This window comes from Paenarthrobacter sp. GQ52 (genome assembly GCF_059759005.1).
The window spans coordinates 57,421-101,579 of the sequence record NZ_JCAXEJ010000017.1; the positions used below are offsets into that span (position 1 = coordinate 57,421).

The 44,159-nt window shown below is 62.7% G+C and carries 40 protein-coding genes (1 of these 40 running past the window's edge); 27 read left to right on the forward strand and 13 right to left on the reverse strand.

The genetic code is table 11. The features are described 5' to 3' along the window. The 4 genes in view from AC6CH8_RS18195 to AC6CH8_RS18210 are tightly spaced (at most 47 nt apart) and all read left to right on the forward strand, a layout consistent with a single transcriptional unit that may run on beyond the window. A protein-coding gene (locus tag AC6CH8_RS18195; protein ID WP_309075173.1) for a class I SAM-dependent methyltransferase crosses the window boundary here: on the forward strand, window positions 1–359 show its final stretch. The gene continues 547 nt to the left of window position 1, outside the view; the window shows 359 of its 906 coding nt (coding positions 548–906); the start codon falls outside the window, past its left edge; its stop codon occupies window positions 357–359. Between the two features lie 47 nt (window positions 360–406). Beyond that, the gene (locus AC6CH8_RS18200; protein ID WP_498191751.1) at window positions 407–1,342 is read left to right on the forward strand and encodes a hypothetical protein; all 936 of its coding nucleotides are present in this window, start codon (window positions 407–409) and stop codon (window positions 1,340–1,342) included. Next, entirely contained in the window at window positions 1,335–1,823 is a 489-nt protein-coding gene (locus AC6CH8_RS18205) for an NUDIX hydrolase (protein ID WP_309075171.1), read from the forward strand. Before AC6CH8_RS18200 ends, AC6CH8_RS18205 begins: the two co-directional genes overlap by 8 nt. Beyond that, the gene (locus AC6CH8_RS18210; protein WP_498191752.1) at window positions 1,820–3,322 is read left to right on the forward strand and encodes a hypothetical protein; all 1,503 of its coding nucleotides are present in this window, start codon (window positions 1,820–1,822) and stop codon (window positions 3,320–3,322) included. Before AC6CH8_RS18205 ends, AC6CH8_RS18210 begins: the two co-directional genes overlap by 4 nt. Window positions 3,323–3,512: 190 nt before the next feature. Here the strand turns inward: AC6CH8_RS18210 and AC6CH8_RS18215 are convergent, their stop codons facing one another. Next, the gene (locus AC6CH8_RS18215; RefSeq protein WP_498191753.1) at window positions 3,513–4,529 is read right to left on the reverse strand and encodes a TM2 domain-containing protein; all 1,017 of its coding nucleotides are present in this window, start codon (window positions 4,527–4,529) and stop codon (window positions 3,513–3,515) included. 260 nt (window positions 4,530–4,789) lie between these two features. Here AC6CH8_RS18215 and AC6CH8_RS18220 point away from each other — a divergent pair, with 260 nt between their 5' ends. The 7 genes from AC6CH8_RS18220 (at window position 4,790) to AC6CH8_RS18250 (ending at window position 13,984) form a co-directional block, all read left to right on the forward strand. Beyond that, entirely contained in the window at window positions 4,790–5,263 is a 474-nt protein-coding gene (locus AC6CH8_RS18220; protein ID WP_498191754.1) for a hypothetical protein, read from the forward strand. A 17-nt stretch (window positions 5,264–5,280) separates the two neighbouring features. Then, window positions 5,281–5,829, forward strand: a complete 549-nt coding sequence (locus tag AC6CH8_RS18225; RefSeq protein ID WP_498191755.1) for an SRPBCC family protein — start codon at window positions 5,281–5,283, stop codon at window positions 5,827–5,829. 103 nt (window positions 5,830–5,932) lie between these two features. Next, the gene (locus tag AC6CH8_RS18230) at window positions 5,933–6,553 is read left to right on the forward strand and encodes a hypothetical protein (RefSeq protein ID WP_498191756.1); all 621 of its coding nucleotides are present in this window, start codon (window positions 5,933–5,935) and stop codon (window positions 6,551–6,553) included. 122 nt (window positions 6,554–6,675) lie between these two features. Then, window positions 6,676–7,410 carry a YcnI family copper-binding membrane protein gene (locus tag AC6CH8_RS18235; RefSeq protein WP_420180141.1) on the forward strand — a complete coding sequence of 245 codons (735 nt, stop codon included), beginning with the start codon at window positions 6,676–6,678 and terminating at the stop codon, window positions 7,408–7,410. An 80-nt stretch (window positions 7,411–7,490) separates the two neighbouring features. Continuing rightward, window positions 7,491–8,162, forward strand: a complete 672-nt coding sequence (locus tag AC6CH8_RS18240) for a DUF4232 domain-containing protein (protein ID WP_498191757.1) — start codon at window positions 7,491–7,493, stop codon at window positions 8,160–8,162. Between the two features lie 55 nt (window positions 8,163–8,217). Then, window positions 8,218–13,161, forward strand: coding sequence for an ATP-dependent helicase (locus tag AC6CH8_RS18245; RefSeq protein WP_498191758.1), 4,944 nt, complete (start codon window positions 8,218–8,220; stop codon window positions 13,159–13,161). Further along, window positions 13,154–13,984, forward strand: a complete 831-nt coding sequence (locus AC6CH8_RS18250) for a DNA-formamidopyrimidine glycosylase family protein (protein WP_498191759.1) — start codon at window positions 13,154–13,156, stop codon at window positions 13,982–13,984. The genes AC6CH8_RS18245 and AC6CH8_RS18250 overlap by 8 nt, the downstream gene beginning before the upstream one ends. A 180-nt stretch (window positions 13,985–14,164) precedes the next feature. Here the strand turns inward: AC6CH8_RS18250 and AC6CH8_RS18255 are convergent, their stop codons facing one another. Beyond that, entirely contained in the window at window positions 14,165–15,427 is a 1,263-nt protein-coding gene (locus AC6CH8_RS18255) for a ricin-type beta-trefoil lectin domain protein (RefSeq protein ID WP_498191760.1), read from the reverse strand. A gap of 340 nt (window positions 15,428–15,767) precedes the next feature. Between AC6CH8_RS18255 and AC6CH8_RS18260 the strand changes: the two genes are divergently transcribed. Genes AC6CH8_RS18260 through AC6CH8_RS18270 form a run of 3 tightly spaced genes read left to right on the forward strand, consistent with a single transcriptional unit; the run spans window position 15,768 to window position 19,363 of the window. Further along, window positions 15,768–17,651, forward strand: coding sequence for a glycosyltransferase (locus tag AC6CH8_RS18260; RefSeq protein WP_498191762.1), 1,884 nt, complete (start codon window positions 15,768–15,770; stop codon window positions 17,649–17,651). A 51-nt stretch (window positions 17,652–17,702) separates the two neighbouring features. Further along, window positions 17,703–18,140: an STAS domain-containing protein gene (locus tag AC6CH8_RS18265; protein WP_476112796.1), complete on the forward strand. Its 438-nt coding sequence runs from the start codon at window positions 17,703–17,705 to the stop codon at window positions 18,138–18,140. Further along, the gene (locus tag AC6CH8_RS18270) at window positions 18,131–19,363 is read left to right on the forward strand and encodes a glycoside hydrolase family 26 protein (protein ID WP_498191763.1); all 1,233 of its coding nucleotides are present in this window, start codon (window positions 18,131–18,133) and stop codon (window positions 19,361–19,363) included. Before AC6CH8_RS18265 ends, AC6CH8_RS18270 begins: the two co-directional genes overlap by 10 nt. A 21-nt stretch (window positions 19,364–19,384) precedes the next feature. On the opposite strand, the gene yczE is transcribed toward AC6CH8_RS18270, so the two are convergent. After that, complete coding sequence (gene yczE, locus AC6CH8_RS18275; protein WP_178993346.1) at window positions 19,385–20,014, reverse strand: membrane protein YczE; 630 nt, start codon at window positions 20,012–20,014, stop codon at window positions 19,385–19,387. A gap of 61 nt (window positions 20,015–20,075) precedes the next feature. Here yczE and yczR point away from each other — a divergent pair, with 61 nt between their 5' ends. Further along, window positions 20,076–21,530 carry a MocR-like transcription factor YczR gene (gene yczR / locus AC6CH8_RS18280; RefSeq protein ID WP_498191764.1) on the forward strand — a complete coding sequence of 485 codons (1,455 nt, stop codon included), beginning with the start codon at window positions 20,076–20,078 and terminating at the stop codon, window positions 21,528–21,530. A gap of 163 nt (window positions 21,531–21,693) precedes the next feature. Here the strand turns inward: yczR and AC6CH8_RS18285 are convergent, their stop codons facing one another. Then, on the reverse strand, window positions 21,694–22,386 hold the full coding sequence (locus tag AC6CH8_RS18285) for an SRPBCC family protein (RefSeq protein ID WP_498191766.1): 693 nt from the start codon (window positions 22,384–22,386) through the stop codon (window positions 21,694–21,696). Continuing rightward, window positions 22,379–23,029, reverse strand: coding sequence for an ArsR/SmtB family transcription factor (locus AC6CH8_RS18290; RefSeq protein WP_498191768.1), 651 nt, complete (start codon window positions 23,027–23,029; stop codon window positions 22,379–22,381). The genes AC6CH8_RS18285 and AC6CH8_RS18290 overlap by 8 nt, the downstream gene beginning before the upstream one ends. 152 nt (window positions 23,030–23,181) lie before the next feature. Between AC6CH8_RS18290 and AC6CH8_RS18295 the strand changes: the two genes are divergently transcribed. Then, entirely contained in the window at window positions 23,182–24,111 is a 930-nt protein-coding gene (locus AC6CH8_RS18295; protein ID WP_498191781.1) for a pseudouridine synthase, read from the forward strand. Between the two features lie 77 nt (window positions 24,112–24,188). Further along, complete coding sequence (locus tag AC6CH8_RS18300) at window positions 24,189–24,845, forward strand: hypothetical protein (RefSeq protein ID WP_498191769.1); 657 nt, start codon at window positions 24,189–24,191, stop codon at window positions 24,843–24,845. 34 nt (window positions 24,846–24,879) lie between these two features. Here AC6CH8_RS18300 and AC6CH8_RS18305 read toward each other — a convergent pair whose 3' ends face one another. After that, window positions 24,880–25,437, reverse strand: coding sequence for an O-acetyl-ADP-ribose deacetylase (locus AC6CH8_RS18305; protein WP_498191770.1), 558 nt, complete (start codon window positions 25,435–25,437; stop codon window positions 24,880–24,882). Between the two features lie 54 nt (window positions 25,438–25,491). On the opposite strand from AC6CH8_RS18305, the gene AC6CH8_RS18310 reads away from it, so the two are divergent. Then, entirely contained in the window at window positions 25,492–26,136 is a 645-nt protein-coding gene (locus AC6CH8_RS18310) for a DedA family protein (RefSeq protein ID WP_091465318.1), read from the forward strand. A gap of 15 nt (window positions 26,137–26,151) precedes the next feature. On the opposite strand, the gene AC6CH8_RS18315 is transcribed toward AC6CH8_RS18310, so the two are convergent. The 3 genes from AC6CH8_RS18315 to AC6CH8_RS18325 all read right to left on the reverse strand — a co-directional run bounded on the left by AC6CH8_RS18315 (window position 26,152) and on the right by AC6CH8_RS18325 (window position 31,132). Further along, a complete protein-coding gene (locus AC6CH8_RS18315) occupies window positions 26,152–26,457 on the reverse strand; it encodes a hypothetical protein (protein ID WP_420180129.1) in 306 nt (101 codons plus the stop codon). 106 nt (window positions 26,458–26,563) lie between these two features. Then, on the reverse strand, window positions 26,564–29,362 hold the full coding sequence (gene ppc, locus AC6CH8_RS18320) for a phosphoenolpyruvate carboxylase (RefSeq protein ID WP_420180128.1): 2,799 nt from the start codon (window positions 29,360–29,362) through the stop codon (window positions 26,564–26,566). Between the two features lie 156 nt (window positions 29,363–29,518). Beyond that, complete coding sequence (locus AC6CH8_RS18325) at window positions 29,519–31,132, reverse strand: sigma-70 family RNA polymerase sigma factor (protein ID WP_498191771.1); 1,614 nt, start codon at window positions 31,130–31,132, stop codon at window positions 29,519–29,521. A gap of 262 nt (window positions 31,133–31,394) precedes the next feature. On the opposite strand from AC6CH8_RS18325, the gene AC6CH8_RS18330 reads away from it, so the two are divergent. From AC6CH8_RS18330 to AC6CH8_RS18340, 3 genes are all read left to right on the forward strand, one after another. Then, window positions 31,395–32,060 (forward strand): hypothetical protein, encoded by a 666-nt coding sequence (locus AC6CH8_RS18330; protein WP_498191772.1) that lies wholly within the window; start codon window positions 31,395–31,397, stop codon window positions 32,058–32,060. Beyond that, window positions 32,057–33,391 carry an Ig-like domain-containing protein gene (locus AC6CH8_RS18335; protein WP_498191773.1) on the forward strand — a complete coding sequence of 445 codons (1,335 nt, stop codon included), beginning with the start codon at window positions 32,057–32,059 and terminating at the stop codon, window positions 33,389–33,391. The genes AC6CH8_RS18330 and AC6CH8_RS18335 overlap by 4 nt, the downstream gene beginning before the upstream one ends. A gap of 234 nt (window positions 33,392–33,625) precedes the next feature. Then, a complete protein-coding gene (locus AC6CH8_RS18340; RefSeq protein WP_498191774.1) occupies window positions 33,626–34,453 on the forward strand; it encodes a DUF1684 domain-containing protein in 828 nt (275 codons plus the stop codon). 19 nt (window positions 34,454–34,472) lie between these two features. Here AC6CH8_RS18340 and AC6CH8_RS18345 read toward each other — a convergent pair whose 3' ends face one another. Both AC6CH8_RS18345 and AC6CH8_RS18350 read right to left on the reverse strand, forming a co-directional pair. Beyond that, the gene (locus AC6CH8_RS18345) at window positions 34,473–35,762 is read right to left on the reverse strand and encodes an acyl-CoA dehydrogenase family protein (RefSeq protein WP_498191775.1); all 1,290 of its coding nucleotides are present in this window, start codon (window positions 35,760–35,762) and stop codon (window positions 34,473–34,475) included. Beyond that, window positions 35,762–36,568: an SDR family NAD(P)-dependent oxidoreductase gene (locus AC6CH8_RS18350; RefSeq protein ID WP_498191776.1), complete on the reverse strand. Its 807-nt coding sequence runs from the start codon at window positions 36,566–36,568 to the stop codon at window positions 35,762–35,764. The genes AC6CH8_RS18345 and AC6CH8_RS18350 overlap by 1 nt, the downstream gene beginning before the upstream one ends. A 113-nt stretch (window positions 36,569–36,681) precedes the next feature. Between AC6CH8_RS18350 and AC6CH8_RS18355 the strand changes: the two genes are divergently transcribed. Next, on the forward strand, window positions 36,682–37,845 hold the full coding sequence (locus tag AC6CH8_RS18355) for a glycoside hydrolase family 76 protein (protein WP_498191777.1): 1,164 nt from the start codon (window positions 36,682–36,684) through the stop codon (window positions 37,843–37,845). On the opposite strand, the gene AC6CH8_RS18360 is transcribed toward AC6CH8_RS18355, so the two are convergent. Beyond that, complete coding sequence (locus AC6CH8_RS18360; RefSeq protein WP_420180121.1) at window positions 37,842–38,447, reverse strand: YdeI/OmpD-associated family protein; 606 nt, start codon at window positions 38,445–38,447, stop codon at window positions 37,842–37,844. The two genes, AC6CH8_RS18355 and AC6CH8_RS18360, sit on opposite strands and share 4 nt — an antisense overlap. Window positions 38,448–38,546: 99 nt before the next feature. Here AC6CH8_RS18360 and AC6CH8_RS18365 point away from each other — a divergent pair, with 99 nt between their 5' ends. The 5 genes from AC6CH8_RS18365 to tgt all read left to right on the forward strand — a co-directional run bounded on the left by AC6CH8_RS18365 (window position 38,547) and on the right by tgt (window position 43,147). Further along, window positions 38,547–39,260 carry a hypothetical protein gene (locus AC6CH8_RS18365; RefSeq protein ID WP_498191778.1) on the forward strand — a complete coding sequence of 238 codons (714 nt, stop codon included), beginning with the start codon at window positions 38,547–38,549 and terminating at the stop codon, window positions 39,258–39,260. 77 nt (window positions 39,261–39,337) lie between these two features. Continuing rightward, window positions 39,338–39,877: an NUDIX hydrolase family protein gene (locus AC6CH8_RS18370; RefSeq protein WP_091465301.1), complete on the forward strand. Its 540-nt coding sequence runs from the start codon at window positions 39,338–39,340 to the stop codon at window positions 39,875–39,877. Between the two features lie 73 nt (window positions 39,878–39,950). Further along, complete coding sequence (locus tag AC6CH8_RS18375) at window positions 39,951–40,964, forward strand: DUF6707 family protein (RefSeq protein ID WP_476112842.1); 1,014 nt, start codon at window positions 39,951–39,953, stop codon at window positions 40,962–40,964. Window positions 40,965–41,036: 72 nt separating this feature from the next. Continuing rightward, a complete protein-coding gene (locus AC6CH8_RS18380) occupies window positions 41,037–41,747 on the forward strand; it encodes an SRPBCC family protein (protein ID WP_091467504.1) in 711 nt (236 codons plus the stop codon). A 128-nt stretch (window positions 41,748–41,875) separates the two neighbouring features. Further along, window positions 41,876–43,147, forward strand: coding sequence for a tRNA guanosine(34) transglycosylase Tgt (tgt, locus tag AC6CH8_RS18385; protein ID WP_498191782.1), 1,272 nt, complete (start codon window positions 41,876–41,878; stop codon window positions 43,145–43,147). A gap of 81 nt (window positions 43,148–43,228) precedes the next feature. On the opposite strand, the gene AC6CH8_RS18390 is transcribed toward tgt, so the two are convergent. After that, window positions 43,229–43,939: a queuosine precursor transporter gene (locus tag AC6CH8_RS18390; RefSeq protein ID WP_091465298.1), complete on the reverse strand. Its 711-nt coding sequence runs from the start codon at window positions 43,937–43,939 to the stop codon at window positions 43,229–43,231. Window positions 43,940–44,159: the final 220 nt, after the last annotated feature.

Here is a 44,159-nt window from a genome sequence, read left to right on the forward strand (position 1 = left end):
AAGAGGCGATGCACGCGGTGGGCATTCCCGCAGACGTTATCGAGCGTGCGCCGAAAGGCCGACGCGGCACCCTGTCACCGCATAACGGCAGGGCCATACTGGAGCAGGAGTTTCCCCACGTGGCTGAGCACCCCTATGAGGACTGGTTACGCTTCGACGAAGCACGGCCCTTCATGGAGTTCTATGCCTCGGGTCACCGGTACGCAGGTTTGGAGAAGGTCGCCGGGGATAGCGTCAGCGAGGAGCAGTTCACAGCACTGTTCCTCGACGTGCAACGGCGGGTCGAGGAGATTATCGACCAGCAGGGGTTCTTTCGGTTGTCCAAGGTGAACGTCGTATTCGTGGCCCGGGCCTCATGACCGCAAGAGTTGCTCTGGTAGGGCGGCCGGGAGCGGGAAAAACCTCTTTGGCCGCCGCTTTGAAGGCAACGGATGGTCACTGGTTGCAGCTCAGTATGGCGAGACCGCTCTATGCGGCACAGGCTGCGCTTTTCGATCGGATGGGTGTTCCTCATCACGAGCTCGGACAGGACGGTGAGCTGCTGTCCTTCCTGGGCGGGCACATCCGTCAGCGCGATCCACAGGCACTAACGCGGCGGGTGATTGAACGAGCGGACTGGTTACAGGCACTCTCGAGCGAACGATCGGTTGTCATAAGCGATGCCCGACCTGTGGACTTGGATGAGTTGCGCGACGCCGGCTTCACCGTAGTGCTGGTGCGGGCACCAGAAGAACTTAGGCTTGCCCGCTTGCAGGCCCGTGATGATCTAACGGAGAATCCGGACTCGGCGGGCGTGGAGCTCAAAGCTCAGGAACCTACCGCCGACCTCTATGTGGACACTGCTGGATCGCTCGCAGATCTCGAGGCCAGCGCCGAGACTCTGCTGAGAGACTTGCCCGCTGCTCCGTATCCGGCTCAGGCCGGGGCGGTAGCTCTGAAAGAGCTCGAACGAACTCTCTACAGAGAGGCGAGCGCGGCAATCACGGGTGTTTACCGGCCATCGCGGCATCAACTCGGATGCGCGATGCTCGGCGATGACGGGGAGTTGGCCACCGGCGTTCACGTAGAGGCTGAGGTGGGTCGTGCATCGACTTGTGCCGAGAATGGTGCACTGGCACAAACCATTGCCCGTGGGGCCAAACCCGTCGCCATGATGACGGTGCGTCATCCTCGTCCGGAGGAGACCCGCGATGTGGAGATCATGCCGCCCTGCGGCCTGTGTCGCGAGCTGCTTTGTGGTTATGGGCCTGACTCCATGGTCTGGTTGCCCTCTGGACAGGTCCGTCTGAGAGATCTACTTCTGCACAGGTACATCGGAACGAAATGGAGAAATCATGGTTGAGCAGCTAGTACTCACCAACGTCTATGCGCTGGTTCGCGACCGCCACAACCCAAGTCGCATCCTGCTGCAGCAACGGTGGAAGCCCGAATCAGATCCGGTAAACAGCGGACGTTGGGAGTTGCCGGGCGGTAAATGGCGCGCCTTCGAGCCTTTGGCCGCATGCGCCGAGCGTGAGGTGGAGGAAGAAACCGGCCTCAGCGAGGTGGAGGTGCAGGTCAGCCAGACCGACCACGAGCTGCTGGGGGACAGAGTACAGGTCAGCGAAGCGATTCAGCTGGTACAGATGCTCCAGGGGCCGTATCCCTCACTCCTGGCGATTGTGGACGTCCTGGCCTCCGGGTTGCCCCACTCGACTGGCGACGGATCTCGTGAAGTGCAATGGATCGATCAGGAAGCGCTGATAGAGATGATGCAGAATGAGCCTCACACGTTTACAGCGCTCAGCTTCGCAGCCCTTCAGCACCGGCTCTTGGCGCAATGACGGTTGGCTCTGCCTGGCTGGGGCGTGTTTCGGCGGCGGACGTAGCCGACTTGGCGTACGTGCAGGCTTGGTCACCCAAGCAGCGCGGTGTCACCGCAGAGATTGCCGGGGAGCTTGCGTTCTTCGGTCGACAGGCTCCTCAGCGTCGTAGTGTTTTGGGGTGGACCAGCGCACGGGACACTGCCCTGGTTGAAATCAACGATTCGACCTGGATTGCTCCCCAGGTCCGTCTGCGACAACAACTGCTTTCGGCTGCCGCCGGAGGCGATCTCCTGGAGGAAGGTGGTGTACCAACAAGCAACGTTCCCAATATTGCTGCCGTCACAGCATCGCTGGTCGCCCAGCGCCGCTGGGCGCTTGTACCATCGGGGCGCCATGATTTTCGGAGTCCGGACAGGCGGGATCCGGAGGTCTCCTGCGCGGTGCCTGTCAGTAGTCGGCTGGGGCGGATTTCGGAGTTCGGGGCCAGCTACGGCCTGTGCTTCAACAGCGGCTACTACATCTGGCTGGAGGAAGAGTTCGCCGACGGATTTGCCAGTAGCGGCGACCCGATCGGACTGGAGGTGGTTGACGGCGTGATTACGTCGCCGCCCACGGCCTCACGCTCGGCGCTGCTGAGGGTGCTGGATGCCTCCGGCAGGGACAAAATGATCATAAGTCAGGTGGACGTGTGTGACCTCACCATCACCCTCCCCGGGGGACTTGTCATCCACGGCGAAAGGGCTGCCTGCCGGTGTGTTCGTTCAGTTGACTGCCTCGCCGCCGCTGCAGGCGAGGTTCACGTCCTTACACGGGCACGGGGTGCTGACGCCGCCGTCCCAGTGCCCCCGGGATTCGTCGGGCTGACACTGTACGGGCGCCAAGTGGTCCAGATTAGTCGCCAGAGCACACCCTGCCCCGCCAATGGGCTCGTCCTTCTCGTTCCAGTTCCATCTGCCAAGCGTTTGTTTGAGGAGGTTGGAGACAGTGCTTGGGTAATTTATGACCTCGAACTGGCTGGTTCCCGCGTCTTATCAGGTACTCAAGTGGGGCCCACCGTGCTTCGCGGCTCTGAACCCATCGACGTCGCCCGTGAGGTTGCCGACGGGCACGAGGTGTACCGCCCGACAGAGGAGTTCGGCCACGAGGCTGTACCGCCAGTGGCTCTGACAGTTGAGAAGATTGTGGACGAGCCGCGTGGCAGGGCCGCCGTCGGACTTACGTCTGCGGGAGACGTGTGCGTGCTCGTTGCCGAGGGCTGTGAGCCTCGCTCCATCGAGCCTGGTTTTGACATCTTGGGCGCAACCTCAGCGGATATGACTACGGCACTTCTCGAAGCGGGGTGTTGCGACGCCGTTTTGCTCGACAGCGGCGGAGCGGCAAACATCTCACAATTTGGACGCCTTGCCCTACCGCCTGCTGACCGTAACGATGTGGTCGGAGTGGCCTTCGAGCGCTACGTCCCCGGGGCATGGCGCCTTGCGACATCGGCCCAATCCGGCATGTCGCGAGCTTGGTAGTTAACTGCCGTTGGACGCCGGGATGTAGCGCCATCTGGCGTGTACCGTGTGGTCCGCTGATGGCTGCATATCAGAGCGAGATTGATCTGATACGCAGCCATCAGCGGACTTGTTCCGGTGGATCTCTTGCAATGACGGAGTGATTCCGCCAAGTGCTAAGAACTGAGATCCTGGCCCTCAGCGAACGAGATTAGAACTTGTACTCAAAGCCACCCTTGAGGCCGGACTCGAAAACCAGAAGCCCGGTGGCCGCTGGCACGTCCAGCACAACTTTTCCGGTGACTTTCTCGCCGGGTCCCATGCCAGCGCTGGGGAACTGCTCTGCGTCAGGAATGCACGAATACGTCGCGATACTGGCAAGGGAGCCATTGAAGGTGGTGCCGTTGGCTGCAATGTACTTGAAGTCGAAACCGCTCAAGGTGAACTTCGGGTAGGCAGACTGAGCCAACTCAGGCGTGGTCTCAACCGTGATATCAACCGCCACCACGTTGCCATTCTCGGAGGGACGAGCATACGGTTCGGTGCAAGTGACCGGCGTGATGCTGTTGACGGTGAACTTGGTGTGGACGTCGCCGCTCTTGCCGTCACTGATGGTACCGATATCGCCAAAGGCCATCACGAGGTTTCCACGGCTGTTGGTTTCCACATCGTCCGCAGGTGCGGGCGTCGGGGTTGACTTGGTGACAGGTTCAACAGACGGAGCAGTTACCGGGGCAGTGAGGGCTGCGGTTGTTGCGATGCCCTGGCTTACGTTGAACGCGATGCTGGCAAGGATCACTACAGCGGAAACGATGAGGGCGACCAGCTTGTGCCGGTCGTAGCCCTCCAGCGGGCGACGACACTTATCAGTCTGCTTGTTGGCCAGAACCAGGATGAGGTCCACCAATGCCCAAATTCCGAGGCCACCAAAGGTAAGAAGCTTGGCAATACCGGTGCCGATCTTGCCAAGGTAGAAGCGGTCAACGCCGAAGACGCCCACCAGCAATGCCAGGAGCCACGTCACAAGGAAGGACTTGGGCGGCGTGGTAGGCGCCTGGAATTGCTGCGGGTATCCCTGAGGCGGCTGGAAAGGCTGGCCGTACGGCTGCTGGAAACCCTCCTGCGGCTGCTGACCGAACGCCGGCGGCGCCTGGTACCCCTGGGGTGCAGGCGGCTGGTAGCCCTGGGGCACGGGTGGTGGCGTGTAGCCAGGCTGATCTTGACTCATGAGGGCCCTTTCAAACGCCGCGCTTTTAGGCGCGGCTAAACACAAGTGGGTTTGATGCGAGTGGATTGCCTTTGTGCTCTGGCAATGAGTGCGAGCTAAAACTGCGACGCTAGCCTGTCTAACGCCCCCAAAGTTGCTCCCCAAAGCACCGGCAAATGCACGGTAATTCGGATTTTACAGGGTGGGAGAAGATTAGATTGAACACGACCGGGCTAATGAAACCCGCCTACCAAGGGGGAATTATGCGTTGCCGCATCACAATGACTGCTATCGCTGCCGTCTCAGTTGGACTGACTGTGGGCTGCTCCGCCGCCAAGCCGCTTGAAGTGGACCCCGCGAGAACGTCAGTCGAATACACGTTTCGAGACAGTTCCGTCCCACCCGAATACCATCGCAGCTACGTGATCAAGGCCTCCAGCACGCAGGCCACCATCACTGTGGATTCTTACGGCGACGTCCTTCGTCAGGAGAGTTCTGCAGTGTCGGCTGAGACGTGGACCAAGGTAACGGATCTGGTTCGCAGCCTGCCGGAACGGACGAAAGACATCAAAACGCAGAAACCTGGCTGTGCAGGTGGTACTGCCTCGAAAATCGTGGTGCGGGAAGGCGATGAGGAGCGCTACTCCCGGCACATCGAAGACTGCGGTGGAGGCCCTGTTGCGCCCTTAACGGATACAGCCGCCCCGCTGGAAGCACTCTTCGACATGAGAGACCTCCTGAAAACCAGTGGCTGAAGCTTTGAGGGGCATCAATGACCAAGCGCACACAGAAAAGCACCGACTACGCGTTCGTCACGGTGTGGCGGGTGGCGGGCACACGCGAGGAAGTAGTGGACGTCCTGGGCGACGCCGCGGCTCTCAAACAGTGGTGGCCCTCCGTCTACCTCACGGTCACGCCCGTAGACCAAGGCGGACCGGATGGAGTTGGTGCATGCTTTGACCTTCATACCAAGGGCTGGCTCCCATACACCTTGCGTTGGCGACTCACTATCACCGAACCCGTGACCCTCGACGGCTTCGCGCTCACAGCCGAAGGCGACCTCAACGGCACGGGCCGATGGACATTCGAGACCGACGGTCCGGAGGTAGTCATCACCTACGACTGGCGGGTCAGTGCCACCAAGCCCTTGCTTCGCCGTCTGAGTTGGCTCTTCAAACCGGCCTTCTCTGCCAATCATCACTGGGCCATGGCTCGCGGTGAGGAAAGCCTGAAACTTGAGCTCCGCCGTCGACGTTCCGGGTCCGCAGCCAATGTGCCCGAGCCACCGAAGCCAACTTTCGTTCGCTCCTCGAGTCGTTAAGCGGAGCTATCCACATAGGCACCCATCCGGGTCCTGCCCGGCACCGAACTCCCGATAGAATCAAGACGCCGATAATCAAGCAGCAACAGTTGAGGGAGGGCCCGTGCGCACATCGCAGTCCCGGGTGCCCTTTCATGCGTTGCGGTCGGGCGCCATCTCGATTGTGGTGGTTCTCCTCGCTGCAGTGGCCCACCTCGTGGGTGGCGGAGAACTTCCCAGCGCACCGGTCCTGCTGGCGCTCGTTGCGCTGACAACCTTGGCTGCCACGCTCGCTACCCGCTTCAAGTTGAACTTTTTCACCATGGCGGGACTCTTGGGCGCCGGGCAGTTGGCACTTCACGAAGCCTTCACGGCCTTGAGCCCGATAGCTGTCAGCCAGCAGGAATCAAACCACCACCTCGGTGGCGAAGCCTTCAGCACCGGGCTGGACATTTCGGTGACACACACCCATGAGCTCGGCACAGCCTTTGGCACCATGATGTTTGTGGGCCACGTCCTGGCCACCATTGTGTCTGCCGTCATCCTGGCAAAGGGCGAAGATGCCTTGTGGCAGCTCGCCGCCTGGCTGCGTCCGCTGCTCGCCCTGCCCACGTTGGTGTTCAGGCCCGACGCCGGCGCCTCGCCTGCCGCAGTAGGCGCACCCGACGTCTTCATCCCCCGCCCTTGGCGGAACCTTAGGCAAGACAGCCGCCGCGGCCCGCCCGCCGTCGTCGTACTTACCTAGTTCCGCCCGGCACCTGCGCGCGACAAATTGCGCGCCGCAACAGCAAGCCTTTTTGCATGGTGACGGGCTCCATACCCGTACCCCGCGCCGAATATAGCCGGCGCCCCCGAAAGGCAATTCCCATGAAAACCTCGACTCGCCGCACCCTTTCCGCAACCGCCGTCGCCGGTGGAACCGCTGTCCTGATGATGGCCGGCCTGGCCGGAGCATCCGCGCACGTTTCGGCCGATCCGAACAAGACCGCGGCCAACTCGTACGCGCTGGTGACCTTCGGAATCCCTCACGGCTGCGACACCTTCGGCACCACCAAAGTTGCCATTTCACTCCCCGAGGAACTGAACGACGCCCAGCCCACGGTCAACCCCAACTGGACCGTGGAGAAGGTCACGGAGACCCTCGCGGAGCCCAAGAAGCTGGATGACGGCACCTCCATCACCAAGCGCACAAGCCAGATCGTGTACACGGCCAAAACACCCTTGGATCCACACTTGCGCGACGCGCTGGTCTTGTCAGTGAAGTTGCCGGACGCAGCAGGCAAGACGATCTACTTCCCCACGCTGCAGACCTGCGAACAGGGCCAGACCGATTGGTCTGAAGTCGCCAAGGAAGGACAGGACCCGCACGATCTGAAGGCCCCTGCACCGTCGGTCACCATCACTCCGGCCGATGCTGCAGGCGACCAACACGCTGCAACGACGGAATCCACCGAGCCGGCCTCCGCCGTAACGGACGACGGCTCGCAGGCGCGCAGCTGGGCCGGCCTGATCGCCGGCATTGCGGGCTTGGGCTTGGGCGGCGCTGCGTTCTTCCGCAGCCGCTCGGCCAAGCCGGCAGTGGCCAAAGCCGACACGAAGTAGTTGACGTCGGATTGGTGCCCGGAAGATCACAATCCGGGCGCCAATCCGCGCTTCAAGCCGTGGCTGAATTGACTCGCATCATGGCCGGAACAAAGCTGGTGCCCATGTGGACTCAGCGCATCAAAACCGGTCTTGTGACGACGACAGCAGCCGCTGCGCTGTTGCTTCTTGCTGCTTGTGGGCCAAGCCCCAGCCCGTCCGGGACCGGCAGCGCCCCGCCAACCTCTTCGACGCCGTCGGCCTCGGTCCCGGCGACGTCAAGCTCTCCTTCTGCAACAGCCACGACGACGCCCTCACCCTCAGCGTCAGCAACATCCGCAGCACCCGCAGCACCCGCGCTGTGCAAGGCTGCGTCCCTCAGTGCCACAACCGACGCGACTGGCGGCGGTGCGGCCGGCAGCATCTACGAGAAGTTGATACTGACAAACTCCGGCACAGCCCCCTGTATCTTGGAGGGCTTCGCCGGCGTCTCCCTGACTGCCGACGCCAATGGTGAGCCAATCGGCGAACCTGCAACCCGCGAAACCACAACTCCGGTGACCAAGATTGAACTGGTTCCGGGAAAGTCGGCGTGGGCCGAAATCCGCTACACCCAAGCCGGCAACTACGGCGACTGCACCAAGGTGCCCGCCGCCGGTTTCCGGATCTACCCGCCGAACGACACAGCGTCGCTGTTCATCCCGGAGCCCCACGATGCGTGCAGCAACGCGGGTATTAAGCTCCTGACCATCACGGCGTTCCAGGCAGTCTGACCGTCTTCCCACGGCTCCGGCTTATTCTGTCGGAGTCGTGGGGCATGATGGAGGAATGCAGGAGCCGCAGGCGTCGGATGGCGCCATCAGCCGATTCAGCCAGGCAACCAGGGAATGGTTCCTAGGCGCTTTTTCCGAGCCGACACCCGCGCAGGATGGGGCGTGGAACGCGATCTCCTCGGGCTCTCATGCCTTGGTCGTCGCTCCTACTGGCTCCGGCAAGACACTCGCTGCTTTTCTCTGGGCCCTCGATCGCCTGCATTCCAAGCCCAGTGACACATTGCCGGGACTGGAGACCGTCCCGGTCAATGGCAAGGGCCGGGCAAAGCGGCCCAAGACCAAGACGCGCGTCCTCTACATCTCGCCGCTGAAGGCACTGGGTGTGGATGTGGAGCGAAACCTGCGCGCACCCCTGATTGGAATAACGCAAACCGCCAAGCGTTTAGGGCTTCCGGCACCGCTGGTAACAGTCGGTGTGCGTTCAGGAGATACGACGGCGGCCGATCGCCGCACGCTGTTGACCAACCCGCCGGATATCCTCATCACCACCCCGGAATCACTGTTCCTCATGCTGACGTCCCGTGCCCGGGAGACGCTCAGCGAAGTGGACACCATCATCATCGATGAAGTGCATGCCGTAGCAGGCACCAAGCGCGGCGCGCACCTGGCCGTTTCCCTGGAGCGCCTCGACGCCCTGCTTCCGAAGCCTGCCCAGCGCATCGGGCTTTCCGCCACAGTCCAGCCCCGAGAGTTGGTGGCCCAGTTCCTGGCAGGGCAAGCTCCGGTGGAAATTGTCGCTCCGCCATCCAAGAAGAACTGGAACCTCACGGTCACAGTCCCCGTGGAGGACATGTCGGATCTTCAGGGCGCTGCGGGAGCATTCGACTCCGGGCCGGCATCGGGCCTGCAACCCCAGGCTTCCATCTGGCCGCATGTGGAGGAGCAGATCGTGGATCTGGTCCTGTCCAAGCAGTCCACCATTGTCTTTGCCAATTCCCGTCGCCTGGCGGAACGTCTCACAGCCCGACTCAACGAGATCTACGCTGAACGCCAGTTGATGGCGGTGGGCGGTAGCGAGTGGGCGGCTCCCGGAGCGACCGAAACCAGCCCCGGAATCCCGGCCTCCACGGCCACTCCTGCGCACATGATGGCGCAGGCTGGAAGCACTACCGGCGCCGATCCTGTGCTGGCCCGCGCGCACCATGGTTCGGTTTCCAAGGACCAGCGGGCCATGATCGAGGACGATCTCAAGTCCGGGAGGCTCCGCTGCGTTGTGGCAACCTCGTCGCTGGAGCTCGGCATCGATATGGGTGCCGTGGACCTGGTGGTCCAAGTGGAGTCACCCCCGTCGGTGGCCAGTGGGTTGCAGCGCGTCGGGCGTGCCGGGCACCAGGTCGGCGAGATCTCCGAAGGCGTGCTCTTCCCCAAACACCGCGCGGATCTCCTGCACACCAGCGTCACCGTTGAACGCATGCTCAGTGGGCAGATTGAACGCCTGAGCATTCCCGCCAACCCGCTCGATATCCTGGCCCAGCAAACAGTGGCGGCTACCGCCTTGGGCAGCATCGACGTTGAGGACTGGTTCAGCACCGTCCGTCGCTCAGCGCCGTTCGCGAGCCTGCCACGCTCGGCCTTCGAAGCCACCCTGGACCTCCTGGCCGGAAGGTATCCTTCAGACGAATTTGCAGAACTACGGCCCCGCATCGTCTGGGACCGGCACGCCGGGACCATTGAGGGCAGGCCCGGTGCCCAGCGCCTTGCTGTCACGTCAGGCGGCACCATCCCGGACCGCGGACTATTCGGTGTTTACATCATCGGTACGGAAGTAGAGGGCTCAGCTTCCCCCAGCAGCGGGGACGGGAGTGAACCGACCGCCTCGGCCCGTGCAGCCAAGGGAGGACGCCGCGTTGGTGAGCTCGACGAAGAAATGGTCTACGAATCCCGAGTGGGAGACGTCTTCGCACTCGGAGCCACCAGTTGGAAGATCGAGGACATCACCCACGATCGAGTGCTGGTCTCCCCTGCCTTTGGGCAACCCGGGAAGCTTCCCTTCTGGAAGGGCGACTCCCTCGGCAGGCCCGTAGATCTGGGCCGCGCGCTGGGTGCTTTCATTCGGGAACTCTCGGCAGCAGACGAAGCCCCGGCCATGGAACGTTGCCAGGCCAGCGGATTGGATGCCTTCGCCGCAAACAACCTGATCCAGTACCTGAGGGAGCAAAAGGAAGCCACAGAGATTGTCCCAAGCGACCGAACTCTGGTGGTTGAACGCTTCCACGACGAACTCGGCGATTGGCGGGTAGTCCTCCACAGCCCGTTCGGCATGCCCGTTCACGCCCCATGGGCACTTGCAGTGGGCCAACGCCTGCAGCAGCGCTATGGCTTGGACGGATCCGCCATGGCAGCCGATGACGGCATCGTGCTGCGCGTGCCCATGATGGAAGACGAGCCACCCGGCGCTGAACTCTTCCTCTTCGACCCGGAGGAACTCGAACAAATCGTCACCACGGAAGTAGGCGGCAGCGCCCTGTTCGCATCCCGGTTCCGCGAATGTGCAGCCCGCGCCCTACTCCTCCCCCGGCAGAATCCGGCCAAGCGCCAGCCGCTGTGGCAGCAACGCCAGCGCTCAGCCCAGTTGCTGGACGTCGCCCGGAAGTACCCGTCGTTCCCCATCGTGCTCGAAACAGTCCGGGAATGCTTGCAGGATGTTTACGATCTACCCGCACTGAAAGACATCGCAGCGTCCGTGGAGCGCAGGGAACTGAGGATCGTGGAGACCACCACGCAGCAGCCCTCCCCTTTCGCGAAGTCCTTGCTGTTCGGTTACGTTGCCCAGTTCCTCTACGAGGGCGACTCCCCCTTGGCGGAGCGTCGGGCTGCGGCCCTCGCCCTCGACTCCACGCTCCTCAACGAACTCCTCGGCCGGGTGGAACTGCGCGAACTCCTGGACGCCGCCGTCATCGATTCAACAGAGTTGGAACTGCAGCGCCTTGCCCCGGACCGACGGGTTCGTGGCATGGAAGGCGTCGCGGATCTGCTGAGGCTGCTCGGTCCGCTCAGCGTTGAAGAAGTAGCTGAACGTCTCCAAGGGCTGGAGCAAACTGGGCTCGGGGACGTAGACGAACTCGAAGAAAGCCAAGCGGCAGCGCCACATGGCAGCGTCGCGGACGCCGGCTCCCACCTCGCGGCATTGCAGAAAGCCAACCGCGCACTCAAGGTAACCATCGGCGGCGTCGAACGTTTTGCGGCAATTGAGGATGCGGCACGGCTTCGTGACGCCATCGGTGTTCCGCTGCCTATGGGCGTGCCGCTAGCGTTCATCGAGCCGGTCAGCGATCCCCTGGGGGACCTCGTTTCGCGCTACGCCCGCACCCACGGACCGTTCACGGCGGCGGAGGCTGCAGCAAGGCTGGGACTGGGCGTAGCGGTGGTCAATACTGCCCTTAAGCGCCTGGCCGGTGACGGCCGGGTGGTGGAAGGCGAATTCCGCCCACACGCCGTCGCGGAGCAGCCCTCCGAGGCAGCCGACTCAGAGCTCATGAGCGTGGACGCCCCGCCGTCCAGCGAATGGTGCGATGCCGAGGTCCTGCGAAGACTGAGGCGTCGCTCGCTCGCCGCGCTGCGGGCCGAAGTAGAGCCCGTGGACACAGCCGCCTACGGCCGGTTCCTGCCGGCATGGCAAAACGTGACCTCGCCGGGTAAGTCCCGAAGCCAGGCGCTAAGGGGGCTGGACGGGATCATCACGGCCGTGGACCAACTGTCCGGAGTGCCCATCCCGGCATCCGCATGGGAACCCTTGGTACTCGCGAGCAGGGTGGCGGACTACAAACCGGCAATGCTGGACGAACTCATGGCCGCCGGCGAACTCCTTTGGTCCGGCGCAGGCTCCCTGCCCGGAAACGACGGCTGGATCAGCCTCCATGTAGCCGACTCCGCTGAGCTGACGCTCAACCCGGACCCCGAATTCGAACCCGGTGATGCCCAGCAGCGGCTCTTGGAACATTTCAGCGCAGGCGGCGGCTACTTCTTCCGGCAACTGACGGATGTGGCCGGTGGCATGGACGCGGTATTGAGCGACGACGCCGTGGTGTCTGCCCTCTGGGACCTCGTCTGGGCCGGCCGTGTAACAGGCGATACTTTCGCTCCCGTGCGGGCCATGATCGCCGGCGGGAAAACCGCCCACCGGCAAGTAGCCAAAGCGCCGAGGGCCCGGGCCCCGCGCATGAGCAGGCTTGGCCGTTCCCATGGGACGGGCCTCTTGGGCTCACCCGGGCTAACGGGGGGTCGCTACGGCTCGTTAACAGGTGGCATTGCGCCTGCCCCGCCGTCGGCAGTGGGCCGCTGGTCAGCGCTTCCCGCACCGGAACTGGACCCCACTATCCACGCCCGCGGCACGGCTGAGCTTTTATTGGACCGCTACGGCGTGGTGACGCGTGGTTCGGTCATGGCGGAGAACATCATCGGTGGCTTCGGGCTCATGTATAAAGTGCTGGCCCGGTTGGAGGAAGCCGGCCGTTGCCGCCGCGGCTACTTCATCGAGCATTTGGGGGCCGCCCAGTTCGCCGTCCCTGCCACGGTTGACCGGTTAAGGTCGTTCACGGAGGACGCCCGCATCTCCAAAGCCGACCCCTCCGCGCTCGCACTTGCCGCGACAGACCCCGCCAACCCCTACGGCGCGGCCCTTCCTTGGCCTGCGCTCTCTGTCGACGCCGGTTCCGGGCACCGGCCAGGACGCAAGGCCGGAGCGCTGGTGGTGATGGTCGACGGCGCGTTGGTCCTTTACGTGGAACGCGGCGGCAAGACGCTGCTCACGTTCAGCCAGGACGACGCCGTGCTGACAGTTGCGGCCCAGGCGCTGGTGGATGTGGTGCGCCGTGGGGCCGTGGACAAACTCTTCATGGAGAAAGTCAATGGCCACGATCTCCTGGAAACCCCGATCGCCGTCGCCCTCGCGGACGCCGGCGCATACTCCACTCCGAAAGGACTCCGTATCCGTGCCTGAAGGTGATTCCATTTGGCGGGCCGCGTCACGGCTACACGAGGCATTGGCCGGGAAGACCATCAAGGCCTCCGACTTCCGCGTGCCGCGATTTGCCACCCTGAACCTGGCGGGCTGGACCATGGCCGAGGTTGTTCCCAGGGGAAAGCACCTGCTCATGCGCCTGACGGGCCCTGCTGACGAGGAACCCGGCGCCAGCAGGAAACCCCGTGCCCTGACCATCCATTCCCATCTCAAAATGGAAGGGAACTGGATGACCTACCCACCGGGTGGTCGCTGGACCAAACCCGGCCACACTGCCCGGTGCGTGCTCCGCACGGACTCCGTGGACGCCGTCGGGTTCTCGTTGGGCATCCTGGAAGTGGTGCCCACAGCTGAGGAAGACAAGATCGTCAGACACCTCGGGCCGGACCTGCTCGGCCCCGACTGGGACGAGGAAGAAGCGCTGCGCAGGCTTCGCGCCGAACCGGACGTCACCGTGGGATTCGCGTTGCTGGACCAGCGGAAGCTTGCGGGCATTGGCAATATCTACAGATGCGAGGCATGCTTCCTGTCCGGCATTCACCCTGCCCTGCCCATAGGAGACGTCCCTGACCTTGCTAAGACAGTCAATGACGCCAAACGGCTCCTCGGCGAAAACCTGGGTCCCGGGCGGAGGACCACCCTGGGGCCGCGCGCCATGCGTCCCGGGTACTGGGTGTACGGCCGGGAGCGTCAACCCTGCAGGCGCTGCGGCACTGCTGTACGCCGCGGCCTTCTTGCAGGACCGGACGGCACGGAAGAACGTGACATCTACTTCTGTCCGCGCTGCCAGCCGGCTCCATAGTCCAGCATGAAGCTCAACAAGGGGCCGGACCTGGCCACTTAAGGCCAGCCAGGTCCGGCCAACAACCGCCGCGACGGCTGCGCGCAACTGCCAGCCCGGCCCGCTACTCCAGGAAGCTCCCCAGCCGCCCCAGCAATAGCCGCCGGACACCGCAAGCCGCGCGCCGCCGTCGGACGTTTTCTACGCCATCCGCCACCACTTTTGGTTGGTGGAACCGGCGCAATCCCACAGCTGCAACCGAGCACCGTTGGATGAATTCCAGTCAGTCACGTCCACACATTTGTCCGCCTGCGGGTTCACCAGATCCCCGGCACTGTTCAGGACGAATTGCTGCGCCGGACTGCCGTTGCAACTGGTGAGTTGGACTCGTGCACCGTTCGCGGTTGATCCCCACGCCACGTCCATGCACTTTCCCAGTGACCGAATGGTGCCGTTGTCAGCAAACGTCCACTGCTCCGACGCTGCCGTATCGCAGTCCCATAATTGCAAGGTGACCCCGTCAGTTGCCTGCCGACCGGCCACATCAATGCACTTGCCGGCATAGCCCTGGATGCGCGTGCCGGCCGCAGAGGAAGGCGCCGCCGGAACGGAAGCAAGCTCGTACACGCGGACGTAATCAATCAGCAGCGACTGCGGAAACACCGTGTCCGAAGCTGGCGCTCCGGGCCAGTAACCGCCCACGGCGAGGTTCAGGAGCAGGAAGAAGTCGTGGTCGAAAACCCACGGGCCGGCAGTTGCTGCCTTGGTCTTTCGTGAGAAGGCCGTTCCGTCGATGTACCAGGTGACGGACTCAGGCCCCCAGTCCACCGTGAACGTGTGGAAAGCATCGCCCAGGGATTTACCGTCGGGCAGTGTGTAGCTGGCGTTGGAGGCGTTAGCCCCGGAGTAGCCGGGGCCGTGGATGCTTCCCCAGACCGTTCCGGGTTCCTTGCCAACGTTTTCCATGATGTCGAGCTCGCCACTGGTGGGCCAACCGTCGGTGAAAACGTTGTCGCCGAGCATCCAGAAGGCGGGCCACATGCCTTGCCCCTTGGGCAGTTTGAGTCGGGCTTCGAACCGACCTTGTGTTCGGCTGAACTTGCCGGCGGTCAGGAGGCGCGCGGACGTGTACTGGCACGTGCCGTAATGGCACTCATAGCCCGCAGGATTCTCCCTCCGGGCGGTGATGGCCATGTTTCCCTGCCCATCGGCTGCAGCATTATTTGTGCTGTTGGTGTAGTACTGCAGTTCGCCGTTGCCCCAGCCGGATCCTCCGGTGTCGTGAGTCCATTTTCCGGGGTCCGGTGCCGTGCCGGCGGGGCCGTTGAATTCGTCGCTCCACACCAGCTCTCCAGGTGCGGGCATACCAGCGGCAGCCAGCGCGGACGGTTCCGGGGCTATGAGGGTAGCTGCGATGGTCAGGCCGGCGACGAGCATCGTCAGGGGCATGAGTCTTCGCTTCATGGTGCCACTCTGAAGGCGTCTGCCCGTGGCACGCAAGCTTTTTCGAGGCGACACGCAAAACGTCACAGCAAGGAAATAATCAACGCAGGTTTACTTTTCAATGCCGTAACGAGGATGAAATATCGGCGGGAGAAAGTGGAAGCAGGAACCAACTGGTTTGCAGATTTCCTTCAAATCCGTTGGGAAAAGGACATTCCGTTCGCAGCCGAATTCCTTCCCTTGAGCATCGAAGATGCAGCTCCAGGCGCGTCAGCCGTGTCCTCCCGAACTTCGCTCTGAGGAGCGTTTGGACATACTGGCGCGCCTTGGCCTTTTCCCCAGCAGTTACCGGAGGCTAAAGATGGGCATTTACAGACAAATACTGGTAAGGATCCTTGCAGTTCTTGTAGTTTCCTTTGGATTGATTTATATCAGCTGGCGCTGGTCGAGCACTGTCGCGTGGGATGCCTGGTGGATCTCGCTGCCCCTCGTGGCCGCGGAGACTTACAGCCTTGGCGAATCGGCGCTTTACGCCGTCACCATGTGGAACGCACGACGACGTCCACCTCCCCCACCAGCCCTGCCGGGCAGATCGGTGGACGTTTTCATCGCCACCTACAACGAGCCGCTGGACTTGGTGCTCAAAACGGCCATCGCGGCCAGAGACATGGAGTACCCGCACGAAACCTGGATCCTTGACGACGGCGACCGGGCCGAATTTGCCACCGCAGCCCGGCGGATCGGCGTCGGGTATATCACCCGCGGTCCTGAGTGGGATGGCCGGCAGCGCTTCGCGAAGGCAGGGAACGTCAACAACGCCCTGTCCATGACAACGGGCGAGTTCGTGGCCATCTTTGACGCAGACCAAGTCCCTGAACCGCGTTTCCTGGACCGCGTGCTGGGCTATTTCGATGCCGAGGAAGTGGCTTTCGTCCAGACCCCGCAGCACTTTTGGAATGTTCCGGAACGGGACCCGCTGGGAAGCCAGGCGGAACTCTTCTACGGCCCCATCCAACAGGGCAAGGACGGCTGGGACGCAGCGTTCTTCTGCGGTTCCAATGCTGTCCTACGCCGTGAAGCCCTCATGGCCCTGGGCTTGACCCGCTACACGCGGACAGCCACTGAGCAGACCTGGCGCGCTTTGCGTCGGGGCCGATCGCGTTTGCAGGACCTTCACGGCGAAGTCGGCAGGCGTCATCCCGCGGCCATGATCGTTGCAGAACAGGCCTTGGAGGCAGTGGCACGCGCGGAGCATCAGGTGCGCAGAGGCGATGTCCTCGCCGAGATCACTTTCGAACTCCGCATCGCCTTCCATACAGCCGCTCTGGCAGTTCCCGATGCATTGGACGACGTGGTGCCGGAACTTGACGCTGTCTTGGAATCGGTGGATGTGGCCCACACGGACCAAGCACTGGCCATCCACCCCATGGACACCACCACCATCACCGAGGACATGGCAACGGCCATGCACCTTCACGCGATGGGGTGGGGCAGCGTCTACCACCACGAGGTGCTGGTCCATGGGTTGGCCCCTGAGGACGTGTCCACCATGCTCTCGCAGCGGCATCGATGGGCGGCCGGCACCATGCAGGTGTTCTTCAGTGACAATCCGTTGTTTCTTCGGGGCCTTACCGTGGCTCAGCGCCTAATGTATCTGGGCACTATGACGAGTTATCTGAATGGCTTCGCGGCCCTGAGCTACATCGCGGCGCCTGTGGTGTTCCTGGTGGCCGGTACCTACCCGCTGACCGCCAGCCCCGTGGTGTTCTTCTGCCTCTTCCTGCCCTTCTTCATTTCGTGTCAGCTGCTCTTCCAAGTAGCGGGCAACGGGTCGAAGGGATTGTGGCGCGGCCAGCAGTGGTCCTTTGCCCTGTTTCCCACCTGGATCGCAGCCACGTGTTCAGGCGCGGCAGCGGTTTTCCTTGGCAAGCACCTCGCGTTCTCGGTGACAGCCAAGAGCAAGCAGGCCACGGGCCGCGGATTCCAGCATGTCAGGCTACAAGTAGTTGCCATGGCGTTGCTCGTTGTGTCCTCGTTGATCGGCATTGCCCGAGTGTCATCCGGGGAAGCGCCGCTCTATCCCACCCTCATCACGTTGGCCTGGGTTGTCTTGGACCTGGCGCTTTTGAGCGTGGTGATCGGTGCCGCGAGGTACCGGGGGCGCGGCGACCACCTCGTTGAACCGATGCCCACTCCCAAGGAGCTCACCAGCGTCCTTGGTGCCACAACCAAACCCACACCCTGACCGCAACCATCAATTAACGCCGTTCCAACCCCCAGCAAGGAGCGACCCCCCATGTCCATGCTCTCCCATGCCCCGAACACCACCTCCACCGCCTTGAAATCGGTGGATCTGACCATCACCGGCGCCTTGGACGCCGCTACTGTTCCCGCTATTCGCCAAGCATCCGCCAAGGCCGCCGCGGACGGCCCCGTCCTGGTCCTGCTGGATGTCGCAGCAGTGACTTCGGTGGGAGCATCAGGCGTAGTAGGGGTGCTTGAGGTGCTGCACCTGCTCCGATCGCGCGGCGGCGATCTCCGCCTTTTCGGCGATTCCAGCGAGCTCCAGGAAACCCACCTCCAAGCCCATCTGGGTCACGTCGCGCGTATCTACGCAACTCGCCAAGATGCCGTCGACGGCGGTGCGGCACTCGTGCGGCCACGCGGGCTTGCGCCTCGCTTCAGTTGGCGGTCTCTCTTCAGGCGTCGTCATCGCTCCATCGGATGGGGCTGACCGTGACGCAGATTCCTCCCACTTTCACGGGACATCCGAACAGAAAACGCCGGCGGGCCAGCCTGCTCATCCCCTTGGTGGTGACGACCCTCGCTGCCACGGGCCTGGGTTTTGCTTCCAAGGAGGTGGTGCCGGTAGTCCAGGCCCTGTCCCTCTGCCGGGCCGGGGATGCTTCCACCATGATCCCCAAGGACGGTGTGCTTCTGGGCGTGAACCTCGATTGGGACTCGGAGACATTGTCCGAGCACCGGGAAAACCTCGGCCATGATCCGGCGGTGGTAGTGCAATTTTCGGATGTCCCCTACGACGACGAAACGTGGGCTCACACCACCAACGCCGTCACCCAGGTCCGCCCAACAGGGGGCGTGTTGCTCCTGACCCTGGAACCGCACGGCGGCCTGGAGACCATGAGCGACGAAGTGATCGCCAAACTGGCCACCGACTTACGGGCCGTCAACGATCAGGGGACGCCCGTCGTCGTACGTTTTGCGCATGAAATGAACGGGTCCTGGTATTCCTGGGGCCAGCAACCGCTGCGTTATGTGGAGGTATTCCGCAAAGTGGCCGCTGCAATTCATGCCGGGGCGCCGGGCTCGTCCATGATGTGGGCCCCGAACTATGGTGGCGGCTACCCGTTTACAGGGGGCCAATTCGCGGCCCGTCCGGGAACTGGCGATTTCGCCGCGCTCGACACGGACCGTGACGGTGCGCTGACCATGGCTGACGACACCTATGCTCCCTACTACCCCGGGGACGACGCCGTGGATTGGGTGGGAGTTTCGCTGTATCACTGGGGCAATCAGCGGCCTTGGGGGAACAACGATATCTCGGAGTCCGGCAAGTTCCTGGCCATGCTGACCGGCACTTATAGCGGCACAGCCGGTGACGACAGTTCCGTCCCGGATTTCTATCAGGTGTACGGTGTGGACCACAACAAGCCGGTGGCCATCCCGGAGACGGCAGCCATCTTCACCCCGGCCCGCGGCGGGGCGTCCGAGCTGGACGTCAAGCAGGCATGGTGGCGTCAGGTCTTCTCCGTTGAAACCCACCAGAAGTACCCGCAGTTGAAGATGATCAACTGGTTTGAGTGGAAGAAGTACGAGATCGAGATTAACGACGACGTCGACTGGCGGAGCGCTGGATCGCCCGCCATCCGAGACGCCTTCAGTGAGGACCTACCGGACTGGTTGCAGTACGGCGAGGACCTGGAGGCCTGCCGCTAAGCGGCGCCTAAGTGGCGACCGTCAGGCAGCCGGCGCGGCCTCCACGATTTCCGTGGGGGCCGTCGCTTGTGGACGTTCCGGCACCATGAACTTCGGCAGCAACACCTGCACGATCGGGCCGATCGCCAAGGCATAGACCACCGTACCAACACCAACGGAACCGCCCAGCAGGAAGCCAACAGCCAGGACAACCACCTCGATTCCGGTGCGGACCAGGCGCACGGACCAACCAGTTCGGCGGACAAGCCCAGTCATCAGGCCATCACGGGCACCGGGTCCAAGGCGGGCACCGATGTAGCAAGCGGACGCGATGCCGTTGAGGATCACGGCACCGGCGAGCATGGCGATCTGTCCGCCCAGGTGCGAGAACTCCGGGATGAGCCACAGTCCCAGATCGGCGAAGAGACCCACAAGAATTGCGTTGGCGATGGTTCCGATCCCTGGCATCTGCCGGAGCGGGATCCACAGGAGGAGAACCAGAAAGCTGACCGCGATCACCACAACACCCATGCTGAAGCCCGTCTTTTCGGATACGCCTTGGTGAAACACATCCCAAGGGTCCAAGCCCAGGCCGGCGCGGATAAAGATGGCCAAGGAGATGCCGTACATCGCGAGGCCAATGAGGAGTTGAGTGATTCTTCGGGTCATCATGAAGTACATCATCCAAGAGAACTGGCCTTGTATTCCATAGCCAGTTTGGAATACTGGCCTTATGTCCGGCTCCCTGAATCCCACCGCACTTGTTCGCCTTCTCGGCTCTTGGAACTCCGGCGCCCTTCCCGCCTACCGGGAGCTGGCCGACGTCGTGCGTTTGCTGGTGATGGACGGACGCATCCCCTTGGACGTCGCGTTGCCAAGCGAGCGGGCACTCGCCCGGACACTCGGACTCAGCCGGACCACGGTCACTGCCGCGTATGCGAGCCTGCGCGAACAGGGATTCCTCACGGCAGGTCAGGGCAGCCGCGGACGGACATGCATTCCCCACCGCACCGAACCAGCAAGCGCGCCTGGGTTCGCGGTTCCCGAGGGGCTCCTGGACCTGGCGTATGCGTCATTGCCGGCCGCCGGCGAGGTAGTGCATCGCGCCTTCGCTGACGCCCTGACCGAGTTGCCGGCCCTCTTGCCCGGGTTCGGATACGACCCGCTAGGGGTGCCGGCCCTCCGCGAAGCCATCGCAGAGAAGTACACAGCAGAAGGGGTGCCAACGACGCCGGGCCAGATCCTTGTCACGTCCGGTGCACAGCATGCCCTCAACGTTGTGCTGCGCGCCCTGGCCGGAAAGCAGGACCGGGTTCTAGTGGAACACCCCACGTACCCCAACGCCCTGGACGCCATCCGCGCCGCCGGCTGCAAGCCCCTGCCGGTGGCACTGCCCTCGGGCACCTCGCCAGCCTGGGACATCGATGCAATGGTGGCCATCATGAATCAGCAGCGCCCGGCCATGGCCTACTTGGTGCCGGACTTCCACAATCCGACCGGGCGCATCATGTCCGACCTGCAACGCAGACGCCTTACGCGGGCGGCCGCTGCTTCCGGAACCGTGCTGGTGGTGGACGAAACGCTGCGTGGGTTGAATCTCGACGGCGTCCGCACCGCGCCGATGTCGTCGTTCAGTCCTGCGGTGGTTTCCATCGGGTCGCTGAGCAAATCGCATTGGGCGGGACTCAGGACCGGTTGGATCCGGGCAGACGATTCCCTGATTGCCCGCTTTGTTGCCACGAGGACAGTCATGGATCTGGGTGGGCCAGTGGTTGAACAACTGGCGGCGGCGCGCCTGGTGCGGTCCTTCGCGGAACCGCTTGATTCCCGGCTTGAGGAGCTCCGGCACAACCGGGAATCACTGCTGGGGTTGCTCGCAAAGCATCTGCCCTCGTGGGAGGTGGAGCGACCGCGGGGTGGACTGACAGCATGGTGCCGCCTTCCCACGCCATGCAGCACCGCACTGACCGTGCTCGCGCCCGACTTCGGCGTGCGCTTGGCGGCCGGACCCCGCTTCGGGGTGGGAGGCGCGTTCGAGCATTACCTGCGCGTGCCGTACACCTCGCCCGCTGCACAGTTGGAGTTCGCCGTCGGTGCGCTTCGCGCCGCCCAGGACAAGCTCGACGCCTCGCCGCACCTCCGCCGGACGCTAAAGACAGAGCGGCCAGCCGCCGTCGCGGTCGCCTAGTCCGCCGCCCGCCTGGTCCCGCCCACCCGACCCAACTAATACGAAAGTAGGGCTCGTCAGCCTGGAACTTGCGCAGATGAATGATCCCGCCACCGATTGGGCATCGATCTACGAGGCCGCCCTGGAATCCGTAACCCGGGCCTGGGCGGCCTAACCGGAACTGCTATGCGTAAACCTTCTCCAGGAACGCACCCCAGGCCTTGGCCGTAAGTTCTGTATCGCCGGAGCCGCTGAACTCATGCACCGTCATCCCGACCGGAGCACCGAATGCGTTCCGACCGAAGAAGCGGTACATCGTATCCGCGGTCCGGAGGCCCAGGAAGTTCTCGTTGGAGAAGTCCACTACCCCGGCCAGCCGCCCCACGCCGTCGACGTCCACATCCACTGCGGTGCCGGCGGCTACACCGTCCACATTCAGGGCCTTTTTCAGCTGAACGAATCCATCCACCGTCTGCGAAGAAGCAGGCGCCTGAATGTCCGTGAAAACCACGGGCTTGCCGTCGAAGTACTGCAGGTACTGACCCAACGTGTGCAGGTAGAACTCCGTGTGCTTGCTGGCGCCGTCGTATTGCTCATCCCAGTTCTCGGCAAAGATCCCGCTGTGAACGTAGTGGAGCTTGGCACGGCCACCCTCCAGCGGCTCAAGGATGTGCTCCAACTGGTTGAACCATCCATCCGGGCCGTCCATGCGGGACACAAGGTGACTGGGGTATTCCTCGGTGGTCTTCACGTCCGGCCACTGATCCGTGGGGAACATCCAGGCGGGGGTGTCCTTGGTGACCGCCTGCCATACTCGTTCAGGGGTGCCGGGCAGTTCGACGTCCGTCTCAATTTCGAATTTCCGGTTATCAGTCATTGCTTTGGTCCTTTTCTGCTGGGTGCTGGGTTGAGGGTGCTTTCAGTGCCCCGGTTTTGAGTGCGGGGTGAAGTACGACGACGAGGCGGTGCTTGCGCCCGCCGCCCGCCACGGCGGCCGCACCGCCGTCGTGGTACTTGTCCACGAGTTGGGTCACCGCCACACCGAGTTCCTCCGCGAAGGCCGCACGTTCGGCAGCGGAGCGGAAGGTGATCTCGCCGTCGATCGCGAAGCTGGCCAGTTTCTTCTTTGCAACGGCCGCTCCGGCGATGAGCTTGCCCATTTCCTGCACGGTACGGGAAGCCAGTGAAAGCAACCAGAACGCGGAGAACCGGTCAGAGAAGCGCCGCGGATCAGGCGCCACAGACGCCAAGGCGACAGGCGAGATCAGGTACGACGCCGCGGTCGAGCGCAGTACGCGCTCGGTGACGTTGCCCTTGCGTCGCTCCTCCACCAGCTCCACCAAACCGTGCCGTTCGAGGGCTTTGAGGTGGTAGTTCACCTTTTGCCTGGGCAACCCGACCTTCGCGGCGAGCTGCGTGGCGGACGCCGGTTCGACGAGCTCCTGCAGGATTCGGGTGCGGATCGGATCCAGCGACGCTTCCGCCGCGGCCGGGTCCTCGATCACTTCGATGTCCAACATGCTTCAAGTATGCTTACCGACAACTTTTATTGTCAAGAACTTTTTTATCGTCGGACTATCTCTCCCGTTGTGAGGCCCGCTTTGCGCCTTTCGGAGCCGCCCAGGGGTGCAGAGCGGGCCTCGCAACGCAACGCCGGTAGAATTGACCAGTGATGCAATCCCCCCTGCCCGTGCGCGACGGCGTGAACGCGACCCGTCTTCGCCTGCCGGACGAGGGACCGTGGACCACCGCAATGGACTACATGATGCATCGTTGGGGCCATATCGATCCTCAGGGCATCGAGGACCGCTTTGACGCCGGAGAGATCGTGGGCGAAGGCGGGGTACCGCTGAACCGCAGCACCAAGCTGGAGGACCACACCTTCATCTGGTACTACCGCACACTCCCGCCCGAGACCCGCCTGCCCGTGGAAATCAACATCCTCCACCAAGACGAACACATCCTGGTGGTGGACAAACCGCACTTCCTCCCCACAACGCCAGGCGGCACCTACATCCAGGAATCCGCGCTGGTCCGGCTCCGGAACCTGCTCAACCTCCCGGACCTCATCCCCATGCACCGCCTGGACCGAATGACGGCCGGCCTGCTGCTGCTCTCCACCAACCCGGAGACGCGCGGCAAGTATCAGGTCCTCTTCGAGAAGCGCCAGGTCCAGAAGGAATACGAGTGCGTGTCCGCCGCGACACCGGCCGCAGGCTATCCCGCCGTCGAATTCCCGGTGGTTGTCCGCAACCGCATGACCAAGTCCCGCAGTTACCTGCTCGCGGAAGTCATCGACGGAGAACCGAACGCGGAAACCCGCATTGAACAGACAAAAACGTTCGACGCCGGAACTCACCAGCGCGCGTTGTACCGGTTGGAACCGCACACCGGAAAGACTCACCAACTCCGCGTGCACATGGCCACGCTTGGGTTGGGAATCGTCAACGACGCCTTCTACCCGGACCTGCTGGACAAAGCCCCGGACGACTACTCCAAACCCCTTCAGTTGCTGGCCCGCGGCATCACATTTGTGGATCCCATCAGCAAGCAACGCGTGGAATATCGCAGCAAACTGGAGCTCAGCGAAGCCCGCGGCTAAGGGCCTCCCAGACCCATTCCACGTGACTCTGATCAGGACTACCATGAGGATTCCGGGCTAGTTTGCGGGAGCGGGAGATGGACAATTCAGTTGAGCTTCCAGGCGACAGGGCCGCATCAGCCTTCGCCTTCTCTGCTGCTGCCGCGGGTGCCCTCGGTATCGCCACCCTCGCAGCAATGTACGCCGTGGAAGTGCCCAAGGGTGGCCCGTTCGTTTTCGGTGCCATCAACGATGCCACCGGAGCCGTGTTCAACGTTCTCGCTATACCGGTAATCCTCCAAGTTCACCAGCGTCTCCCGAAGGCACCGTGGACCGGACCATTGAAGTGGGTCACCGTAACAGCATGCGCAGCCGGGGCCACGAGTTCGGCGTTGCTGGTATTCAAGGTCCTGGACTTTGGGCCGTCAACAGCAATTTCCGTTGCGGCAATCGTCGTCCAAGGAACTTGGTTCTTTGTGGCGAACAACAAACTTCTCCACGTTGAGGACTACCCGCAGGGGCTCGCGAAGCTCGGCCGGTTCATCGGCGGAGCCCTCTGGATCGGCCTCCCCTTGGCTGGCCTGGGCTTCCTCCTTCCCGGGCCCGAGTGGCTCCGTTACGGGATCATGGGAGCGGGCTTCATCGCGGGGGCATCGTCCTGGGCCGCCTGGCCCTACTGGTACTTCAAGGCCGGCAGGTTCCTCGGCCACAAACACGCGGCGGGCGTGCCCGGTGAGGCGCCCTCAGCGGCATGAGGTCAGCCACCCCGGGTGAGTCGCTAAACCGCGGCTAGGAGTCACCCCTCGGCGAGGAGGCAAACACAGCCCGGAAGACCGCCGTCGTCTCCTCCGAGAACAGTACGAATTCCACCCGCTCAAGCGGGCTGTCCACAGCGCCCGAAACTGAAACTGACGACGAAAACGACCTCACGGCGTCGAACGCTACCTCCGCGACCTGACCGGCGTCCCAGCCGTAAATTCCGGCGCTGATCGCAGGAAAGGAGATGGATCGGGCACCAAGACCCGCCGCCACCTTCAGGCTCTGATGGAAGCACGACGCCAGCAGCGCCGGATCGGTTTGACCCGCGTGCCGGTTGGGTCCCACTGTATGGATCACCCAGCGTGCGGGGAGCCGGAAGGCGGGCGTAGCCGCGGCGTCACCTACCGGAAGTCCGTCCTGCAGTTGCGTCCGGCGCAGCTCGCGGCAGGCCTCAAGAAGTTCCGTGCCCGCGGCCCTATGGATGGCGCCGTCCACTCCCCCTCCACCGAGCAGTGACGAATTGGCGGCGTTGACGATCGCGTCAACCCGGCGGGTGGTGATGTCACCGTGCAGAATCTCGATTCGCATGGCGCCAGTCTCACCCCCGAGCGGGGGACGCGGCAAGTGCGGTACCTTTTGCCCATGGATATCATCGCTCCAGAGACATGGGGATCCGCAATTTACCTGTGGATTGTCCCCATTGTGTTGGGCGATGCCATCTTCCCGCCCATCCCCTCCGAGATGGTGGTGATCACCGGCGGGGCGCTCGCAGCCGACGGCCACGCCAACTTCTGGCTCATCCTGTTCCTTGCTGCGTTCGCTTCCTGGCTGGGCGACATGGCAGTGTTCCTGCTGTTTAAACGGCGCATCAGCCACGTTCTGGACCGGTGGTCGTGGGGCCGCCGGGTCCACCGCGGAATCCACGAGGCCATCGCCAAAGCCGGCCGTTCGTCAACCTACGGCGCCATCATCGGCGCTCGGTTTATCCCCGGCGGCAGGCTCGCCACCTCATCCGCGGCGGGCATCGCCAACGTTTCGGTCCGCGGTTTCAGCCTGTGCGCCGGCCTGGGAGCAGTGCTTTGGGCAGTATGGCAGGTCGGCTTGGGCTACTTCACGGGCTCCACCACCAAGCTTCCCTTTTGGGCCAGCTCACTCATTGGGGTGGGACTGGGCCTGGTCATCGGCGTGGTGGTCGGATTGATCGTTACCCGGCGCCGCGGCAGCCGATCCCCCGTGGACGAACCCTTCGACGCCGACAAGCCCGGCGACGTTCCGCAGCCCGAGTAGGGCTGACTAACTGGTCTAAACCGGCGACCAACGGCCGCGGCTCCGACGCAACACGAAAAGGCTTCCAGTGACAGCTACGCGTTCGACGGCGTCACGCATCATGGCTGCCGACGTCCGGGCTTCGTCGTTCTCGCCCGAGTAATCCCGGTCGCCCACTGTGAAGCGCAGGCTGATCTGGGGTACGCCTCCCACGATGTCGAGCTGGTTCGATTCGACATGGTGGCGGGTTTCCAGCGCTTCCACCGCTGCGGCCATCACCGACTCGGGTGCGTTGCCCGGCTTAAGGCCAGTGATCTTCAACTTGGTCTGAAACGACGGCATCCCACTACCCTAACGCTCTCGCACATCCCACGCCCTTGGACGGATGCCTCTCCCACCGGGTGAGAGAGGCATCCGGGGAATCCCGAGGGATGTGAGAGAAGGTTTGCTAGCCGGTGTTGCGCAGGCCTGCAGCTACACCGTTGACGGTGATGAGCATGGCCCTTTGGAGCCGCTCGTCGATCTCGCCCCCGGACAACTGCTCCTCGCGCACACGGCGGAGCAGCTCTACTTGCAGGTAGCTGATCGGGTCCAGGTACTGATCGCGGATTTCGAGTGAACGCTTCAGCGTCGGCTGGGCATCCAACAACTCAATCTCACCCGTAAGCCGTTCGATTTCGGCCACAGTGAGCTCGTACTCGTCGCGGATCATGTGGAACAACCTGTGCAGTTCCTCCGGGACCAGCGACGAAACGTAATGACCGGCAATTTCCATATCCGTCTTGGCCAAGGTCATTTCCACGTTGGAGATCACAGAGCGGAAGAAGTGCCAGCGGTCCATCATCTCCAGCAGCTGATCGGTGTCGCCGGCTTCGCGGGCGGCTTTCAAGCCGGAGCCCACGCCGAACCAGCCGGGAACGATCTGGCGTGACTGGGTCCAACCGAAAACCCACGGAATTGCCCGCAGGCCACCGAGTCCGGCACCTGAATCCGGACGCTTGGAGGGGCGCGAGCCGATGTTCAATGAACCCAGCTGCTCCACCGGCGTAGAAGCGAGGAAGTAGGCCGGAAGTTGGGGATCGTCAATCAATGTGCGGTAGCGGGCGAACGCTGCATCCGAAATGGTTTCCATGACATTGGCGTACCGCTCACGCTCGTCATCCGAGGTGCGCGGAGTACGGTGCAGGGCCGACCCCTGCATCACTGCAGCCAGGGAAAGTTCCAGGTTTTCGCGGGCGAGCTCTGGCAGGGAGTACTTATCCGAAATGACCTCCCCCTGCTCGGTGAACTTGATCTCGCCTTCAAGTACGCCGTTCGGCTGGGCCATGATGGCGTCATAGGTGGGTCCGCCACCGCGGCCCACAGATCCTCCGCGGCCGTGGAACAGGCGCACGCGGACGCCATGCTTGGCAGCTATGTCACGCAGCTTGCGCTGGGTCTTGTGGATCTCCCACTGGCTGGTCATGACGCCGGATTCCTTATTGGAATCGGAGTAACCCAGCATGATCTCCTGAATGTCTCCGCGGAGACGGACAAGTTCCCTGTAGGACGGGTCGGACAGCAACTGATCCACGATCTCGGCCGAAGCCCGGAGTTCCTCCACCGTTTCCAAAAGCGGAGCGAACCCGATCTTGGCATGGGGCTTGCCGCTGAAGAGATCGATCAGGCCAGCTTCACGCGCAAGAACTGCTGCAGCCAGGACGTCATCGGCACCACGGGTCATGGAGATGATATAGGTCTCCACGACGTCCGGACCGTAGGTGTGCAGGGCCTGGCGGATGCTCCGGAAGACGTCGTACGTGCCGTCCGCAGTGCCTTCAAGCTTGATCGGGTGGCCGGACAGCGGCCGGCGGGAAGCCAACTCGGCCCCAAGGAACATGAAGCGTTCCTCACGCGTCAATTCGCCGTAAGGCTTTTCCGTGCCGAGCCGGTCCACCAACTGCCCCACGGCATCATGGTGGTAATCGGCGTGTTCGCGGATATCCAGTGTTGCCAGGTGCAAGCCAAAGGCAGCGATTGCCCTGCGGACGCGGGCCAGGGCCCCGTCTGCCACCAATGCGGCGGAATGGTTCCGCAGCGAGGCCTCAAGCAGCCCAAACTCCGCAAGCAACTCAGGAGTGGTGGCGTAGTCACGGCCCGGCTCGTGATAGGTGGAAGCTGAAATACGGCGACCGGTGTTGATGAGCTTGGCCTTGATGCAGGTCAGCTTGAGCCTGTAGGGCTCCTGCGCGTTCAGCTCAAGGATGCGCTTGTCCAGTCCGGGGAGGTTCTTGAGATCCTCAGCGATCGAATCCAACAGCTCTTGGTCGGCCCCAAATAGTGCTGTCGAGTTGGAGAGCACTGAGATGAGTTCGTCGATGAGGGCAATGCTGATCCGGACAGCATTTTGGTTCTGCAACTGCAGGATTTCCCTGGTGACAGCAGCAGTGACGTTCGGGTTGCCGTCACGGTCGCCACCAATCCACGAACCAAACTTCAAGGGTGCAGCGGCGGCCGGGAGCGTGACGCCATGCTCGGCCAGGAGTTCTGAAAGGTCGGTCAGCATTTCCGGCATTGCATCGGTCAAGATGCTGTTCAAGTAGTAGATGGCGTTCCGAGCCTCATCTACAGGAGTGGGGCGGACCTGGCGGAGCTCGTCGGTCTGCCACATTTGGTCGATGATCTCGGCTAGTTGCCGGTCTTGGCGGCGCCGCGCCGAAGTCCCCTCCGTGGTTGGCTCAGCAAGGACGTCCGATAGTTTGCGGACCTTATCCAACACTGAGCGACGTGATGCCTCGGTAGGGTGCGCCGTGAAAATGGGCCGGACGTCGAGTTCGTTGATCACATCCTGCAGGACCTGCGGGCCCGCTTGGCCGGCTATCTCCGAGACTGCTTTTGCCAGCCAGCCGTCCTTTTCCTGCCGGGTACGCAGTCCACGAACGCGATGTACCTGTTCGGCCGCGTTGCTGAGGTGGAAGTAGAACGCAAAGGCACGGACCAAGTCGGTCGCCTGGTCCAGCGGCAGGGAGGCGAGCAACTCGCGGACCTGAGCAACGACGTCGTGCGCGCTCCAAGGGCCGGTGGCATCTGCGCCGCCCCGTGCGGCTTCCTTGGACTCCTTGGTCAGCAAGCGGACCTGCTCCACAAGCTGGAGCAGTTCCGGACCGTGTTGTCGGACCAGGGACTCGCCGAGAAGCGTGGATACGCGTCGCACGTCGGCACGCAGTTCGGCTGCGAGATCGGTGTCTTGATGGGCAGTGTGAACCATTGATACTTACCTTCGGGATCTGGTTTGGCCCGTACACTGCGCTGGATACTGTGAGCCGGATTACTAATGTTTCCTACGGGATCTTACCCGCACGGAACTCAACAAAAGAATGTGTCTCAGATTTTGGCATCGCCTTCCCCAGCCAGAGTCCCGATGTCAGTAGTTGTAGGAGAACTTGTTAGGAGCCAACCCCGGGCCACTCAAGGTGTAGCTCAGTTCGCGGTTTTTCTTATTGCCCTTGGAGTCGGTCAGTACACGGAATTGAAGATCACCCCGCTGCACAGAGCTGCTGGCACAGATAGCAACGCGCCGGCTCTCCAGCGCGCAGGTCCATCCAACCGGCGCTTGAAGGGAACCTTCCACTATCCATGCATCCGCGGCCACCGAAAATACCGCTTTGCCGCTACCCAAGGGGTTTGCACCTGAGACTTGGAAGTCGATTTCCATGGTGATGTTCGCGGCATCCCGGCCTGAGTATTGCCGCACAGAGCCCTGCACATCCGCCGGAACGGCGGTCCTCGGGCCTGCAGCAAGTGCGGGAGCCGGTGTGGGGGCTGGTGGTGCAACCGGGGAAGGTGTGGCGGAGGGCTCTGCGGTTTTATTCTGTGCGGGCTCCTCCTGTATGGGCAGCGTGGGTGCTTGCGTCCCTGAAGGTACCTCCACCGTGGTTGGTAGCAATTCCTCCGGGACCGGAGGCAACTCTGCCGGAGCGGAAGATGCAGGGCCTGGTGTGCTGCTTGGCGTCGATGTAGCGGTGGGCGTCGCCGGTTCACTTTCCCATGGTGGACTGCCAGTCTGCAGAGCGCGCTGCTGCGAATACGTCTCCGGAGTCAGGTGATCAACTATTCCTATGGACCCCAACACAAGCCCCACCCCGGCTGCCGCGACGACGGCCAGGACTATCGGTTGAGCGAGCGCTGGTGCGATCAGTGCAGCTTTAGCGGGAAAAACCGCGCCGAAAACGCCCAGCCCCGCGCTTTTTCCCGCCCAGATCGTGATGGGAACACCCGTAACCATGGGAAGGAGCACGGCTCGCATGCTCCCTTGAACGTCCTTCAGTTCGGCGAGGGCGGCCGTACATGTAGAGCAGCCATTCAGGTGATCCCTAACCTTGCGCTCGGTGGCTGCTGACAGTCCACCGCGGATGAAGTTGCCGAGTTTCGAAGCGAACTCGGAACACCTGCCATCGGCCTGCTCTGCGATATGGCACTGCAGGTATTGCCTCCTGAGGCCTTCGCGCGCACGGAGGGCGAGCGCAGAAACAGCATTGGGAGAAAGCCCCAGAATGGGTGCAACGGCTGCAGGTTTCATGCGTTCCACGTCCAAGTACCACAGCACCGCCTGCCACCGTTCCGGCAAGGTGCGGAAGGCTTTGGCCACCGTGCGCGACTCGAAAGCATTGATGGCGGCGTCTGAATCGGCCAAGGCGTGATCCAGAACAGAATCATCACCGCTGGGCAGGACCTTGCCGGCTTTTCGGTTCCGTTGATGGGACAACCTGGTAACTGTGGATAACAGGTAGGCCCGAAAGAATGTATCGGGCCCTCTCCCAGCCACGAGGCCTTGCAGCACAGCTTGAAAGGCCTCGGCCACTACATCCTCGGCATCGCTTGGATTGTCCACGTTGCGTCGGGCAACGGTGGATGCAATGGACACGTGTCGCTCATAGAGACCATCGAACGCGGACATATCTCCGCCCCGGACCAACTCAATAAGACGCCCATCGTCGTCGATTTTTAATTTGCTGCCTGCGTGTGAACTCTGTGCCATCTATGGCATCCCCAAACCGTAAAGAACCCTGCCCATGTATATGGAGTGGGGGGTAGAGGCAAGTCGTGACGCGTTTTTCTACATAGTCTTTATCAAAGCTTGGGGAAAGCACTTCGTCACGAACCGTCTGTTCAGCGCACTATTCGGATATGACCTTGTTCCGGACCAAATCATTCGCCGAATGTGCGTACGGTATCTATTGCAGCGAAGATGGCAAACGGCCAGTTACAAGATGGGGTGGCGCTTCGGGGCGGATTGGTTCGTGCCTGAGGTCCGGACAATCGTAACGTCGCTCGCCACCGGCACAGCGATACCGGCCGGCAGGGCCAAATTACTCGGAGCGGCCCGCGCCACGAATGGCGTGGGCATCAATGAGACCATGAGCGATTTCCGTGCGTTGTTTCTGGCTGCGGAACAGCCCGTCGACATCGACGCCCTTCAATCACTGGCGGAAGGCTGGGCGGAGGTCGCAGAAACAGCCGCCCCCCTCTCATGCACCGATGTCTACACAGGCTTGGTCACCCACGCGCACTTTCAGCGACGGATCCACGAGGTATCCACGTTAGGGCCGGAGTCCACGGGTTCGCATGCCCTGGCGATCATCCGGCTGCCCGGCCCCCGCCATAACCGCGGACACTGCTGGACACTCCTTGCCCGGCTCGGGGAAGCCGTCAAAGGACAGTTGCACGGAACCGGATCCATGGCCATGTACCAAAATTCTGCTGTCCATATCCTTTTCCCCCTTGGAGAACGCAGCCTGTCCCGGCTACTGGGATGCAAGGCCGTGCTGGAGGCTTTGGGGGACGGGACGCTGAGCCCTGCGCGCATGGTGCTTTACCCGCTGCAACGTCACGAACCTTCCGCTGCCAACACTCACCCTGTGACGGAACACAACACCCAAGGATTCGAAGGACCATCCAGAAAATGAACAATCAGATCCATCTAAAAACCGTGTCGCTGGTGACTGCGCTGCTGGCCGCTGTCATGGCTGTCTTGGGCTTGGGGCTGACCGCCCTTCCGGCCACTGCGGCAAATATTCCGGAAGCGGAGATCACCATCAGCACGGAATCAGTAGTTACCAAGCAATGGGACCAAGTGGATGTGAAATGTGAATGGTCCGTCCCCGACAAATCGCAACCCGGGGACACCTTCAGTCTGCGACTCCCCGCTGAACTGCGCTGGTTTGGCGACACTACCTTTGACCTGAAGAACCCGGCTGGCCGCACAGTTGCCACCGCAGCCGCGAATAGCGCCGGGCTGGTGGTCTTCACCCTGACCGATTTCGTCTCTTCGCATCCCCTGAACGTTGGCGGAAAGTGTTCCTTCACTACCCAGTACGCGCTTGAGCTCACAGGCGGAGGAACAGAGGAGCTGAACTTCGTTGTTGGTGACAGCGTGGTTCGGGTTCCCGTGACCACTGAACCCTGCACAGAGAATTGCACCCCGGGCGTGCCAACGTCTGCCGGAAAGTCGATGTGGTGGGCAGACCCCGCCCAGACGAAACTGGAGTCGATCTTCTACATGCCGCCCATGGCCTTCGAAACCAACGATGTTGTGGTGACGGACATCCCTGCGGCCGGCATGGAAATCGATTGCAGCCAAGTTACACCCCGCGTTGGCAAGGTCGTGAGCGCCGCCGGCAACATTGTTGAGCCATTCGATGATGAGCAATATCCGGCAACCATCGAGTGCACCCCGCAGTCGCTGACAGTAAGTTGGCACGGGCTTCCGGAAGGCGAGCACGTGGAGCTCTTCGTGGTCACAACGGTGACCGACTCTTCCTTGGATGTCTACGAGAACAACGGAACAGTCAACATCTCGGGCGAACAGCACCCCGTTGGTGCCGAGACGCGTCGAAGCGTCGCGAGCGGAACGGGCGACGGAACGGTCGATACGACCCCAACACCCACTCCGAGCCCGAGCACAGCACCCGCAACGCCGACTCCGACGCCGACTCCGACGCCGACTCCGACTCCGAGCCCGAGCACAGCACCCGCGACGCCCACTCCGAGTCCGAGCACAACTCCGAGCATCAGCACACCCCCCGCAACTCCGGAACCGAGCCCGAGCATCACCCATCCCATTGTCGTAGCGATTCCCGAGGAACCTGCGGAACCCACAGAGGCGGATAGCCCTGAGCAGCTGGCCAACACCGGAGCCCAGGGGCAGGGGTTCATCTTCATTGCTGCGGCGCTTCTGGCCGCGGGATCCCTGTTTGCCTTTGCAGGTGCCCGGAAGTACGGGCAGCGGTCGCACTAAGAATCCGACCGCAATAGCCAAGACGGCGACGATGGGTTGGGCACGTCGTGAGCGGCCCATCGTTTCCGTCCATCAATCCCGGCTCGCGCTGGCATGAATCAGGGCCAGCGCGAGCCGATCCAAGATAGCTGGGACCAGCCCGGTTCGCGGAGAATTCGGGGAATGCCCCAGCCCGGCGCATAGTTGAGGCAAGTGCAACCGCCACGAACTGACGCAAACCCGCCGAGGAGAACCATGAGCTCGCCCACCACCGCAACCGACGCCCAACTCGCCCGTTGGGAGCGGTTCCGTGCAGGTCGAAATGCAGCTCTTGCCACCGAACACGGCTGGCTGACGCTCACATCTTTCCAATGGCTTGAGGCCGAACCTTCCGAGGTCGAACTCATCCCTGGCCTGTGGTCCACCGACGGCACCACAGCTTTCCTGACGGCGAGCGCTGCGGATGGGCTCACGCTCGTGGAGACGGGACAGAGCGTCGACGGGACCATCTCGGCCACACTTCAGGACGAAGAGTCGCTCATGTGGGTGCAGTTTGGAGGCAAGGACGGCAAGCAAGTAGTTGTGGAACTCGCCATGCGCGCCGACAAGTACGCTGTTCGCACCCGCGACAACAACTCCCCCGTATTGACTGGGTTCAAAGGTGTCCCCACCTACGAATACAACCCCGCCTGGGTTATCGAGGGCCGGTTTGAATCCTACGATGAGCCAAAGGACGTGCCCATCGGCACGGCGAACCCCTTGGTGGACGGTGTCCACCGGTCAGTGGGCGAAGTGGCGTTCCGGGTACCGGGTGTTCCCCACGAAATCCGGTTGCACGCTGAGGAGGAGAAGCTGGGCGCGCTCAACGTAACCTTCCACGATGAAACCAACGGAGAGACCACGGACGAATGGCGCAAGGTGTTCATCCCCCGGCCCCGGCCCGACGGGTCCGTGGTGATCGACTTCAACCGCGCCATCAACTACCCGAGTGCATTCACTCCGTACGGCACCTGCCCAATGCCTGTCCGGGGCAATTCAATCGATGTTCGGGTGGAAGCCGGAGAGAAGCTTCCGCAGGACTAGCTCCCGGACAGCCGGCGGTCTAGGCGATGGCGGAAACCCCTGTGACTGCACGGCCAACGATCAGCGAGTTGATTTCGTAGGAGCCTTCGTACGTGTAGATGGCTTCGGCGTCGGCGAAGATCTTCGCGATGCGGTAATCGGTAACGATTCCGTTCCCGCCCAGGATTGACCTGCCCAACGCCACGGTTTCCCGCATCCTTGCGCTGCAGTAGGCCTTGGCAAGCGCCACCTGCGCCATCTCTGCGCCTCCGTGCCGCACTCCTTGCGCATCGGTGAAGATGTCCTCCTGCAGTTGCGCTATTCGGACCATCATCCCCATACTGGCCACCGCGTTTCCCAGCATGTCCACGAGGTGTTGCTGAATGAGCTGGAATTTGGCCAGCGGCTTACCGAACTGCATGCGTTCGACGGCGTACTGCCGGGCGACGTCGAAGGCGGCCAGTTGTTGGCCAACGGCCTGCCAGGCCACCATGATGCGGGAGCCACGGAGTAGGTGGTTGGTGTCCACGAAGCTGCTGATGCCGGCGAAGCGATCTGCCTCAGCTACCTCCACGTCCACAAACACGATGTCGGCGTTCTGCACGGTCCGCAGGGCAATCTTGTTCTCGATGCGGCTCCGCGTGATGCCCGGCAAGGATGCGTCAACGATGAAGGCACGCACGGCGCCGTCTGTTTCGTCCTTGGCCCACACCAACATGTAGTCGCAGAACGTCCCGTTCCCAATCCAGCGTTTGGCGCCGTTAATCACCCAGTAATCGCCGCCGTCGGAATCTGCCCGCTCAACACGGCGGGCAGTGGTCTCCATGCCGCCGGCGACGTCGGAGCCGTGATCCGGTTCCGTAAGCGCGAAGGCGCCGGTAGTGCGGAGGTTGGAGGCGTCGTCGAGGTAGCGGTCCTGCTGGGCGTCGCTGCCAAAGTCGTACAGCGACTCCACGAAGAGGTCGTGATGAACCATGAAGAACGTCGCGATCGAGGTGTCGACGCGTGTCATCTCGGCTATGACCAGGCCGGCGAAAAGGTGGGTATATCCGCGCTGGGCGGGCGCGCTGAGCCGGAGGGCCACGAGCTTAGGGAGGATGTGTTCGGGGAACTCTGCTTTCTCCCACCACTGCCCGGCGTATGGTGCGATCTCGGAGGCAAGGAAAGCCCGGAGTTCGTTGAGTTTCCGTTGCTCCTGGACGCTGAGCAGGGATTCGAAGTCGAAGAAGTCAGCCGTGGGAAGGTCCGCCACGGACGACGGGCCTGGCCCGCCCGAACCGGGCACAACCGTTCCAGGTAAGGACCCCGGAATGCCGTTGTAATCGCCCATTATTTGAGTCCCATACGGATGGCGCCATCGAGTCGGATGGTCTCCCCGTTGAGCATGGCGTTTTCCACGATGTGGGCCGCCAGGTTTGCGTACTCCGAGGCACGGCCCAGGCGTGCGGGATGCGGGACCTGCTGTCCAAGTGAGTCCTGGGCCGCTTGGGGAAGTCCGGCCATCATGGGCGTTTCAAAGATGCCAGGGGCGATGGTTGCTACGCGAATCAATGAACGCGCGAACTCCCGCGCCAAGGGGAGCGTCATGGCTGCTACAGCACCCTTGGATGCGGCGTAGGCTGGCTGGCCGATCTGGCCTTCAAAGGCGGCCACGGAGGCAGTGTTGATGATGACGCCCCGTTCGGGCCCACCCAGTTCCGTGGAGACGGGTTCGGTTTCCACCATGGCAGCAGCGGCCAAGCGGGTCACGTTGAAGGTGCCCACAAGGTTGATCTGAATGACCTTGTTGAAGTTCTCCAGGGGCAGTACGCCTTCGCGGCCAAGGACTTTCCCCGGCGTTGCGATGCCTGCGCAATTGACGACTATCCGGAGCGGTCCCAAAGCTACGGCGGCATCGACGGCGGCCTGGACTTGGGATTCGTTGGTGACGTCTGCGGGAGCAAAGACAGCACGTGGACCTGGCTCCCCCTCACCCGAACGTGTCGCATTCAGATCGGCCGCATATGCGTCACCAGCCGATTGCGGCAGATCCACCAGGACCACCGAGGCTCCGGCGTCGAACAAGCGCTTCGCGGTAGCGGCCCCCAGCCCTGATGCCCCGCCGGTTACCAGCGCGACCGTGCCCTTGATGTCCATTCATCCTCCTTGATGCAGACCCAAATCCGTTAATGCATGTTAACTGGAATTGTGGGGAAGCGCACACTGCCCGCCCTGAAAGGCGAATTCCCCGGCCCGGTTAGGCTAATTGCATGTCCAGTCAGATCGATCCAGCCGGGAAGCCTGCCCCCTCCACAGACGCCACCGAGTGGGCGGCGCGTGCCAATCAGGCTGCCCGATCAGTGACCCGAAGCTTCGGCAGGCGCCTGCTGTTCCTTCCAGGTACGCACATAGGTGCAGTGAGCCTTCCCAGCCGCACCATCAACAGTCTCTCCGGCCCTTGGCACTACTGGTGGCAGGCGCATTACGTCGACTGCCTGGTGGACGCCGGCCGCCGTGAACTCGCGAGCAAAACAAAGTTCGACGGCGACTCCCGCCCGAGCGCGGGTCGGCTCGCTTCGCGGCTGGTCACCACAATCCGGTTGCGGAATCTGCTGCGCTTCGTCAACGACTACTACGACGACATGGCGTGGCTGGCACTCGCCACGCTGCGTCTGGAGAAGCTGGCGGAGGAGACCAGGAAACCTGGTCGGCGGCGCAACGCTTATGTCCGCAAGAGCCTGACGTTGCAGTTCGATTCGGCGTCAACAGACGATTTTGGTGGCGGCACCTTCTGGAGTACCAAACGGGACTTCAAGAACACGCCTGCCACCGCCCCGGTGGCCCTGTACTACGCCCGGACCGACCACGCAGAGCGCGCACAGAAGTTGGTGGACTGGCTCAACAGCAAGCTCCTCCACCCGGACCGTGGCGTGTATCGGGACGGGCTTCGGATGAGTCAGGGCAAGGTGGTGGTGGATGAGGCCATTTACACCTATAACCAGGGCCCTGTCCTGGGTGCTTTGCTGGAGCTGGGCGGTGATGACAACCTGCGCAGGGCCGTCCTGCTTGTGGACGCCGTGAAACGCGAGCTGACACTGCCCGGCACGCAGGTCATCCGCGGTGACGGGACGGGCGATGGTGGCCTTTTCACCGGCATCCTGCTCCGCTATCTCGCTCTGGCAGCCCGGGACGCCAGACTCCCGGCCACAACCAGGGAAACGGCCAGGTCCTTGGTTCGCAGCACAGCCGAAGCGTTCTGGGCCGGGCGCCGCGAGGACCCGAACCAGGCCAAGGGCCGCAGGGGAACTCCAGCCATCGTGTTCTCTTTCGACCCCCAGCGACCGGCGCGCGAAACATATCCGGTGGGGGCCGCCGTCGAGCTTTCCACTCAGCTTCAAGCTTGGATGGCGTTGGAAGCTGCCGCCACGCTCTAGCTGTCGCTGGAAAGGGGACGCTTCCTTTGCGGGTATGGGGCCTCATGGCGGGCAAGCATCTCCACGAAACCGGCGATCTTGCGAGCGCGGGTGTCTGCCCGTTTAACCCCGTTGGTGCGGTGAATGAGGGCGAAGCGGTTCTGCGAGGTCAGGCAATCGAACATCGCCTGGGCCTCCGGGACTGCGGCGATGGCTGCCGCGAGGTCATCCGGAACCACGGAATCGGCTGGCCCGGCGTAGGCGGCTTCCCAGCGTCCGTCAGCTTTTGCGGCCTCGACGGCAGCCCGCCCGGCATCGGTCATTTTGCCCTCGGATTCCAGTCGCGCAATGTGCCCCACATTCCGCGCTGACCAGATGCTCCTGCGGCCGCGGGGCGTCATTCGCTGGAAGTAGCTTTCGGCGTCGCGGCTCTTCGCTTGGCCGTCAATCCAGCCGAAGCACAGGGCCTCGTCCAGGGCGGCGTCGTAGTCCAACTCAGTGATGCTGCCGCCCTTCTTGTGCAGGATCAGCCACACGCCGGGACTCTCAGCGGCATGCTCCGAAAGCCAGGAGCGCCAGGCGGCGCCGTCTGCGACAAGAAGTTCCTCAAGTTCAATGGGCATGGGTTCATTCTCCTGTGAAACGCACCGTGCCCGGCAGGGCCACGCGGCATAGGCTGGGAGCGGACGCCCGAACCGCGAGGACCCAGCCCAGGAGGACCAATGTTGCGAGCCCGCCCCATCCATTACACATCGCACTTTGAGCAGTGGGCCACGCTGCTGCAGGCGCTGGGTTTGGCGAAGACGGTGGACGACGGCGACTGGCAGGAGTTCGACGCCGGTTCGGGTCGCGTCGCGTTGGGTCGCCTGGAGCACGGCCACCCCCTTGATGCCTACACCATCTTCAGCGTGGAGGTGGGAAACCTGGAGGAATTCGCACGCCGCACCGAGGAAGACGGCACCCAGGCAGAACTCCACGAAGCCTCCTACGGGCCCACGGCGCGTATCTCGGCCGACGACGGTTTCGAGTTTTTTGCTTTCCCCGCGTCACGGGCAGCGGATGGCAGCTGGGCCACGTCAAGCGATGCAGACCCAGCACTCACGGTGGTAGCAACGTGGGTCAGCCCCTTGGTGGCATTCTCCGCAAATGTTCTCCGCAACATCGGCGCCCTGCAGCGCACAGAAGACGACGAATCGGCCACGTTCACCACCAAGAACGGCGGAATCCTCCAGATTATTCAAGGCGCGGACGCCACCAACGGGGACCTCGCGTTTGAGTACGACGGCGAGTTGGAACCACTGCTTGAGCGCCTCAAGGCTGCGGACATCGAGGCCAGGATCACCGAAGACGTCCTGTACGTCGCCAACCCGGATGCTGTGAGCGGCGCGGCACCGGCGTCGATTGTGGTGGAGAAGTCACCAGTCACGGCCGCGTAATACAGCCGAGAGCGTAACGCCGCAGCCACGGCGCCGCTGCCAAGGAAGTTCGGCTGGGGATGCGGTAGAACTTAACCATGAGCGTACGTACACCCGACCCGTATCCAGGCTGGCTTTCAGATGAAGACCTCTTCGAAGCCCGCGGCCGCCTCCCCATGGTCTACGTGGAGGCCGTTCCGGTCAGGTTGGATCCGCTCGGTTATGTGAACGAAGTGGGCACCCTCCTTCAGGGCGACGCCGACGGAAACATGGTCCGCTACCTTGTGTCCGGCCGTGTTCTCTACCGGGAAACCATTCGTGCAGCGCTCCTACGGCACATGGAAAAGGACCTCGGCCCCCTGGCTTTCCCGCAGTTGCCCATCAGCCCTGTTCCCTTCACGGTGGCCGAATATTTCCCGGCTCCGTCTCAGACAGGCTTCACGGATGACCGCCAGCACGCCGTTTCCCTGGCCTACATCATCCCCGTGACCGGCGAATGCGAACCCCGCCAGGACGCTTTGGAACTCACGTGGATGACACCGCAAGAGGTGCTGAGCGAGAACGTCCAGCAGGAATTCGACGGCGGCCGCGGGAACCTCGTCCGGCAGGCCCTGGCTTTCTCGGGCATCGTTCTCTAGCGGGTCCCGACCCCTGCGCCAGCTGGTCTTTGTAGACTGGACGGCGGACCCCACGAGAACCAAAGGACTTCCGATGACTCACAGCCCAGCCACACAGCAATACATGGAAAAGCAGGCTGGGGACCTGCGGCCCGGGGATTTTGTGTTCCCGCCCGGTGACGGGCCGGCCGAGGAAATTGCCGCCGTTGAGGTGGAAAACGACGATTACGGCGTGGCTGCGTTGCTGCTGGTGACAATGGTCGACGGCGGCACGTTGCGGATCGCTGTAGGGTCCAGTGTTCCTGTGGGTGGCGGAGTTCCGGTTGACTCCGACGGCTCCGTCTCCAGCGCCGCGGACGAAAGCACCCCTGACTCCAGCACCTCGGACTCAAGCACCCCGGCAGGAGGCGACGCCGACGCTCCCGCGGGTCCCGCCGTCGTCGTTCCTCCCCGCCCGGAAACGCCGCCGACGCACACCGGTCCCAGCGCTGAGGAGCTGGCCCTCATCCCTGAGCCTGACGGCACACCGGAAGCCGTGGTTCGTGCTGCGGCAGCCAACCACAAGGGTAAGAACGGTGTGCAGGTCCTGGCGGATCGCCTCGCGAAAGGCATCAATACCAAGTCGGGAAGCTGCCTGCGGGACCTCAGCGACCTCGCCTTCGATCTCTGCATTGTGCTGCGCGATCCGGACCACGCTTTGGCAGTCGCCGATTTGCTGAACGTGCTGCCCTTTGACGGCAACCTGGACCGCTGGGCATCGATCGAACGTGCCTTGGCGCTATCCAGTTTCATTTGCCGCGAAGCCGGACAAGCCGAGCGCGCCGCTGTTTACGAAAAATTGTTGCGCGCCCCCGAGTCGCAGGAAGAAGACCCCTTCAAGGCCCGGATCAATGCCCGGGTCAGGCAGCGTTCGCTGAACGAACCCAACCTGTACGACAAGGAAATCTTCCGCGCAATCGACAACGGGAATCACGAAGCTGAGCGTGAATGGCGGTTCCTCCGGCTCGAGGCGCTGATGTTCCTGCGTGCCCACGGTGGATCGAAGACCATCGACGAGGACGAGCTGGCCCGGCGAATCGGCAATGAACTTGAGTCGGTGCGCGCCTAGCTTCCCCTGTACCGATTTTTAGGGAATATCAAGACCTGTTATGTGGGCGCCAACGGCGGTAGATTCGGGGCCATGACGAACAATCTGAGCGTTGTGGTTAATGCCGACGCGCAGCAGGTTTGGACAATGCTGCGTGAACCGTCGTTGGTGGCTCAATGGCACGGCTGGGAAGCCGACGATCTCGCCGACGAAATCAAACAGATCTACTTCAACACCGATGTGGTGGAGGGGCCCGATCACACGAGCCTGACCGTCAACGGCGGTGACGTCTTTGAGCTCCATCCGGTGTCCGGTGGCACGGAAGTGCGGGTCACCAGGGCCGCCCTCGATCACAACTCGGAATGGGCCGAGTGGGATGAGGACATCACTCAGGGTTGGCTCACGTTCCTGCATCAGCTGCGGTTCGCGCTGGAACGGCACCCCCACGGACACCGGCGGACCCATTTCATCTCCCTGCCGGGTAAAGGCGGGCCGGCGATTGAGAAGCTGGGGCTCGGGGATTTACCGCCTGTTGGAGAGGAATACTCGCTCACGCTTGCCACGGGTGAGAAGATCTCCGGCAAGGTCTGGTTCAAGAGCCGGCACCAGGTGGGCCTCACCGTCCACAGCTACGCCGAGCACGGCGACGGGCTGCTGATCGTCGCTGAGCAACTGCCGATTCCGGAGAAAAGGCCCGACGGCGGTTCCATGGTGATTGCCTCCACCTACGATTTGGGGGCCCACACCTTGGCGGACATCCGGTCCTCGTGGGACAAGTGGAAGGCTGAGAGCTACGGTTCGTAGGGGTTTTTCGGCAGGTTACCCGCGGTAAAGCTGGCACACTTGGTAGCGTGCCAGCTTCCCTTCCTGCTTCTGCGTCTTTGTCCGATCCTTCTGCTGTTCCGGCTTCCACTCCGCCTGCGCTCCCCGGGTTGCCAGGGCTGACTGCCCGGCAATCCGAGTTCTCCTTCTCGGTGGGTAAGCGCCTCACGGAAACGTGCCCGCCGTCGGACGCTCAGGTAGACGCCAACGGCGGCGCTTTCCTAGGCCGAACCGGAACCATCACCACACCGCACGGGACCATCCAGACGCCCGCGTTCATCGCCGTCGGGACCAAGGCAACCGTGAAGGCGGTGCTGCCGGAGTCCATCGCCGAGCTCGGTGCGCAGGCTGTGCTTGCCAACGCCTACCATCTGTACCTACAGCCGGGGCCGGAGATTCTCGACGCCGCTGGCGGGCTTGGCGCGTTCATGAACTGGGCGGGGCCGACATTCACCGACTCCGGCGGATTCCAGGTGATGAGCCTGGGCTCGGGGTTCAAGAAGGTCATCGATATGAAGAACGTGGACAGCTCCGGTCCGGATGACGCAGTAGCGCCCGGCAAGGAGCGGCTGGCACACATTGACGACGACGGTGTCTGGTTCAAATCGCACCTGAACGGAGACCGGCACCGCTTCTCCCCCGAGATCTCCATGCAGGTCCAGCACCAGATCGGCGCGGACATCATGTTCGCCTTCGACGAGCTCACAACGCTGCAGAACTCGCGTGCGTACCAGGAGGAATCGCTGGAACGGACGCGGCTCTGGGCTTTGCGCTGCCTGGAGGAGCATGCGTCGTTGACTTCATCCCGTGTGGACAAGCCGTATCAGGCGTTGTTCGGCGTCATCCAGGGCGCCCAATACGAGGACCTCCGACGCAAGGCATGCCAGGATTTGGGTGCCATGCCCTTTGACGGGTACGGGATCGGCGGTGCTCTGGAGAAGGAAAACCTGGGCACGATTGTGCGCTGGTGCAACGAGGAATTGCCCGAAAACAAGCCGCGGCACCTGTTGGGCATCTCCGAACCGGACGACATCTTCACGGCCATCGAGAACGGCGCCGACACGTTCGACTGCGTCTCCCCCACGCGTGTTGCCCGAAACTCGGCGTTCTACACCCCGTACGGCCGGTTCAACCTGTCCGGGGCCAAGTACAAAACCGATTTCGGGCCATTGCAGGACGGCTGCGACTGCTACACCTGCGTGAACTATTCACGGGCCTACATCCACCATCTGTTCAAGGCCAAGGAAATGCTCTCGGCAACCCTGATCTCCATCCATAACGAGCGCTTCGTGGTGAAGATGGTGGACGACGCGCGCCTGGCCATCGAATCCGGGGACTTCTTCGAGTTCAAGGCGGAGACCCTGGGTCGGTACTACTCGTAGGCGTCGAGATCGCCGGAAGCGTGCGTGAGCGTGCGGAAACTTCCGGCGAACTCACACGTTTCCGGCGATCTCGGCCCGAGACTAGGCTGCGGCAACCCCGTAGCTGGGCTCGCGCTTTTTGATCCAACCAACCACCAGCACGGTGACGGGGACGAACAAGAACTCCACGGCCGTCTTGTAGACGAAGCCAACCAGGACGTAGTTCAGGAACGAGCCGAAGTCCGTGATGCCGATGACCGACGCCGCGATGGTGCAGAAGATCAGGGTGTCCACGAATTCGCCCACCACGGACGAGCCCATCAGGCGCGCCCACAGGGACTTCTCCCCCGTGCGCGCCTTCATCTTCACCAGGATCCACGAGTTGATGGTCTGCCCGGCCAGGAAAGCGAGCAGTGAACCGAGGACGATCAGCGGAACCGGGCCCAGAGCACCTTCGATGGCTGCTTGCTTTGCGGTGCCGTACTCGTCGCTGAAGCCGGGAAGCACGATGATGATCCAGTAGCAGAGCGATGCGAACACCGAGAGCGCGAACGAAGTGATGATGGCTTTGCGCGCCACCTTGAAACCGTAGACCTCGCTCATCACGTCCCCCAGGATGTAGGCGATCGGGAAGAGGAAGAACCCGCCGTCAGTGATAATCGGCCCGATCACCACGCCCTTGGAAGCGCCGATGTTGGACAGGATCAGCACCACGGCCATGATGGCCAGCATGATGCCGAAATACGGGGAACCGATGGAAGCGAAGCGCGGAGCGGGCTTGCTCAAAGTACTGGAGCCTGAGGGCGAGGGCATGGGTCATCCATTTCGTAGTGGTTCGCGCAGGCTCCCTGGTGAGGGAACCCCGCTGTATTAGCACTGTGGGTTGGTGGGGCATCCGGCCCGGCACCGGTTCCATTCTCCCACTCCTTCATCCCCAACGCTCGCTCACCTCCCACGTGCTTGAATCAAACGCTCGCTCACCTCCCACGTGCTTGACCCCAACGCTCGCTCACCTCCCACGTGCTTGACCCCA

Bases quoted from the DNA above. Each gene is read 5' to 3' on its own strand.
- yczE (WP_178993346.1), bottom strand. From the start codon at position 20,014: ATGATGACCCGAAGAATCACTCAACTCCTCATTGGCCTCGCGATGTAC.
- AC6CH8_RS18365 (WP_498191778.1), top strand. From the start codon at position 38,547: ATGTTGCGAGCCCGCCCCATCCATTACACATCGCACTTTGAGCAGTGG.
- AC6CH8_RS18375 (WP_476112842.1), top strand. From the start codon at position 39,951: ATGACTCACAGCCCAGCCACACAGCAATACATGGAAAAGCAGGCTGGG.
- AC6CH8_RS18205 (WP_309075171.1), top strand. From the start codon at position 1,335: ATGGTTGAGCAGCTAGTACTCACCAACGTCTATGCGCTGGTTCGCGAC.
- AC6CH8_RS18270 (WP_498191763.1), top strand. From the start codon at position 18,131: ATGGGGCTGACCGTGACGCAGATTCCTCCCACTTTCACGGGACATCCG.
- AC6CH8_RS18220 (WP_498191754.1), top strand. From the start codon at position 4,790: ATGACTGCTATCGCTGCCGTCTCAGTTGGACTGACTGTGGGCTGCTCC.
- AC6CH8_RS18305 (WP_498191770.1), bottom strand. From the start codon at position 25,437: ATGCGAATCGAGATTCTGCACGGTGACATCACCACCCGCCGGGTTGAC.
- AC6CH8_RS18310 (WP_091465318.1), top strand. From the start codon at position 25,492: ATGGATATCATCGCTCCAGAGACATGGGGATCCGCAATTTACCTGTGG.
- AC6CH8_RS18260 (WP_498191762.1), top strand. From the start codon at position 15,768: ATGGGCATTTACAGACAAATACTGGTAAGGATCCTTGCAGTTCTTGTA.
- AC6CH8_RS18300 (WP_498191769.1), top strand. From the start codon at position 24,189: ATGGACAATTCAGTTGAGCTTCCAGGCGACAGGGCCGCATCAGCCTTC.
- AC6CH8_RS18345 (WP_498191775.1), bottom strand. From the start codon at position 35,762: ATGGGCGATTACAACGGCATTCCGGGGTCCTTACCTGGAACGGTTGTG.
- AC6CH8_RS18235 (WP_420180141.1), top strand. From the start codon at position 6,676: ATGAAAACCTCGACTCGCCGCACCCTTTCCGCAACCGCCGTCGCCGGT.
- AC6CH8_RS18290 (WP_498191768.1), bottom strand. From the start codon at position 23,029: ATGTTGGACATCGAAGTGATCGAGGACCCGGCCGCGGCGGAAGCGTCG.
- AC6CH8_RS18245 (WP_498191758.1), top strand. From the start codon at position 8,218: ATGCAGGAGCCGCAGGCGTCGGATGGCGCCATCAGCCGATTCAGCCAG.
- AC6CH8_RS18285 (WP_498191766.1), bottom strand. From the start codon at position 22,386: ATGACTGATAACCGGAAATTCGAAATTGAGACGGACGTCGAACTGCCC.
- AC6CH8_RS18370 (WP_091465301.1), top strand. From the start codon at position 39,338: ATGAGCGTACGTACACCCGACCCGTATCCAGGCTGGCTTTCAGATGAA.
- AC6CH8_RS18325 (WP_498191771.1), bottom strand. From the start codon at position 31,132: ATGGCACAGAGTTCACACGCAGGCAGCAAATTAAAAATCGACGACGAT.
- AC6CH8_RS18255 (WP_498191760.1), bottom strand. From the start codon at position 15,427: ATGAAGCGAAGACTCATGCCCCTGACGATGCTCGTCGCCGGCCTGACC.
- AC6CH8_RS18360 (WP_420180121.1), bottom strand. From the start codon at position 38,447: ATGCCCATTGAACTTGAGGAACTTCTTGTCGCAGACGGCGCCGCCTGG.
- AC6CH8_RS18355 (WP_498191777.1), top strand. From the start codon at position 36,682: ATGTCCAGTCAGATCGATCCAGCCGGGAAGCCTGCCCCCTCCACAGAC.
- yczR (WP_498191764.1), top strand. From the start codon at position 20,076: ATGTCCGGCTCCCTGAATCCCACCGCACTTGTTCGCCTTCTCGGCTCT.
- AC6CH8_RS18390 (WP_091465298.1), bottom strand. From the start codon at position 43,939: ATGCCCTCGCCCTCAGGCTCCAGTACTTTGAGCAAGCCCGCTCCGCGC.
- AC6CH8_RS18265 (WP_476112796.1), top strand. From the start codon at position 17,703: ATGTCCATGCTCTCCCATGCCCCGAACACCACCTCCACCGCCTTGAAA.
- AC6CH8_RS18340 (WP_498191774.1), top strand. From the start codon at position 33,626: ATGAGCTCGCCCACCACCGCAACCGACGCCCAACTCGCCCGTTGGGAG.
- ppc (WP_420180128.1), bottom strand. From the start codon at position 29,362: ATGGTTCACACTGCCCATCAAGACACCGATCTCGCAGCCGAACTGCGT.
- AC6CH8_RS18225 (WP_498191755.1), top strand. From the start codon at position 5,281: ATGACCAAGCGCACACAGAAAAGCACCGACTACGCGTTCGTCACGGTG.
- AC6CH8_RS18210 (WP_498191752.1), top strand. From the start codon at position 1,820: ATGACGGTTGGCTCTGCCTGGCTGGGGCGTGTTTCGGCGGCGGACGTA.
- AC6CH8_RS18380 (WP_091467504.1), top strand. From the start codon at position 41,037: ATGACGAACAATCTGAGCGTTGTGGTTAATGCCGACGCGCAGCAGGTT.
- AC6CH8_RS18315 (WP_420180129.1), bottom strand. From the start codon at position 26,457: ATGCCGTCGTTTCAGACCAAGTTGAAGATCACTGGCCTTAAGCCGGGC.
- AC6CH8_RS18295 (WP_498191781.1), top strand. From the start codon at position 23,182: ATGCAATCCCCCCTGCCCGTGCGCGACGGCGTGAACGCGACCCGTCTT.
- AC6CH8_RS18240 (WP_498191757.1), top strand. From the start codon at position 7,491: ATGGCCGGAACAAAGCTGGTGCCCATGTGGACTCAGCGCATCAAAACC.
- AC6CH8_RS18335 (WP_498191773.1), top strand. From the start codon at position 32,057: ATGAACAATCAGATCCATCTAAAAACCGTGTCGCTGGTGACTGCGCTG.
- AC6CH8_RS18215 (WP_498191753.1), bottom strand. From the start codon at position 4,529: ATGAGTCAAGATCAGCCTGGCTACACGCCACCACCCGTGCCCCAGGGC.
- AC6CH8_RS18350 (WP_498191776.1), bottom strand. From the start codon at position 36,568: ATGGACATCAAGGGCACGGTCGCGCTGGTAACCGGCGGGGCATCAGGG.